50 protein-coding genes, 1 tRNA gene and 1 pseudogene (1 of these 52 running past the window's edge) are annotated in these 57,671 nt (G+C 43.6%); 22 read left to right on the forward strand and 30 right to left on the reverse strand.

Translation table 11 applies throughout. The features are described 5' to 3' along the window. The 4 genes and pseudogenes from BLP33_RS25975 to BLP33_RS25990 all read left to right on the forward strand — a co-directional run. A pseudogene (locus BLP33_RS25975) lies at window positions 1-518 on the forward strand (glucosamine-6-phosphate deaminase); the annotation flags it as partial. A gap of 201 nt (window positions 519-719) precedes the next feature. Continuing rightward, complete coding sequence (locus tag BLP33_RS25980) at window positions 720-1,832, forward strand: acyltransferase family protein (protein WP_090534714.1); 1,113 nt, start codon at window positions 720-722, stop codon at window positions 1,830-1,832. Window position 1,833: 1 nt separating this feature from the next. Next, window positions 1,834-2,379 carry a DUF2059 domain-containing protein gene (locus tag BLP33_RS25985; RefSeq protein WP_090534716.1) on the forward strand — a complete coding sequence of 182 codons (546 nt, stop codon included), beginning with the start codon at window positions 1,834-1,836 and terminating at the stop codon, window positions 2,377-2,379. A gap of 70 nt (window positions 2,380-2,449) precedes the next feature. Beyond that, a complete protein-coding gene (locus BLP33_RS25990; protein WP_090534718.1) occupies window positions 2,450-5,311 on the forward strand; it encodes a M16 family metallopeptidase in 2,862 nt (953 codons plus the stop codon). Window positions 5,312-5,472: 161 nt separating this feature from the next. On the opposite strand, the gene BLP33_RS25995 is transcribed toward BLP33_RS25990, so the two are convergent. Beyond that, entirely contained in the window at window positions 5,473-6,144 is a 672-nt protein-coding gene (locus BLP33_RS25995) for a hypothetical protein (RefSeq protein WP_090534720.1), read from the reverse strand. Window positions 6,145-6,228: 84 nt separating this feature from the next. Between BLP33_RS25995 and BLP33_RS26000 the strand changes: the two genes are divergently transcribed. Further along, on the forward strand, window positions 6,229-8,886 hold the full coding sequence (locus BLP33_RS26000) for a ligase-associated DNA damage response DEXH box helicase (protein ID WP_254780276.1): 2,658 nt from the start codon (window positions 6,229-6,231) through the stop codon (window positions 8,884-8,886). Between the two features lie 67 nt (window positions 8,887-8,953). Here the strand turns inward: BLP33_RS26000 and abc-f are convergent, their stop codons facing one another. Together abc-f and BLP33_RS26010 are read right to left on the reverse strand one after the other, a co-directional pair. Then, window positions 8,954-10,543: a ribosomal protection-like ABC-F family protein gene (gene abc-f, locus BLP33_RS26005; protein ID WP_090534723.1), complete on the reverse strand. Its 1,590-nt coding sequence runs from the start codon at window positions 10,541-10,543 to the stop codon at window positions 8,954-8,956. A gap of 242 nt (window positions 10,544-10,785) precedes the next feature. Then, entirely contained in the window at window positions 10,786-11,400 is a 615-nt protein-coding gene (locus tag BLP33_RS26010) for a DUF1349 domain-containing protein (protein ID WP_090534725.1), read from the reverse strand. A gap of 168 nt (window positions 11,401-11,568) precedes the next feature. On the opposite strand from BLP33_RS26010, the gene BLP33_RS26015 reads away from it, so the two are divergent. Then, window positions 11,569-11,826 carry a hypothetical protein gene (locus BLP33_RS26015; RefSeq protein WP_090534727.1) on the forward strand — a complete coding sequence of 86 codons (258 nt, stop codon included), beginning with the start codon at window positions 11,569-11,571 and terminating at the stop codon, window positions 11,824-11,826. A gap of 163 nt (window positions 11,827-11,989) precedes the next feature. Continuing rightward, the gene (locus BLP33_RS26020) at window positions 11,990-12,766 is read left to right on the forward strand and encodes an SDR family oxidoreductase (protein ID WP_090534729.1); all 777 of its coding nucleotides are present in this window, start codon (window positions 11,990-11,992) and stop codon (window positions 12,764-12,766) included. Between the two features lie 44 nt (window positions 12,767-12,810). Here the strand turns inward: BLP33_RS26020 and BLP33_RS26025 are convergent, their stop codons facing one another. From BLP33_RS26025 to BLP33_RS26040, 4 genes are all read right to left on the reverse strand, one after another. After that, the gene (locus tag BLP33_RS26025; RefSeq protein ID WP_090534730.1) at window positions 12,811-13,851 is read right to left on the reverse strand and encodes a methyltransferase; all 1,041 of its coding nucleotides are present in this window, start codon (window positions 13,849-13,851) and stop codon (window positions 12,811-12,813) included. Between the two features lie 180 nt (window positions 13,852-14,031). After that, on the reverse strand, window positions 14,032-15,258 hold the full coding sequence (locus tag BLP33_RS26030; RefSeq protein WP_090534732.1) for an RNA polymerase sigma factor: 1,227 nt from the start codon (window positions 15,256-15,258) through the stop codon (window positions 14,032-14,034). 20 nt (window positions 15,259-15,278) lie between these two features. Next, on the reverse strand, window positions 15,279-15,617 hold the full coding sequence (locus BLP33_RS26035; RefSeq protein ID WP_090534733.1) for a YciI family protein: 339 nt from the start codon (window positions 15,615-15,617) through the stop codon (window positions 15,279-15,281). Window positions 15,618-15,625: 8 nt separating this feature from the next. After that, complete coding sequence (locus BLP33_RS26040; RefSeq protein WP_090534735.1) at window positions 15,626-16,219, reverse strand: FMN-dependent NADH-azoreductase; 594 nt, start codon at window positions 16,217-16,219, stop codon at window positions 15,626-15,628. Window positions 16,220-16,436: 217 nt separating this feature from the next. Here BLP33_RS26040 and BLP33_RS26045 point away from each other — a divergent pair, with 217 nt between their 5' ends. Together BLP33_RS26045 and BLP33_RS26050 are read left to right on the forward strand one after the other, a co-directional pair. After that, on the forward strand, window positions 16,437-17,201 hold the full coding sequence (locus tag BLP33_RS26045) for a DUF4382 domain-containing protein (RefSeq protein WP_090534736.1): 765 nt from the start codon (window positions 16,437-16,439) through the stop codon (window positions 17,199-17,201). Between the two features lie 333 nt (window positions 17,202-17,534). Further along, on the forward strand, window positions 17,535-19,169 hold the full coding sequence (locus BLP33_RS26050; protein WP_090534738.1) for an ABC-F family ATP-binding cassette domain-containing protein: 1,635 nt from the start codon (window positions 17,535-17,537) through the stop codon (window positions 19,167-19,169). A gap of 133 nt (window positions 19,170-19,302) precedes the next feature. On the opposite strand, the gene BLP33_RS26055 is transcribed toward BLP33_RS26050, so the two are convergent. From BLP33_RS26055 to metG, 3 genes are all read right to left on the reverse strand, one after another. Then, window positions 19,303-20,172: a DUF7003 family protein gene (locus BLP33_RS26055; RefSeq protein WP_090534739.1), complete on the reverse strand. Its 870-nt coding sequence runs from the start codon at window positions 20,170-20,172 to the stop codon at window positions 19,303-19,305. Window positions 20,173-20,340: 168 nt separating this feature from the next. Then, window positions 20,341-20,412 (reverse strand) — tRNA-Arg (locus BLP33_RS26060). A gap of 137 nt (window positions 20,413-20,549) precedes the next feature. Beyond that, window positions 20,550-22,619 (reverse strand): methionine--tRNA ligase, encoded by a 2,070-nt coding sequence (gene metG, locus BLP33_RS26065; RefSeq protein ID WP_090534741.1) that lies wholly within the window; start codon window positions 22,617-22,619, stop codon window positions 20,550-20,552. Window positions 22,620-22,756: 137 nt separating this feature from the next. Here metG and BLP33_RS26070 point away from each other — a divergent pair, with 137 nt between their 5' ends. From BLP33_RS26070 to BLP33_RS26085, 4 genes are all read left to right on the forward strand, one after another. Further along, entirely contained in the window at window positions 22,757-23,659 is a 903-nt protein-coding gene (locus BLP33_RS26070; RefSeq protein WP_090534742.1) for a S66 peptidase family protein, read from the forward strand. A 243-nt stretch (window positions 23,660-23,902) separates the two neighbouring features. Next, window positions 23,903-25,000 (forward strand): ligase-associated DNA damage response exonuclease, encoded by a 1,098-nt coding sequence (locus BLP33_RS26075; protein ID WP_090534743.1) that lies wholly within the window; start codon window positions 23,903-23,905, stop codon window positions 24,998-25,000. Then, window positions 24,997-26,613 carry an ATP-dependent DNA ligase gene (locus BLP33_RS26080; RefSeq protein WP_090534744.1) on the forward strand — a complete coding sequence of 539 codons (1,617 nt, stop codon included), beginning with the start codon at window positions 24,997-24,999 and terminating at the stop codon, window positions 26,611-26,613. The genes BLP33_RS26075 and BLP33_RS26080 overlap by 4 nt, the downstream gene beginning before the upstream one ends. Before the next feature lie 63 nt (window positions 26,614-26,676). Then, complete coding sequence (locus tag BLP33_RS26085) at window positions 26,677-27,138, forward strand: MaoC family dehydratase (RefSeq protein ID WP_090534746.1); 462 nt, start codon at window positions 26,677-26,679, stop codon at window positions 27,136-27,138. Window positions 27,139-27,209: 71 nt separating this feature from the next. Here BLP33_RS26085 and nadD read toward each other — a convergent pair whose 3' ends face one another. From nadD to BLP33_RS26100, 3 genes are all read right to left on the reverse strand, one after another. Then, the gene (nadD, locus tag BLP33_RS26090) at window positions 27,210-27,782 is read right to left on the reverse strand and encodes a nicotinate (nicotinamide) nucleotide adenylyltransferase (RefSeq protein ID WP_090534747.1); all 573 of its coding nucleotides are present in this window, start codon (window positions 27,780-27,782) and stop codon (window positions 27,210-27,212) included. 88 nt (window positions 27,783-27,870) lie between these two features. After that, window positions 27,871-28,452 carry a guanylate kinase gene (gene gmk, locus BLP33_RS26095; RefSeq protein ID WP_090534749.1) on the reverse strand — a complete coding sequence of 194 codons (582 nt, stop codon included), beginning with the start codon at window positions 28,450-28,452 and terminating at the stop codon, window positions 27,871-27,873. A 101-nt stretch (window positions 28,453-28,553) separates the two neighbouring features. Then, entirely contained in the window at window positions 28,554-29,429 is an 876-nt protein-coding gene (locus BLP33_RS26100) for a YicC/YloC family endoribonuclease (protein WP_254780278.1), read from the reverse strand. A 223-nt stretch (window positions 29,430-29,652) separates the two neighbouring features. Between BLP33_RS26100 and BLP33_RS26105 the strand changes: the two genes are divergently transcribed. After that, window positions 29,653-30,462, forward strand: a complete 810-nt coding sequence (locus tag BLP33_RS26105) for a hypothetical protein (RefSeq protein WP_090534752.1) — start codon at window positions 29,653-29,655, stop codon at window positions 30,460-30,462. An 18-nt stretch (window positions 30,463-30,480) separates the two neighbouring features. Here BLP33_RS26105 and rnc read toward each other — a convergent pair whose 3' ends face one another. The 3 genes from rnc to BLP33_RS26120 are packed head-to-tail and all read right to left on the reverse strand — an operon-like array spanning window position 30,481 to window position 32,726. Beyond that, a complete protein-coding gene (rnc, locus tag BLP33_RS26110; RefSeq protein WP_090534754.1) occupies window positions 30,481-31,206 on the reverse strand; it encodes a ribonuclease III in 726 nt (241 codons plus the stop codon). 10 nt (window positions 31,207-31,216) lie between these two features. Further along, window positions 31,217-32,470: a beta-ketoacyl-ACP synthase II gene (fabF, locus tag BLP33_RS26115; RefSeq protein WP_090534755.1), complete on the reverse strand. Its 1,254-nt coding sequence runs from the start codon at window positions 32,468-32,470 to the stop codon at window positions 31,217-31,219. Between the two features lie 19 nt (window positions 32,471-32,489). Then, complete coding sequence (locus BLP33_RS26120) at window positions 32,490-32,726, reverse strand: acyl carrier protein (RefSeq protein WP_031266521.1); 237 nt, start codon at window positions 32,724-32,726, stop codon at window positions 32,490-32,492. Window positions 32,727-32,874: 148 nt separating this feature from the next. Between BLP33_RS26120 and BLP33_RS26125 the strand changes: the two genes are divergently transcribed. Then, entirely contained in the window at window positions 32,875-33,300 is a 426-nt protein-coding gene (locus BLP33_RS26125; protein WP_229701770.1) for an IPExxxVDY family protein, read from the forward strand. 65 nt (window positions 33,301-33,365) lie between these two features. Further along, entirely contained in the window at window positions 33,366-34,805 is a 1,440-nt protein-coding gene (gene pyk, locus BLP33_RS26130; RefSeq protein WP_090534757.1) for a pyruvate kinase, read from the forward strand. A gap of 640 nt (window positions 34,806-35,445) precedes the next feature. On the opposite strand, the gene BLP33_RS26140 is transcribed toward pyk, so the two are convergent. Then, entirely contained in the window at window positions 35,446-38,160 is a 2,715-nt protein-coding gene (locus BLP33_RS26140) for an ATP-binding protein (RefSeq protein WP_175490126.1), read from the reverse strand. Window positions 38,161-38,522: 362 nt separating this feature from the next. Between BLP33_RS26140 and BLP33_RS26145 the strand changes: the two genes are divergently transcribed. The 4 genes from BLP33_RS26145 to BLP33_RS26160 all read left to right on the forward strand — a co-directional run bounded on the left by BLP33_RS26145 (window position 38,523) and on the right by BLP33_RS26160 (window position 41,659). Next, window positions 38,523-39,329 (forward strand): shikimate dehydrogenase family protein, encoded by an 807-nt coding sequence (locus BLP33_RS26145; protein ID WP_090534761.1) that lies wholly within the window; start codon window positions 38,523-38,525, stop codon window positions 39,327-39,329. Further along, the gene (gene gldD / locus BLP33_RS26150) at window positions 39,293-39,904 is read left to right on the forward strand and encodes a gliding motility lipoprotein GldD (protein ID WP_254780280.1); all 612 of its coding nucleotides are present in this window, start codon (window positions 39,293-39,295) and stop codon (window positions 39,902-39,904) included. Before BLP33_RS26145 ends, gldD begins: the two co-directional genes overlap by 37 nt. Window positions 39,905-39,965: 61 nt before the next feature. After that, a complete protein-coding gene (locus tag BLP33_RS26155) occupies window positions 39,966-40,889 on the forward strand; it encodes an ROK family protein (RefSeq protein WP_090534763.1) in 924 nt (307 codons plus the stop codon). Between the two features lie 209 nt (window positions 40,890-41,098). Next, window positions 41,099-41,659, forward strand: a complete 561-nt coding sequence (locus tag BLP33_RS26160) for a hypothetical protein (protein ID WP_090534765.1) — start codon at window positions 41,099-41,101, stop codon at window positions 41,657-41,659. A 61-nt stretch (window positions 41,660-41,720) separates the two neighbouring features. Here BLP33_RS26160 and BLP33_RS26165 read toward each other — a convergent pair whose 3' ends face one another. The 13 genes from BLP33_RS26165 to BLP33_RS26225 all read right to left on the reverse strand — a co-directional run bounded on the left by BLP33_RS26165 (window position 41,721) and on the right by BLP33_RS26225 (window position 55,728). Next, entirely contained in the window at window positions 41,721-42,239 is a 519-nt protein-coding gene (locus tag BLP33_RS26165) for a dihydrofolate reductase family protein (RefSeq protein ID WP_090534766.1), read from the reverse strand. A gap of 4 nt (window positions 42,240-42,243) precedes the next feature. Continuing rightward, window positions 42,244-43,632, reverse strand: coding sequence for a LutB/LldF family L-lactate oxidation iron-sulfur protein (locus tag BLP33_RS26170; RefSeq protein ID WP_090534768.1), 1,389 nt, complete (start codon window positions 43,630-43,632; stop codon window positions 42,244-42,246). A gap of 322 nt (window positions 43,633-43,954) precedes the next feature. Beyond that, on the reverse strand, window positions 43,955-45,523 hold the full coding sequence (locus BLP33_RS26175; protein WP_090534771.1) for a M28 family peptidase: 1,569 nt from the start codon (window positions 45,521-45,523) through the stop codon (window positions 43,955-43,957). 128 nt (window positions 45,524-45,651) lie between these two features. Next, window positions 45,652-46,089: a ribose 5-phosphate isomerase B gene (rpiB, locus tag BLP33_RS26180; RefSeq protein ID WP_090534772.1), complete on the reverse strand. Its 438-nt coding sequence runs from the start codon at window positions 46,087-46,089 to the stop codon at window positions 45,652-45,654. A 170-nt stretch (window positions 46,090-46,259) separates the two neighbouring features. Further along, window positions 46,260-47,126 carry a twin-arginine translocase subunit TatC gene (gene tatC / locus BLP33_RS26185; protein ID WP_090534774.1) on the reverse strand — a complete coding sequence of 289 codons (867 nt, stop codon included), beginning with the start codon at window positions 47,124-47,126 and terminating at the stop codon, window positions 46,260-46,262. Between the two features lie 74 nt (window positions 47,127-47,200). Next, complete coding sequence (accC, locus tag BLP33_RS26190; RefSeq protein ID WP_090534775.1) at window positions 47,201-48,535, reverse strand: acetyl-CoA carboxylase biotin carboxylase subunit; 1,335 nt, start codon at window positions 48,533-48,535, stop codon at window positions 47,201-47,203. Window positions 48,536-48,683: 148 nt separating this feature from the next. Next, a complete protein-coding gene (gene accB / locus BLP33_RS26195; RefSeq protein WP_090534776.1) occupies window positions 48,684-49,157 on the reverse strand; it encodes an acetyl-CoA carboxylase biotin carboxyl carrier protein in 474 nt (157 codons plus the stop codon). A 256-nt stretch (window positions 49,158-49,413) separates the two neighbouring features. Continuing rightward, complete coding sequence (locus tag BLP33_RS26200) at window positions 49,414-50,403, reverse strand: beta-ketoacyl-ACP synthase III (RefSeq protein ID WP_090534778.1); 990 nt, start codon at window positions 50,401-50,403, stop codon at window positions 49,414-49,416. Between the two features lie 10 nt (window positions 50,404-50,413). Beyond that, on the reverse strand, window positions 50,414-51,352 hold the full coding sequence (gene plsX, locus BLP33_RS26205; RefSeq protein WP_090534780.1) for a phosphate acyltransferase PlsX: 939 nt from the start codon (window positions 51,350-51,352) through the stop codon (window positions 50,414-50,416). A gap of 16 nt (window positions 51,353-51,368) precedes the next feature. Further along, entirely contained in the window at window positions 51,369-51,560 is a 192-nt protein-coding gene (gene rpmF / locus BLP33_RS26210) for a 50S ribosomal protein L32 (protein WP_090534782.1), read from the reverse strand. Between the two features lie 16 nt (window positions 51,561-51,576). Continuing rightward, window positions 51,577-52,101, reverse strand: coding sequence for a YceD family protein (locus BLP33_RS26215; protein ID WP_090534784.1), 525 nt, complete (start codon window positions 52,099-52,101; stop codon window positions 51,577-51,579). Window positions 52,102-52,263: 162 nt separating this feature from the next. Beyond that, window positions 52,264-53,913 (reverse strand): S8 family serine peptidase, encoded by a 1,650-nt coding sequence (locus tag BLP33_RS26220; RefSeq protein WP_090534786.1) that lies wholly within the window; start codon window positions 53,911-53,913, stop codon window positions 52,264-52,266. Between the two features lie 273 nt (window positions 53,914-54,186). After that, window positions 54,187-55,728: an L-piperidine-6-carboxylate dehydrogenase gene (locus BLP33_RS26225; protein WP_090534788.1), complete on the reverse strand. Its 1,542-nt coding sequence runs from the start codon at window positions 55,726-55,728 to the stop codon at window positions 54,187-54,189. Window positions 55,729-55,966: 238 nt separating this feature from the next. Here BLP33_RS26225 and BLP33_RS26230 point away from each other — a divergent pair, with 238 nt between their 5' ends. Both BLP33_RS26230 and BLP33_RS26235 read left to right on the forward strand, forming a co-directional pair. After that, window positions 55,967-57,370, forward strand: a complete 1,404-nt coding sequence (locus BLP33_RS26230; protein ID WP_090534789.1) for a tetratricopeptide repeat protein — start codon at window positions 55,967-55,969, stop codon at window positions 57,368-57,370. 278 nt (window positions 57,371-57,648) lie between these two features. Next, a protein-coding gene (locus BLP33_RS26235) for a phosphosulfolactate synthase (RefSeq protein WP_090534791.1) crosses the window boundary here: on the forward strand, window positions 57,649-57,671 show its beginning. It continues 739 nt past the right edge of the window; the window shows 23 of its 762 coding nt (coding positions 1-23); it begins with the start codon at window positions 57,649-57,651; the stop codon falls past the right edge of the window.

Below are 57,671 nucleotides of genomic sequence, written 5' to 3' on the forward strand. Positions count from 1 at the left end.
CGGGCTTACAGGATGATCATATCCACTTTATGGCATTGCCGTTTTACGAAACCGGTAAAACCAAAAAGAATTCGGTAGGTGAGGAAGATATTCAATTGACTATCGACCTGCTTCAAAAAGTAAAACCACAGCAGATCTTCGCGGCAGGTGACTTTGCAGATCCTAACGGAACCCACCTGGTATGCTTCAAAATCATCTTAGCTGCACTGGAAAGATTAAAAGGAAAAGAAGCCTGGGTTGAAGACTGCTGGCTGTGGATGTACCGTGGTGCATGGCATGAGTTTGAAACACATGAGATAGAGATGGCAGTACCATTGTCGCCACAGGAGGTGATCCGCAAACGAAATGCGATCTTCAAACACCAGTCGCAAAAGGACAGGCCTGTATTCCCGGGTGATGATGCAAGGGAGTTCTGGGTACGTGCAGAAGACCGCACCCGTGACACCGCCCATCGCTACGACCGCCTTGGCCTTGCTGAATATGAGGCTATGGAGGCGTTTAAACGATATATGTTTTAAGGATTTATAGAACCTCATTGCCTTGTGGAAGCAGGCAATGGGGTAATAATTGAAGGCCATGTGCGATTCCCTCCCTTGGGAGGGTGTAGGGAGGGGTTTCATCGATTAGCCTTGTTTTTGACAGGGTGTATAAACCCCTCCCTGCCAATGCACATTCCAAACGTACCCCTCCCTTGGGAGGGAATTTCTTTAATGTAGCCTATGACCTCAACCATAACCGAAAAACCAAAGCGGCTTCTTTCCCTTGATGTATTCCGGGGCATTACCATCGCCATGATGATCCTCGTTAATGATCCCGGTGATTGGGGGCATATCTATGCACCGCTCGAACATTCTAAATGGAACGGTTGTACACCTACCGACCTGGTTTTTCCTTTCTTTTTGTTTATGGTTGGCGTATCGGTTATATATGCCATGGAAAGTAAAAAGGCTACGGTATCGCATAGTAAACTCATCCTCAAGGCGCTGCGCCGTACCGTGATCCTGCTGCTGATCCCCTGGATAACTCAACTGACCTTGCACCCCGATACAGGGCTGGCTCATTTACGTTTGCCGGGTGTGTTGCCGCGCATAGCCCTGGTGTATTTCATCAGCACAGTACTTTATCTCAAAACATCACAAAAAACGCGCGACTGGATTTTTGCCGGAGCGCTTATAGGTTATTTTATCATCATGACCTTTATCCCTGTACCGGGTGTAGGCTATGCCAATCTTGAGCCTGAAACCAATATGGGGGCATGGATAGACAGGCTGGTATTTACGCCCGATCACCTCTGGCGCGAATCGCATACCTGGGACCCGGAAGGTTTGCTGGGGACTATTCCCGCCGTTGCCACAGCCTTGTTTGGCATTAGGGTGGGCAGCTGGCTAAAACGTAAAGACCGCGATGACAATATCAAAACTAATTGGATGTTTGTTTACGGAATAATCGCGGTTATAGCAGGCTTGTTCTGGGATTTGTTTTTTCCTATTAACAAAGCCTTGTGGACAAGCTCCTTTGTGCTTTATACCGGCGGCCTGGCAACCATTGGGCTGGCTTTATGCTACTGGCTTATTGACATACAAGGGTACAAACGCTTTACTTATCCCTTTGTGGTATTTGGCACCAATGCTATAACAGCTTATGTGCTGTCGGGCTTTATTCCGCATTATATAGGGATGATTAAAATAAACGGCTCGTCTATTTATCAAACTTTTTTTGCGCCTTATTTTTCACCTGTAAATGCTTCATTGATAAGTGCTATATTTACGGTGCTCATTTTATGGGTAGTGATGTGGGTGTTCTACATCAAAAAGATCTTTATCAAAATTTAATATGAACCTAAAACTTAAACTTATCGCATTAACAGGAATCATCCTGTTTTCTTTTTCAAGCTTAAAAGCGCAAACAACCACTCAAACTATTACCCAATCTCATTTAAAGGCCGCTGAGCAATTGTTAATTTCTATTGGTATAGATAAACAGTTTGGCGGAATGATGGATAATATTATTAACTCCACAAGTAGTCAAATGCCTGCAGAGCAGCGTGCCAAATTCATTGATGTGATGAAAACCTTTATGAACAAATACTTTACCTGGGATTTGCTCAAAGATAAAATGGCGGCTATTTATGCTGAAGAATTTACTGAAGATGAGCTTAATCAGATTTCTGTGTTTTATAGCTCACCGATAGGGCAAAAAGTAAGCTCAAAATTGCCTGCGTTAATGCAAAGGGGGATGATGGTTGGCCAGAATGCGGTTGCAGAACATAAAGACGAACTGACGCAAATGATGCAGGATGCTTTTGGTTCTTCTAACCAGGCTCCGGCTAATCAGCCTCCCGCTAAAAAGCCAGCCTCAAAATCAGCTACAAAACATTAATTTTCATAACAATACTTTGTAACTAAGATTTTCGTTTTGCATCTTAGTACCCTGACTATTAAACTTTATAATGAACCTGAACAAATACGTTCCGCTGGCCCTATTGGCTTTAACACTTTCGGGCGGAAGTGCTTTTGCACAAGTAAAAAAGAAACCTGTTCCGTCGCCTAAAAATAAACCCGGCACCCAGGCCATTGCTGCCAAGAGCGATATATTACCGGTTGACAAGGATGTGATCATTGGTAAATTACCCAATGGCTTAACTTATTATATCCGTGCCAATGTTGAACCTAAAAGCAGGGCCGAACTTTACCTGGTTAATAAAGCCGGTTCGGTTTTGGAAAATGACGATCAGCAGGGCCTGGCCCACTTTACCGAGCACATGGCTTTTAACGGTACACGCGATTTTCCAAAAAATCAGATGGTTGACTACCTGCAAAAAGCAGGCGTAAAATTTGGCGCCGATTTAAACGCTTACACTTCGTTTAACGAAACCGTATATCAATTACCTCTGCCAACCGATACCGTCAGTGTGTTTGAAAAAGGCTTTAATATACTGGCTAATTGGGCCGGGTATGTAAGTTTTGATCCTGCCGAAATTGATAAAGAACGCGGCGTTGTTTTGGAAGAAGAGCGCCTTCGCGGCAAAAATGCCCAGGAACGCCTGCAACAACAAACATTGCCCGTACTGCTTAACAACTCAAGGTATGCGCTCCGCTTGCCGATAGGAAAGGAAGATATCCTGAAAAACTTTAAGCCCGAAACTATCAAAGCTTTTTACCAGGATTGGTATCGCCCCGATTTGCAGGCTGTTGTTGCCGTGGGTGATTTTGACCCAAAACGTGTTGAGGCGCTCATTAAACAAAACTTTTCACAGCTTAAAAACCCGGCCGCCGAAAAGCCGAGGACAAAATATTCCGTACCTGCAACACCGGGTACCGCGGTAAAAATTGTTACGGATCCCGAGTATCCATACACTGTTGCACAGATCATTGTAAAACATCCTGGCACGGTTACTAAAACTACCGGCGATTACATGCAGCAGGTAAGGATACAGTTGTTTAACCAGATGCTTAATTCGCGCATAAACGAGTTGCTGCAAAAACCTAATCCGCCGTTTTTATATGGCCGTACCAGCTATGGTAATTTTATTGGCGACCAGGATGCTTACACTTCACTGGTTGTCGCCAAACCCGGCGAACTTGAAAAAGCGGTTAAAGCCGTGGTGGCCGAATCTGAACGCGCCCGCAAATTTGGTTTTACCCTTACCGAGCTGGAACGCGCCAAGCAGGATGCGCTGGTTGGTATTGGGAATGCTTACCGGGAGAGGGATAAAACCCCTTCGGCAAATTTTGTACGTGAATACCAGGCCAACTTTTTAACCGGCGAGGCTATCCCCGGCATCAGCTATGAGTATAATTTTTATATAGGCAATATCTATAAAGTAAGCCTGGCCGATATGAATGCCATGGCCGGTAAATTTATCAGCGATCAAAACCGTGTGGTGGTAGTACAAGCCCCGGATAAAGAAAAAGCTAATTTGCCCGACGAAAAAACCTTGCTGAACTGGATTGCCACAGGCGGCCAAAATGTAACTGCCTATATTGATAACGTATCAAGTGACCCGCTGCTGGCCAAAGTTCCTGAAGGTACTAAAGTTGCTAAAGAAGAAACAGATGAGGCCCTTGGTACAACCACGCTTACTTTAGGCAATGGTTTAAAAGTGATCTTAAAACCTACTGAATACCGTAACGATCAGATCCTGATAAACGGTTATGCTTTTGGCGGTACATCACTGGCAAGTGATGATGAATTTACGTCGGCAAACCTGGCCTCATCTATTATCAGCGGAAGCGGTATAGCGCAGTTTAACCAGGGCATGCTTGATAAAAAGCTGGCTGGCAAAAACCTGAGTATTTCGCCGTATATCAGTGAGTTTGCACAGGGTATTTCGGGAAATACCTCACCAGCCGATTTTGAAACAGCCCTTCAGTTGATTTACCTGTACTTTACCCAGCCGCGTAAAGACAAAGACATCTGGGATGCCAACATCGATCAAACCAGGTCGATATTGAGTACCCGCGGGCTTGATCCCGGAAGTGTTTACCAGGATACGGTATCGGCTGTATTAAGTAACTATAATTTCCGTGGTATGGTAACTACCTTACCAAGGTTAAATGCGGCAACACTTGATAAAGCTTACGATTTTTACAAAAAACGCTTTGCCGACGCCAGTGGTTTTACCTTTACACTGGTGGGTAATTTTAACATAGAAACAATTAAGCCATACCTTGAGCATTACCTTGGCGGTTTGCCCTCAACCAACAGCAAGGAAACTTACAAAAACATGAATATTGAGCCGCCTGCGGGTTTGATCACCAAAACGGTGAATAAAGGGGTAGGTGATAAAAGCACTGTACAATTGGTTTTTAGCGGCGATTATGATTACAATGAAGCTAACAATATACAGGTAGATGCGCTGGAAGAAGTACTGAACATTAAACTGATTGAACGGTTACGTGAGCAGGAAAGCGGTGTATATGCTCCCGGGGTAAGGGCCGGCTACCATAAAATTCCGGGGGGGCGTTACACTTTTACCATATCTTTTGGTTGCGCACCCGAAAATGTGGATAAGCTGATCAACGCTACCATGGAGGAGATAGCCAAAATTAAACAGAACGGCGCCTTACCGGCAGATATCCAGAAATTTGTTGCCGAAGAAGCCCGTTCAACCCAGCAGCAGCTAAAGCAAAATGTTTTCTGGGCAGGATATCTTGCCTCTACATCGCAAAACGGCGAAAACCCGGACCAAATCCTGGGGCATGTAAGCAGCCTTGAACAAATAACCCCTCAAAGCACTAAAGATGCAGCTAATAAATATCTAAGCGGTAAAAATTTGATTAAATTGATATTGATGCCCGAAAAGAAATAAGGATAGTAGATATCATAATAAAGAAGGTCTTTCCGTTTCGGGAAGGCCTTCTTTATTTGTAAAGACCCATCACATGCGTCTTCGGCAGGACAAGCGGCTTTGCTTAATTATCGTGATTTGTATGCCCAGGACGCAATTATGTGTTTCTATGTCGAAAACAATCAATGCATATTCAAATAAGCCACTGCAGTATCATTGGCTTTATGTACTACCACGCCAACGCAACGGCCGCTGCTATCTATTTCAAAAGAAATCCCTTTACCCGGATCGGTGTAAATCTGCACCTTGCCGCCATTGTTGGTATAGGTAGAGGTTGGCTTTAATGAATAATATTTTTGAATATCCTGTTTGGTTGAACCTATACCTACGCCCTCACCGGTTCTAAACCGCGGCGATGTTACGAGGATCTTTTGTATATGACTTATTGATTCATCCTTACTGCCCATGTTGCGGTGCGAAAAAATCGCGGTACGGTAACGGGTAATATCATGTTTGGCAAACCAGACCATCAATGAACTGCCCATGGCCGCGTCGGAGCTATCAGGCTTGCCCAATCGCTTTATCACATTTTGCACATCATCATTTAAAATAATATGCCCGATGCTTTTGCCGGGAGTTATCAGCCAGTCGGACTGAACGGTGTTGGCCGTATTAGCATCCGATGCCATGATATGGTGGGTAGTTGTATCGTTTTTATCGAAAGGATATTGGCCTGTGGTATCCCTGGGTACGTGATTGGTATCGGCCAAAGTTGTTTCTTTTTTTGAATTGTTGCCGCAGGCCAAAAGGCAGATGGCTATCGAAATGATTATTAAGCTATTTCTGATCGTCATATTACCATAACCAATTTAATAGTTATTTTGTTGGCTCGATTATTCGTGCAATAACCAAACAACAAAAATTTTGTTAACAGAATAATGACAAGCAAAGGCCAACAGGTTATACAGCAATGGTACATGGAAAAAAACTGGGAGCAGTTCCCTTTCCAGGCCGAAATGATGGAGGCGTACCTTGGCGGCTATTCAGGCTTGTTGAATGCTCCCACGGGCAGCGGTAAAACTTTTGCCCTGTTCCTGCCTTTTCTGGCAGGGTTTATCAACACACATCCCGATACCTATAAAACCAAACAAAATAATGGCTTGCTGATGCTTTGGATAACCCCATTGCGGGCGCTTACCAACGATATCCGTAAAGCCATGCAGGAAGCCTGCGATGAGATCGGCTTACCATGGCGCATAGCTACCCGCACAGGGGATACCCCTGCTGCCGAAAAGCAAGCCCTCAAAAAAAAGCTGCCCGAAGTACTGCTTACCACGCCGGAAAGCTTGCACCTCATGCTTGCCCAAAAGGAATATCCTAAGTTATTCAGTCAGCTGCAGGTAGTTGTGATCGATGAATGGCATGAGTTGTTAGGTACAAAAAGGGGAGTGCAGGTGGAGCTGGGTCTATCCCGCCTTAAGGCCCTCGCTACAGTTTGCAGTGGGCAATTTGCAGTAGGCAGTAATAATCAGTTTGCAGTGGACAGTTTGCCGTTTGCGGGGAATAAGGTGCCAAACGAGAGTGTGAACGGAACCAAAAACTGCCAACTGCCAACTCAAAACCGCCAACTCAAAATCTGGGGTATCTCCGCAACTATTGGCAATCTTGAACAGGCTGCCGAAGTTTTATTAGGAAATGATTTTCCGCCGGAACAGGTTAAAATGGTACGCGCTAACCTGGAGAAAAAGCTGGATATCCGGTCTATTATTCCACAGAATATTGAGAATTACTCCTGGGCGGGGCATATCGGTTTAAAGCTGCTGCCCGAGGTGATGGAGATAGTTGCCAAAAGTAAAACCACACTGATATTTACTAATACGCGCTCTCAATCGGAGATCTGGTACCATGCCATTTTGGATAATTACCCCGAGTATGCGGGCATCATGGCTATGCACCATGGCTCATTGGATAACGAGCTGCGCAACTGGGTAGAAGCCGCTCTGCATGCCGAAGCCCTAAAACTGGTGGTGTGCACCTCAAGTTTGGACCTGGGGGTTGATTTTCGCCCTGTAGATACCGTTGTACAGGTTGGCAGTCCCAAAGGTGTTGCCCGTTTTATGCAGCGTGCCGGGCGAAGCGGGCACCATCCGGGAGCGACATCTCTGGCTTATTTTGTACCCACGCACTCGCTTGAGTTATTGGAGGGCGCGGCGCTGAAGGAAGCTATTAAGGATAAGATTTTTGAAAGCCGCGATCCGATGCTGCTTACCATGGATGTGCTGATTCAGTACATGGTGACACTGGCCGTGTCTGATGGTTTTTACGCCGACGAACTTTTTAAGGAGGTTAAAACCACTTATGCCTTTGCTGATCTGAGCAGGAACGAATTTGGACAATTACTTGATTTTATTACCAGCGGCGGTAAAACACTTGCCCAGTATGATGAATTTTTAAAAGTTGAGGTTGAAAACGGATTGTATAAAGTAAATAGCCGCAGAGTAGCCATGCGCCACCGGCTGAGTATCGGTACCATTACCAGCGAATTGAGTATCCGTGTTAAATGGTTAAGCGGCGGTAGTTTGGGTACTATTGAAGAGTCCTTTGTATCGAAGTTAAAACCCGGTAATACCTTTTGGTTTGCAGGCCGGAGTTTGGAGTTTGTACGTGTGAAGGAAATGACAGCCTACGTTAAAAAATCCAACTCAACCAAAGGGATAATCCCAAGCTGGAACGGGGGGCGGATGCCGCTGTCATCACAACTGGCGGCTGTATTCAGGCTTAAGCTGGATGAGGTGGCGCATGGCATCGAAAAAGATGTAGAGGTTAAGGCTTTGAAACCGCTTTTTGATTTGCAGCAGCAATTATCGCACTTACCGCAAAGCCATGAATTTTTGATCGAGTCATTTAAATCGAGAGAAGGGCACCATTTGTTGTTTTATCCTTTTGAAGGGCGGTTGGTTCACGAAGGCATGGCATCGCTGCTGGCTTATCGCATCAGTAAAATAAGGCCTGCAAGTTTTTCTATCGCTATGAATGATTACGGCTTTGAATTGCTTACTGACGAAGATATCCCTATTGAAGAAGCCCTGGAAGATGCCGGTTTTTTTTCGATAGATAACCTGATAGATGATATCCAGCACAGCTTAAATGCTAATGAAATGGCCCGCCGCCGTTTCAGGGATATAGCACATATTGGAGGTTTAGTGTTTACGGGTTATCCCGGTCAGCAGGTTAAGAACAAGCATTTGCAGGCATCAACCTCATTGCTGTTTGAAGTTTTCAGCGAGTATGAGCCGGATAACTTACTGGTACGCCAGGCCTATAACGAGGCTTTAGCCTTTCAATTAGAAGAGTTCAGGCTAAGGGCTGCTTTGCAACGGATCCAAACACAAAATATCATTTTGAAAGTGATTGAGCGACCAACACCTTTCGCCTTCCCGATCATGGTTGACAGCCTCGGCCGGGAAAGACTAACTACCGAGACCATGGAAGAGCGCATAGCCAAAATGGCCCGCAGCTACGGCGCCGAAGGTGTTCCTGAACCTGCAGAGCGGAAAAGCAGAAAGCCGGGGATCACAAGGAAGAAGGGTTTTTAAATAAATGAAAAACAAAAGAGGCCAGCTGTATGCAAAGCAAACGGTGGACCCTTTTTTTTCTATCTTTTTACCCTATCAAAATCTCCTGTTCTACGTTGATCACCTTTAAAAAATATTCATCGTGCGATACAACGATGAGCGTTCCCCGGTAATCGTTAATAGCTGCGGTTAAAATTTCGATGTTTTGAATATCGAGGTTATTGGTGGGCTCATCCAGGATGATTATATCTGGTGCCTGGTTGCTGATGGTTAATGAACAGAGCATCAGCCGCATTTTTTCGCCGCCGCTCAGGGCGCTGCATGGTTTATCCCAATACTCCTTAGTAAACAAAAACCTGTTGAGGCGAATTTTGATGTCATGTTCCTGCAATACGCCCGAATTATATTCTTCCGCCTGTTCATAAACACTGAGCTTGTTATTGATGAGTGAATAATCCTGGTCGATATAAATGGCTTTAACCGCCGCGCGTTCTATTGTGCCGGATTGTGGTTTTAGTGAGCCCAGCAGCATCTTTATCAGCGTTGTTTTGCCTGAGCCGTTTGCCCCTTTGATCGCCAGCCTTTCGCCGCTGGTGATTTGAAAACTTAACGGCGAGGTCCAAAGCTCTTGATCTCCGTATCCAAAGTTGAGGTCCTTAGCGGTAATCAGTACCTTCCCTTTATGAAGTGCCGAATTGTCAAAACCCATCTTCATTTTATCAATATCCGGCAACCGTGTACGCAGCTGGCTTAGTTCCTGTGCGATAGCATCAGTTTTTTCGGCATGGACACCCTTCATCTTCGAGGTGCTTTTTTCGGCGCTGTTTTTAAGCGTTTTCATCATGATAGTGGGCACACCGGCTTTTTCCTGTTTCTTTTTACCGCGGGCATCCAGCTTTTGCTGCCGTTCAACTGATTCCCTTTCTGTTTCCTTAGCCTTGCGGAGCGCTTTCTCCCTGCTTCTTACATCCTGGTTCAGGGCATCGCTCTCCATCATTTTTTGTTCGGCATAAAAATCGTAATCTCCGCCGTAAACGGTTATGCCCCGCTTGCTAAGTTCGCAAACCGTAGTAAGTAAGTTGAGTAAGGTACGGTCGTGACTAACCACCACCAGCGTATTATTGGTTGATTGGATATAATTATACAATAGTTCCCTGCTTGAATTATCCAAATGGTTGCTCGGCTCATCCAACAAAACTATTTCGGGGCGATGAATGGCGATGCCTGCTAAAAATACTTTTGTTTTTTGCCCGCCGCTAAGCGTGTCCATTTTTTGCGACAAATCAATATCCTTAAGCTGCCAATGTATAAACGCTTCCTGGCAGCGTTCCTCAATAGCCCAGTCGTCATTGAGCAGGGTCATATTTTCGTCGGTAACATTGCCTTCAAGAATCTGCTTTAAGGCGTTTAGTTTATCGTCTATTTGCAGGGCTTCGGCAACGCTAAATGCATTGTACTGTCCAAAAATCTGGGGCACATAATATGGTTTCGAACCGGTTTTTACCACGCCGCTTGCGGGCTGTAAGTTTCCGGCCAATATTTTAAGCAGGGTTGATTTCCCCGTGCCGTTGTTGCCTATGAGGGCTATTTTATCGTTTTTATTGACTACGAGATCTATACCGGCAAATAAAAGATCACGGTTAGGGTGTATATAAGTGATATCGTGCAGAATAAGCATAATTTCTTTCTTTAAAAAGGTGAATAATTGCAGGGGCGTTGTGGTAACGGCGCTGTTTATCTGTCCTGAAAGAAATTATTTATCACATAAAGGGAATGGTTGGTTACCGGGGCAAAAATAATAAAAATGGTTGAAATGTAATGAACGCGATATTCATTCCTCTTTTTACCATAATACTTTTAAAATAAAAAAGCCTTCAAACTCCAGTTCAAAGGCTTAGTTCTATCCATCTTCCGGCAAAATTACTTGCTGATCTTCTGTACTTTAAAATCTTCAAACTTTACATCAAAGCTTTGTTTACCGGGTGCTGCCGCTACCATTCCTATCATCGCTTTTACATTGGGCGGAAAATAAGCCAGGCGGAGCATATCATATTTTTCACCATCGAACGAATATTTGATCTCTACGAAATCGCCTTTGCGCAGCAGTTTCAGCCAAACCGATTTGGGACTGTCATGCCTCGGCACTACCGACCAGTCCGAAACTTCGCGGGTAACTACAGCACTTACGTTTTGCACGCCGTCAACATATTCAATTCCGGTTTTTATCCAGTTTTTGTTATCTATCCTTACCATTAACCCGGCCTGGTGAAACAGCTCTTTGTAGGCCCCGGTAATTTTTACGCTGGCTTCAAAATCGCCTTCCTGTTCGGTAAAATAAAATGGACCGTTATCCCTTATAAATCCATAATGTGTTACCCGCCAGTAGTCGGTTGCGGGGTCAACGGTCATGCGCAGCGTACTACCTTCTATTAATGATTTTTGAGGTTTACTGTACCATTGCATACTGTTTAAATTTTGTGCGAAACCAAATTTGCTGAGCAGGGCAAATAAGGTTAAAAAGGTTAGTTTTTTCATAGAGGTAAATTTATGATATATGATAATAAAGAATGAAGATAGTTTTAGGCTATAAATTTTTGTTTGGCCGGCCTTATCACACCACGCCTTGTAAGGCCAGAGAAGGGGTATTATTTATTAATTGTTAAAATATACTTAACTTAGTATTAAACAACATAAGCAAAATGTATGTCGAAGAACAAACTGCCGCTCTATGCTATAGTTGAATTATTGATGCGCCTTGCCGGTATCGATCCTCAAATCGGAAATTATAAAAATCATTCAGAACGCGGAGACAACGTTCTTGTAAAAACCACCAACGGTACTATTCAACTTTCAAGGGCCCTTGTTTTATCCCAGTTCCATAAGCCCGAAGACATTGAGAAACGTGATTTGGAATCCCTGGCTTCAAGGTTTAGAAGGAAACTGAGCAGGGCAAACAGGTGAAAGAAAAATCAGCCCAAAATCAAAGTAATAACCACATAGAGTATTTGTAATCTTTCGCAAAAAAGCTGAATAATCGTTTGACTGTGGGCTAATCGTCAATTTTTTGGAACAGCAGGTCTTATAGCTAAAAATTCAAGAGATTTGCTTCTTAAAAGATTTGCTTATGAACCTCGGATTAGATCAAAAGGTGGCTGTAGTGCTGGCTGCGAGTAAAGGATTAGGAAAAGCCTCGGCAATGGCTTTATCAGCAGAAGGCGCGAAAGTCATCATCGGTTCGCGGAACGCGGCAGAGCTTAACGAGGCCGCAGACGACATTAGTTCAAAAACGGGCAATGAAGTGTCCTGCTTTCCGGTAGACGTCAGCGATAGCGGGCAATTGGCTTCGTTTATAAATCGGGCGGGCAGCATATACGGACGGATAGATATATTGGTTAATAACGCCGGAGGGCCACCTTTCGGAAAATTTGAGAGCTTTGACGACACGCAATGGCAGCAGGCCTATGAACAAAACATGCTCAGTTTCGTTCGCACATCCCGGTTGGTATTGCCGTTCATGAAAACGGCAGGCAGCGGCCGTATTATCAATATCGTTAGTGGCTCGGTCAAGTCTGTATTGACCAACTCGGTGCTGTCTACCGCGATGCGTATGGGCGTAGTTGGTACGGCCAAAATGCTTGCCGAGGAATTAGGCGTTTATGGAATTACTGTCAATAATATCGCACCGGGCCTTATTCTGACAGATCGGATCAGGCACACACTGCCCCAGGACGTGGACCCCGAAGAGGCAATTAAGGAAAAAGCTAAAAGCATTCCACTCAAACGCATTGGCAAGCCGGAAGAGTTTGCGGCACTGGTGGCATTCCTTTCGTCTGCACAGGCGGCATACATCAGCGGGACAACCATGCAGGTAGACGGAGGTGCCAGCCGCGCTATTTTTTAATAAAGCTCGAACTTATTGCCTGTATGTAATATCGAACCACTCATCTACTTGTATGCAATTGCCGCGCTTGATGGCCCGGTTAATGGAATGATTGAAGTTGATTTAAACCCGGCAATATTTGCCCATCTGTTAAAGTCGGCAAATGTGTAATCAAACCCGGTGCCTGTTTCAATAAGCATATTCAAACTCATCATCATTCCAAAAACATTTTGTTTTCGCTCGCTATCTATTATGTTTTCGATAGCTACAAATGCTCCGTTGGCGGGGAGCGCGTCATAAGCTTTTTTCATTAATGATATTTTATTTTCCTCGTCCCAATCATGCAGGATATTTCCCATTACAACCACATCAGCATTGGGTATCGGCATAGTGAAGAAGTCGCCGCTTGCTGCTTTTACCTGTTCGGATAGCCCGAATTGCTGTATAGTTGCGATTGCAACTGGCTCAACCGGCGGCAGGTCAAAACTGGTGCAACGCATATGGGCATTATGCCTGGCAACCATCAATGAAAGCAGCCCGGCCGAACCGCCTACATCAATCAGCGTTTTATATTTGGTAAAATCAAATTTTTGAGCAAAGGCCATAAAGTTCCCCATTTGAATGCCACTCATTGCATTAATAAACCCTTTCAATTTTTCAGGATCTGAATATATTAGGCCAAAAAAATCCTCGCTCTTTTTTATTTCATTTTGCGGAAGCCCGGTAAGCAGCCCTTCGCCCAGGCTACCCCAAAATGTATATAAACGATTGTTCATCATTTCGAGAATGCCGCCAATGTATGATGGCTTGTTTTTATCTAAAAATGTGTCTGTGTCGAGAGAATTTGAATAAATAGCCGTATCCAAAATACCTTCACGCTTTAAAAAACCAAAAATGGTTAACGCATCTAAAAAATCATAAACATTCCTGTCGGTACATTTAAGCCCTAAAATGTTTTTGATATCGTTGGCTTTCATGGTTTTCTTTTCGGCAAGCCGGGTGAACAATTGAAAACTGACGGCGGTTAAAAGGATTTTTGAGGCCCAAAATCCTGTGCCAATTTTCATAATGTTTTCGGGTGATGGCTGGTTAGGTTGCTGTTCCATTTTTGTTATTATTAAATATCGGTTTAAAACTGGTAATGCCTTTCGGCGAATTCTACCCGGGCGGGAGAAATTAATTATCTAAAATACAGGTATTTAATTTAAAAAGAAAAGGGGGATTGATAATTGTGAAGAATGTATTTGTTCGTTAATCGTTTAAAGGGCTTCTTTCTTATGTCAGCTTCAGCGTCTTAATTGTTCTATTTTTTTGTTCAAAGCTTGTTTTACTGTTTTAGCCCTGGTTATTTGAGCCGCCAGGCTGTATTGTTCAACCGCTTTATCAACATCTACCGTTTCATACAAGTAGCCTAATAGCTTGTGATAGTGATCGCTATCAATCAGTTTTAGTTTCTCTGTCTCCCGTATAGCTTTTTCATGTCCGTAAACCCTGGCAATGGCAAATGCTCTGTTCAATGCGGTTACAGGTGAGTATTCTATTAAAATAAGCTGATTATAAAGTTGCAAAATATGCTGCCACTTATCGCGATCTGCAGGTTTGGTATGCCAATAGGCGATACCCGCTTCGAGGTGATATTTTGAGGTTTGATTACCCCTACAGGATTGTACAAAATAGTAATTACCTTTTTCAATAAGATCTTTATTCCATAGATTTTGATCCTGTTCGTCATAAAGAATAATTTCGCCACTATTGTTGGTACGTGCTTCAAGCCGCGAGCTTTGGTAACACATCAGAGCCAGGAGCGCTTTGGTTTGTGTTGCATCGGTTAACGGGTTTGCTGTCAGGATAAGTGTCAGTCTTATGGCTTCCGCACAGAGTTCATTCCTGATCAGTTGATCATTTGTTTTTGAAAAATAACCTTCATTAAATAACAGGTATAATGTTTTAAGTACGTTATTTAAGCGAAACTTAATATTGGATTCGGTTAATACCCCGATCTGGAAATGGCTGTTGCGAAGGCTGGTTTTGGCCCGGTGCAAGCGTTTTTTTATAGTCTCTGTCCTGGTCAAAAAAGCATTGGCGATTTCTTCTATGGTAAAACCGCAAAGGATCCGTAGCGCCAGGCAGATCTGGCTCCCGGCAGAATTACCCGGGTCACAAACTGCAAAGATCATAGCCAACTGGCTGTCTCCAATAGGCTCACTCCCGAATTCAATATCTGGTTCCGGTTCTACTGTGTTCTGTTTAATGTTGGCTGCAATCTTCGTATCAAAAAGCGTGGCACGTTTAAAATGATCTTTCGCCTTGTTTTGAGCAACAGTATAAAGCCAGGCCACGGGGTTTTCAGGAACACCGGCGATGGTCCAGCTTTCAGATGCTTTAAGGAACGTTTCGCCAATGATATCTTCTGCAATTTCAATATGCTTCAATCCAAAATAGCGGCACAACACAGCAGTCATCTTAAGGTATTCCTGCCTGTAAAGCTTAGTCAATAAAGTATTATTGTTCAATTGCGTAGCCTCCGATATCGCTAACGTTTTAAAACTTCCCTGATTTCAACGTTTCCTCCAAGTTTGAAGATTGGACTATCTTTAGCCAATTCAATAGCCTCATCAATTGTTTCGGCTCTTATAATAACATAGCCTACTATAAACTCCTTAATTTCAGTATATGGCCCATCTGTCACTACGCCACCAGCCCGTATAGTTGCCGCGCTTCCCGAAAACGGTAATAGAGAATTGCCATGGTCTACCAACTTATTTTGAGCGGCAATACCGGCCAGCCAGTTCAGGCGTTCCTGTATCTGTTCGGGTGTCGGCTTAAAATCCTCAACGTCTTTCATTCTGAAAATCAGCATAAACTCTTTCATATCTGTAACTAAAGGTTTTGTATAATGCCTTCGTAATCTACTCTGAAATTTGGCTCGGCAGTACCCTCAACTCTGTAGGTGCAAACGTCGGTAATTCCGGCATAGGCACTAAATACTGCTTTTATATATGATTCGATAAACTCATACTCCCTGGGCCAATATGCCAGTCTTCCGCCGGATGCTATAGCCAAATATACCTTTTTGCTGGTTAGGCAGCCTGTTTTTGTGCCATCCGCGTTAAACCTATAGCTGATACCCACACGTACCAACTGGTCGAGCCAGGCTTTTAAAAGAGAAGATATTCCCAGGTTATGCATAGGCGTACTTATGACAATGATTTCAGCCTCGTTCATCTCGTTGAAAATAGCATTGGCATAGCTAAGCAATCTTTCCCCTCTCTCGTCAATCATCTCCGGAAATTTATAGAACTCCCAGATCAATGCCTCATCCAAAAACGGCGGAGATGCTTTGGCCAAATCCCTTTCTACTACCTTGTCGATTTCACCTTTATCGATGAGCTTATTAATGATTGCTGTGCTGAGACACCGGCTGTACGACAACGCGCCGCGCGCGCTTGAAATAATATGTAATGCACTTTTCATAGTTTATTGTTTGTGCTATTGACGATCGGCTTTGGTAAAGGGGGACATGGCATGATAATTTCTTGCGAAAAGAATGAGCTGTGCTTCCGGGAAAGGGAGGTAAAGCATTGCTGCAAGCTGCTATGAGCCTATTCGTCGACACAATCACATCATTCATCGTCACATTGGCACAAAAAATACGCGGATTTGTTCCCTCAATAAACAAACTTTTTAAATTATGAAAAAGCTATTTTTATTTACCGCAGCCCTAAGCCTTATGCTCTTTTCCTGTAAAAAGGATAGCACCAATAACGGGGGGACCGCCCACGTGACCGTGAAAATGACTGATGCACCCGGCGCTTTTGATGCCGTGATCCTGAATATCAAAAGTGTGATCATTGTAACCGATAAGGGTGAACAAACGCTCAATGTGGATGGAGGCGCCGTTGATATCCTGCGGTTCCGTTCGGGCCGTGATACTGTACTGGCCGACCAGGATATTCCAGCAGGGACCATCCAGCAGGTGCGCCTGGTGTTGAACGACAGTGGTAACCGCGTGATTGTAGCCGGTGTGTCATATGACCTGACCACGCCAAGCGGTCAGACCTCAGGTGTGAAGCTGAACGTTCATGATAAGCTTACCGCCGGTATTGCCTATACTATGCGTTTGGACTTTGACGCCGCGCAATCCGTTGTACTTACCGGTAACGGCAAGTATATCCTCAAACCGGTGATCCGCGCAATTGCCACTGCCGCTTCGGGTGCGCTGACCGGTGTAGTTAGTCCTGCCGCATCCTCACCGAAGGTATATGCTATTACGGGTGCCGACACCATTGGCTCAACTACAGATGCCACCGGTAAATATTATTTCCCTGGCCTGGCAGCGGGCAGTTACCAGGTGAAATTTGTGCCGGTTAGCCCCTATGCCATCAAAACAGTAACTAACATTTCGGTAACAAACGGCACCGTCACTGATATGGGAACGGTGAATATTACCCAGTAACCCTGCTCTATCATTAAAAGGAAACAGCGGAGATTCAGCAGATGGTTAGATGATCTCTGCACCGTTAACCTATATCTTGTAAAAAGCCTTTGATCTTCAGATTAAAGGCTTTTTACTGATAATTCGGCCTCAGTGAGGATATTTCTAAGCTCATAGCTTGCAGTGTTTTAGTGTTTCCTAAATTGGGCTATTTGCTATTCATTTTTTGATATAGGTGGACTGCAAATCTTCAACATCGGTATAGTCAACCGCGGTCCGATAGCCTCTTCATACTTCCTGCCATAATTCTATGTCTTTCACTTATCTTTGCGCAAAATTCAATATTAGGATACAGTGATTAATGTAAACAACATTTCCGTTTCATTTGGCGGAACCACCTTATTTAGCGATGTAACCTTCTCTATCAACGAGAATGATAAGATAGCCCTGATGGGTAAGAATGGCGCAGGCAAGTCGACCATCCTCAAGATCATCGCCGGCGCTGCCAAACCTACTACAGGGAACGTAACCGGACCAAAGGACGCGGTAATAGCCTATTTGCCGCAGCATTTGCTTACAAAGGATAACGTTACCGTTTTTGAAGAAACGATGAAAGCTTTTGACGAGGCCAATCAGATGCAGAAAGAGCTGGACGAAGTGAATGAGCAGCTTAATATTCGTACCGATTACGACAGTGACGACTACATGAAGCTGATTGAACGGGTATCTGAACTGAGCGAAAAAGTTTATTCGCAGGAGGAGGTGAATTATGATGCAGAGGTAGAAAAGGTACTGAAAGGCTTAGGCTTTGAACGCAAAGATTTTACCCGCCAAACCTCCGAGTTTTCGGGCGGTTGGCGTATGCGTATCGAGCTGGCAAAAATTCTGTTAAAGAAACCGGATTTGATATTACTGGATGAGCCTACCAACCACATGGATATTGAAAGTATACAATGGCTGGAAGACTTCCTGGTTAACTCGGCTAAGGCAGTTATGGTTATCTCACACGACCGTACATTTGTTGATAACATCACCAACCGTACCATCGAGGTTACCATGGGCAGGATCTACGATTATAAAGCCAAATACACCCATTATCTTCAGCTGCGGGCTGACCGCCGGGTACATCAATTGAAAGCCTACGAAGAACAACAGCGTTTTATTGCCGATAACCAGGAATTTATAGATCGGTTCAGAGGTACATATTCTAAAACTTTACAGGTACAATCCCGCGTGAAAATGCTCGAAAAGCTTGAGGTTATCGAGATCGACGAAGTGGATACTTCGGCATTGCGCTTGAAATTTCCGCCGTCGCCACGTTCTGGTCAGTACCCGGTAATGGTTGAAGACCTGACAAAAACCTATGGCGATCATGTGGTGTTCCAGAAGGCAGCCATGGTGATTGAGCGGGGCGAAAAAGTAGCTTTTGTTGGTAAAAACGGTGAAGGCAAATCGACCATGATCAAAGCTATTATGGGCGAGATTGATTTTGAAGGTAGTTTAAAAGTAGGTCACAACGCCAAGATCGGGTACTTTGCCCAAAACCAGGCAGCTTTGTTAGATGAGAATTTAACGGTATTTGAAACCATCGACCAGATTCCGTTAAGTGATGGCACGGTAAAGATTAAAGACCTTTTGGGTGCATTTATGTTTAGCGGTGATGACACCACCAAAAAGGTAAAGGTACTTTCGGGCGGAGAGAAGACGCGTTTGGCCATGATCAAGCTACTGCTGGAACCTGTAAACGTACTGATCCTGGATGAGCCAACCAACCACCTGGATATGAAAACCAAAGATATCATCAAAGATGCCCTAAGAGATTTTGACGGAACGCTTATCCTTGTATCTCACGACAGGGATTTCCTTGACGGACTGGTACAAAAAGTATTTGAGTTTGGCAATAAACGCGTTCGTGAACATTTTGAGGACATCAAAGGGTTTTTAGCGTATAAGAAGATGGATAGTTTGAAGCAGATTGAGCAGGGGTAAAAATTAGTGCATTTTTGCTGTAAAAGGAAAGCCTGCAATTATTTGCAGGCTTTCCTTTTACAATATTGTTTTGAGTAGTCGATACGTGAGTTGAATACTTAACGAAAGTTTTAAAAGCAGTGTGAGGGAGCCATCATAAATTCCCCGACTCCCAGTTTGACCAATGGTTGTTTGGTTTGTTTTTCGGTTTCCAAAAACCAGGATTTCCAGTTACAAGCACTTTTGCAATCAACTGATAGGTTTCCTGGTTACTTGGCAAAATGTGTTTTTGATAAACACTCTCAAAATGAAACTTATCTATAATCGATATTTCAGGCAGGTCACTTGGCAAATGTGCTTTGATATCGTCTTCGGTTGCATTCATAATTAAGGGGTGAGTTTCGCTGAGGTATCGTACTAACCCCTCAAAATTTATTAGGCGCTTCGGGTTATCGAAGGCCCTTGGCTTAATCCCAAAATGAGTATGTTTTTTTTCAATGTGTTCAATCTTAACTTTATGACCTCTCACAATAACATAGTTAGCGTTTGGATCAACTAACTCGAACTGTTCCATTTCCGACCCGCTTTTGTTTTGTATTCGCTCGTATTCTTCTCCAGTAATTAATATTATACGACTTGCATTGGTAATATAATTCCGTTCAGGGTACTTATCTATAGGATAATTAATGCAGTTTCCTATATAGTCCAATTCGATCTCGGCATCACCACCACGGTTTGCGTAACCGTTTTTTTCAAAAACAATTGCCCAACGACTTGCATCCGCATAAAGATGGATACGATTACCCGCTGTAGCAAAATAGCCATGTTCAAGGTCAAAAAAGAAATTGTATTTAATATCATCTTTCTTCCCAGCCGGGTAATATTCGCTCGGAATACCTTTAAAGGCAAGATCCAACTGAGTAAGTATTTCTTTTTCGGTGAAGCTTGTTTTAAAAGAAGTATTAGTGACGCCTGAAAACAATAAAGCAAGTGTCAATAATCCAATGATAAGAATCGGTTTCATGATACTAAAGTTAATTTATTCAGTAAGAATTACGAAAGCTTTTGAACTTTCATCTAAAGCTTCTCATATTATTTTTTCTCGCTTTCGGTGTTATCACCGAACTACTTTAACGTTCCAATAACGACAAAAGCCTTGAGACTTCCGTCTAAAGGCTTTTGTCTTAGGATGTGGTCCCGACGAGAATCGAACTCATATCTAGAGTTTAGGAAACTCCTATTCTATCCGTTGAACTACGGGACCGTTTAAAAATCAGCCTCAAAAAGGCCGATCTTTTATTTAGTTTGCAAAGGTGCAATTTTTCAATGAAAAATCACACCCTAAAATTCAAAATTTAAAAACTGCTCATTTGCGCATCTTCGCATCTTAAATCTGCACATTTAACGGATTACTGCGCCATTGTGGAAATCTTCAGTAGGGGCAACAAAGCTCAGCTTGCCTTCGCTATTTTCGGCCATCAGTATCATGCCTTGCGATACGATGCCTTTGATCTCTCTCGGCTCCAGGTTTACCAGTATGCTTACTTTTTGGCCTATGATGTTTTCCGGCTCATAATATTCGGCAATGCCGGATACTACGGTGCGCTCGTCAATTCCTGTGTCAATGGTCAGTTTCAACAGCTTTTTGGTTTTGGCAACCTTTTCGGCTGCTAAAATGGTACCGGTGCGAATATCCATGGTGGCAAAGGTTTCGTAATTAACGTTTTCCTTTGCAGGCAGCACATCTGCTGATTTTGGTGGAGCTACAACCTTTTTATCTGCAAGTTTTTTAAGCTGGGCTTCTATCACATCGTCCTCTACCTTTTCAAACAACAACGCAGCCGGGTTCAACTGGTGCCCGTTGTTGAAACACATTTCCTGGTCATAAGCAATCGGCTCATTTGGCAGGTTAAGCATAGTAATGATCTTTTTAGCTGTTGCCGGTAAAAACGCCTGCGCAGCAGTAGCCAGATGACCAATCAGTACCAAACAGTTGTGCAGCGCTTCTTTGGCAGCGGCAGGGTCTGTTTTAATGGTTTTCCACGGCTCTTTTTCGGTCAGGTAGCGGTTACCTAAGCGGGCCATATCCATTACCGCCTGCAAAGCCTGGCGGTAGCGGTAAGATTCAAGGTTCTTCTCTATCTCGTCGTAATATTCGCCGATGCCGTTGCTCAGGCTTTCGTCGGTAAATTCAATCCTGTCGGTATCCGCCTCAATTTTACCATCGTAAAACTTATGCATCAGTATCATTACCCGGTTCACGAAGTTGCCCAGGATAGCCACCAGCTCGTTATTTACCCGGGCCTGGTAATCTTTCCAGGTAAACTCGCTGTCGCTGGTTTCGGGTAGGATGGAGGTTAGTACATAGCGTAATTCGTCCTGTTTGCCCGGGAACTCTTCCAGGTACTCATGCAGCCAAACCGCGTGGTTACGTGAAGTGGAAAGTTTATCACCTTCTAAATTCAAAAACTCGTTGGCCGGCACGTTTTGCGGCAAAATATATTCGCCGTGCGCGTGCAGTATAGATGGGAAAATAATACAATGGAATACGATATTATCCTTACCGATAAAATGCAATAAGCAAGCATCATCCTGCTCGTCGGCTTGTTTTTTCCAGTATAGTTTCCAGTCTTTATTATTGTCAATAGCCCATTGTTTGGTGGCAGATATATAGCCGATAGGCGCATCCATCCACACGTAAAGCTTTTTGCCTTTAGCCTCGGCCAGCGGTACGTCAATGCCCCAGTCAAGGTCGCGGGTCATGGAGCGTGGTTGCAGGCCCGATTTTAGCCATGATTTGCACTGGCCAAAAACATTCACTTTCCAGCTGCCTTCTTTGGCATCTATCCATTGCTCCAGCCATGGCTGGTATTTATCCAAAGGCAGGTACCAGTGCTTGGTTGATTTAAGCACGGGCGTTTTGCCACTCAGGGTCGAGATCGGGTTAATGAGGTCGGTAGGGCTAAGGGAGGTACCGCAGCGCTCGCACTGGTCGCCGTAGGCGTTTTCATTGCCGCAATTAGGGCAGGTACCAATGATATAGCGGTCGGCCAGAAACTGCTGATAATCTTCATCAAAATACTGATCCGAGAATTTCTCAACAAACTCGTCCTTTTCATACAGGTTCAGGAAAAACTCCTGGCTTAGCTCATGATGTATAGGCGATGAGGTACGGTGATAAATGTCAAAAGCGATACCGAACTCTTCAAAACTATCTTTTATCTGTTTGTGGTATTTATCGATAATCGCTTGCGGGGTAGTATCTTCTTTTTTAGCCTTGATGGTAATGGCTGCGCCATGCTCATCCGAGCCGCATATATACACTACATCCTTCTTTTTCAGCCTTAAATACCGCACAAAAATATCTGCCGGCAGGTAAGCGCCCGCCAGGTGACCGATATGTAAGGGGCCGTTGGCATAAGGCAGGGCCGATGTAATGGTGAATCGTTTATATTTGTTGAGTTGTGACATTAAATATCGCCTTGGTAAATAGTGTGCAAAGATAATTGATTTAGGTCGAAAAAATACCTGAACCATGATGCTCATGATTTAAGGATTTCCTGATTTTATCTTTAATTATCAAGGCAATCGTTCAATCTTTAAAAATCATGGTTCAAACTCAACCCTCATACCTCAAAAAAGGCGATAAAATAGCCATCACGTGCCCTGCCAAAAAACTGCCCAACCCCATGACAGATGCTATCGCGCTCCTGCAAAGCTGGGGACTGGAAGTTGTTTTGGGAGATACTGTAGAAGCTTCATTTCACCAATTTGCCGGCGATGATGATTTTAGGGCAGCCGATATGCAGCGGTTTATTGATGATGATAGTATCAAAGCCATCATTGCCGCTCGCGGGGGCTACGGAACCGTGAGGATGATTGACAAAGTTGATTTTAGCCGTTTTTCACAAAATCCCAAATGGCTTATTGGCTTTAGCGATATAACCCTATTGCATACGCACTTGTTCACTAATTATGGTGCCCAAACTATTCACGGGCAAATGCCGGTTAATATCCCTGATGCATCCAAACATTCGATCGATACGTTAAGGCGGGCACTATTTGGCGAAGAATTAAATTATGAATTTGCAACACATGATATTAATAAACCCGGCAAAGCCAAAGGTACCATTGTAGGCGGTAATTTATCGTTGCTGGTAGCTGCTGCAGGGTCGGTGTCCGATCTGGATTATAACAATAAGGTTCTATTTATTGAAGATGTTGGTGAATATCTGTATTCGGTAGACAGGATGCTGCGCATGTTGGACAGGGCGGGTAAACTAAAGAATCTTGCCGGCCTGGTAGTAGGCGGCTTTACTGATATTAAAGATAATGACATACCGTTTGGCCAAACTGTGTCCCAAATAGTGATGGAGATTGTTAAAGAATATAACTACCCAGTATGTTTCGATTTCCCGGCAGGGCATATCCCCGATAATAACAGTTTGGTATTAGGGCGAGAAGTGGGATTGCAGGTAGATGAAAAGCAGGCGAAGTTGTGGTTTAAATAACCAACAACGTAAGCTTCAAAAGAAAATGTCATTTCGACGAACCGGTTGTGGAAAATGTGTGAAGGGGGGAGGAGAAATCTTACGCCATGCATAGCGGCCTGCATGGCGTATAAGATTTTTCTTTCGCCCCGCCGCTCAAGTCTGCCCTTGCTCTATCGAAATGACATTTTTTTTGTTTTTGGGATGCTCCCCCTTTAGGGGGCCGGGGGGCAAACCAATTTGCTTATCAGTAGTTTATACATCATGGCAAAAAAACCGCTGCTTGAATTTACTGATAGAGGGATTTACTGTGCGCAGGGCAAATTTTATATCGACCCCTGGAAGCCGGTTGATGATGCCGTAATAACCCACGCCCATGCTGATCATGCTTATTGGGGGCATAAACATTACCTTGCCCATCATCTTTCGCGCGAGGTTTTGTTGTACCGTTTAGGCGAAATCAACCTGCAAACGGTTGAGTATGGTGAAATAGTACACAAGAATGGTGTTACTGTGTCTCTCTTCCCGGCAGGCCACGTGATCGGCTCAGCGCAGATCCGGGTTGAATACAAAAGCGAGGTTTGGGTAGTATCCGGCGATTACAAGGTAGAAGATGATGGGATTTCTACTCCGTTTGAGCCGGTTAAATGCCATCACTTTATTTCAGAGTGTACTTTTGGGATGCCGGTTTACCAATGGAAGCCGCAGGTACAAACTTTCAATGAGATCAATAGCTGGTGGCGTCATAATCTCGATAACGGACTGGCAACAGTAATTGTAGGTTACTCCTTAGGTAAAGCACAACGAATCTTGCAAAACCTCGATTTGTTTAATGGCATGGTTTACACTCATGGTGTTATCGAAAATACCAACGAAGCCCTGCGCCGTAATGGCGTATTGTTAAACCCATCTGAGCGGATAACCCCCGAAAGTTCAAAAGAAGAGGTACGCAAAGGCATCATTATAGCGCCACCATCATCAGTGGGTACGCCCTGGATGCGGAAGTTTCAGCCTTATAGTTTTGGTTATTGTTCAGGCTGGATGGCCATTCGTGGCGCCAAACGCCGCCGCGCTGCCGACAGGGGTTTTGTGCTTTCTGACCATGCCGATTGGGATGGCCTTATTAGTGCTATTGATGCTACGGGGTGTGAATGCGTTTACCTTACCCATGGATACACAGCCACGTTTTCGAGATATTTAAATGAGATTGGTTTTAATGCCCGGGAGGTGCATACATTGTATGGAGAGGAAGAAGACCCCTCCAACCTCCCCGAAGGGGAGGCTCCAAGCGCCGGAGAACCAGAAAAGGAAGTCCTCTCCTTTGGAGAGGATTTAGGTGAGGTTGGAGGGGCCGATTCATGAAAGCCTTCGCCCAACTCTTTCTTTCGCTTGACGAAACCAATAAAACCAACGAAAAGGTTAAAGTATTAAAAGACTATTTTAATACAGTGCCCGATACCGATAAAATGCACATGCTTGCTTTGTTTACCGGTCGCCGGCCAAAGCGGCAGATCAATTCAACGCTGGTACGAAACTGGGCCATCGAGGCATCACACATTCCTGTCTGGCTTTTTGAGGAAAGCTATCATGTAGTGGGAGATTTGGCAGAAACTATGGCATTACTTATGCCTCAAAGTGACGCAAGCAGCAGCAAAACGCTTACCGAATGGATAGCCGAGATTAATGCCCTTAACGATAAAACTGAAGAGCAAAAAAAAGAATGGCTGATTGATTCATGGGCCATGCTGGATAGCCAGGAACGCTTTGTGTTTAATAAACTGCTAACCGGCAGTTTCAGGGTTGGCGTATCACAAAATTTGGTAATCAAGGCGCTGGCGGATATTTCCGGACTCGAACCCGCAGTACTTACCCATCGCATTATGGGGAGCTGGCTGCCCGAAACTTATCAGTTTTCGCAATTGATGGCAGAGCAGGATGCCGAAGCTAATATCTCCCGGCCTTATCCTTTTTTCCTGGCTTATCCTATCCAGGAAACGTCCGAAAAACAAAAAACTCCCGCTGAAGTAGGGATCGCCCTCGGTGATGCATCCGATTGGCAGGCTGAGTGGAAGTGGGATGGGATCCGTGCGCAAATGATAAAGCGCGGCGGCGAGATTTTTATCTGGAGCCGTGGAGAAGATCTGGCTACTGAAAAGTTTCCCGAGCTGCATCTCTTTTTAAATGCCCTCCCCGATGGTACGGTGATTGACGGCGAGATCCTCAGTTTCCAAAATGGCTTGCCTATGCCGTTTAATATGCTGCAAACGCGTATCGGCAGAAAAAACCTCAGCAAAAAAATTCTGGAAGAAAGCCCGGTAGCCGTTATTGCTTATGATTGCCTGGAACATAAAGGTGAAGATATCCGCTATAAAACCCAAACCGAAAGACGGGAAATTTTGGAACAGTTACAAACAGCAACACTATATTCCGAAGTGTTCCGTATTTCATCGCTGATTCAGTTTGAAAGCTGGGAACAGCTTGGAAGTATCAGGGAACAATCGCGCGCTATGATAGCCGAGGGGATTATGCTGAAACGCAAAAGCGCGGCCTACCAGGTAGGCCGCCGCCGGGGCGATTGGTGGAAATGGAAGATCGATCCGCTATCGGTGGATGCTGTGATGATCTATGCCCAAAAAGGTCATGGCCGCCGGGCCGACCTGTATACAGATTATACTTTTGCCGTTTGGGATGGCGACAAGCTGGTGCCTTTTGCCAAGGCTTATTCGGGCCTTACCGACGTAGAGATCAACAAGGTTGATTATTTTATAAAACGCAATACCATCGAAAAATTTGGTCCCGTACGTACCGTAAAGCCCGAGTTAGTGTTTGAGATAGGTTTTGAGGGCATCAATAAATCCACCCGTCATAAATCGGGCATAGCATTGCGGTTCCCGCGGATATTGAGGTGGCGGCATGACAAACCAAAAGAAGAGGCTGATACACTGGAAAGCTTAAAGGCATTACTGGGCGAATAAACACTATAATTTAATACCTTTGCGGCTTCAATATTAAAAAAACCTAACTATCAATAAACCAATATGATTGTAATCAGCAGTTTTCAGGAGTTTGAACAGCAGGTTGGCAACGACCTTGGCGTATCATCATGGCACACCATTACGCAGGAGCAGATCAACAAATTTGCCGATGCAACGCTCGATCATCAATGGATCCATACCGACCCGGAAAGGGCAAAAACTGAAAGTCCGTTTAAGTCAACCATTGCACATGGCTACCTTACACTTTCACTTATCCCTCACCTATGGAAAGAGATCGTAAAGATCGAAAACCTGAAAATGGAAATTAATTACGGTATCGAAAACCTTCGTTTTGCACAACCGGTGCTGGTTGATAATGAAGTACGGTTAAAGGTAAAGCTGACCAGCTTGCTTAACCTTCGTGGCACAACGAAATCCACCATGGCCATCGAACTTGAAATAAAAGACCAACGCAAACCGGCTTTCACCGGCGAAGTAGTGTTTTTATATCATTTTATTGGGTAAACCCACACTTAATAATCGCCCGTTATTGCTGTGAGGTACGAAGCGATGACGGGCGATTTAGATTTACAGAGTTACCTGTACAAGCTTTTGCTCTCAATAAATTTCAATACCGGATCTGGTACAAAAAACTGCACGTTCTTTTTTTCGGCTATTGATTTGCGGATAAACGTAGCCGAAAGTTCCATAAGCGGCGTCATGGTGATGGTAACCGAAGGATGATCGGCCAGTTCGGCGTTTTCATACCCGGGGCGCGGGTACACGTAAATGCGGTAATCGCGCAGGATAAGCTTATAGTTTTTCCACTTGTGCAGGGAGCCAAGGTTATCCGAACCCATGATGAGGGCAAACTCATGCTCGGGATATTTTTCCTTTAAATGAGTAAGGGTATCAATGGTATACGATGGCTGGGGCAACTTCAGCTCAACATCGCTCACACTAATATTGGTTGCATTATCAGTAGCCAGGCGGGCCATCTCCAATCTGTCATAAGTGTTGATCAGATCGCCATACTTTTTTAACGGATTCTGGGGCGATACAACCAGCCATACCTTATCAAGCGTGGTATGGTTTGCCATATAATTGGCAATAATCAAATGCCCTATATGTATAGGATTAAATGAACCAAACAGTAAGCCTATCTTCATGTTGTGCCCCTAACCCCTAAAGGGGAAATTAAAAGTTTTGTAGATTAAATGCTCCCGGTGTACAAAATGAGTTTTTTGCACTCCCCCTTTAGGGGGCCGGGGGGCTAATAAAGTTACTCACCAATTCCTCAGCCTCTGCGCAAGCAGTTTCAAGATCGTAATTTTTGAGTATAATATCAAATTGCGGAGCGTATTTAAGCTCTTTTTCTGCTTTAGCAAAGCGTTCTTTCAGTTTTTCTTCGCTATCGGTGCCACGGCCGGTCAACCTTTCAATTAAAACCTCAAGCGATGGCGGTTGTACAAATATAGCCAAAGCCTGGGGACCGTATTTGCGTTTAAGGTGAAGGCCACCCTCAACGTCAATATCAAATATTACTGTTTTGCCTTTTGCCCAAATGCGCTCAATTTCAGTACGGAGCGTGCCATAAAAAGTACCGGTATAAACCTCTTCAAATTCAACAAACTGTTTTTTGGCAATGCGGTGCAAAAACTCTTCTTTGCTTATAAAATAGTAATCTTTTTCATGCACCTCATCGCCGCGGCGCTCACGCGTGGTGGCCGAAATGGAAAATTCAAGATCAGGAATTTTCCCCAGCAAATGATGTACTATTGTGGTTTTACCAGCACCCGACGGAGCCGAAAATATGATGAGTTTACCTTCTTTGGTCATTGATTATACACGTCATTGCGTCATTAAGTCATTGCGTCATTTTTCAAAAATTGCTTACAAAGCAATCAATGACTTAATGACCTCATGACTCAATGACTATACTATAATACGTTTAACAGTTGTTCTTTAATTTTTTCAAGTTCTTCTTTCATGCCTACTACCAGTTTCTGGATGTTGGCATCATTGGCTTTTGATCCTAATGTATTGATCTCGCGACCAATCTCCTGCGAAATGAAGCCTAGCTTTTTGCCGTTTGCATCAGCGTTTTTTAATGTTTCGATAAAGTATTCGCAGTGTGCTTTCAGCCTTACCTTTTCTTCGGTGATATCAAGTTTATCGATATAGTAGATCAGTTCCTGTTCAAACCGGTTTTGATCTATAGCTTCGCGGCTTGCGGCTTCTGCTAAGAATGTATTAAGGCGCTCTCTAATCAAAGGAACACGTTTAGGATCTTCCAGTTCAACAAGCTCCAGGTTTTTTAATATAGTGTTAATACGCCCTTTAATCTCCTGTTCAATAACATTACCTTCCTGAGTCCTGAAGTCCTGGAAAGCGGCCATCGCCTGCTGAAAAGTTTTTTCAACGGCTTTCCACTCATCTTCGGATATGGTATCTTCTTCGTATTTAACAACTTCGGGTAAGCCCAATGCCAGCTGAAGCAGGTTGCCGGTTGGCTCGCCGAGCTCTTCGCTTACTGATTTTAGCTGGTTGTAATAATGTTTGAGCAGATCTTTATCAATGCCTGCCGCTTTTACTGATTGACTTACCTGCTCGGTGTTAATAGATAAGTTAACTTTACCGCGCTCGATGAGTTTACTGCAGTCATTACGCAGCTGAAACTCTTTTTCGGCAAAAATCTTCGGTAAACGAAGCGATAATTCTAAAAATTTGCTGTTCAGGGATTTAACCTCTACGGTGTATTTTGTACTGCCCGAATCAAAACTGGCAATTCCATACCCTGTCATGGATTTTATCATGCGCAAAGATAGCAAATTTAGTTAGAGGTTAGAGATCGGAGATTAGAGGTTAGGTCACTGTTAAATTTCGGATTTGAAATAAATTCAATAGAGAGAATTTATCATTCAAAAAAGTAAAACTAACCTCCATTCTCTAACCTCCAACCACCAAAGCGAAGCGCTTTAACACTTTTTCACATTTCAAATAAAATACACTTCCTATATTTACGTTCAATTATCACTGATGCGCAACTATTTATACCTGCTTGTAACAGGCGTTCTATGCCTTATAACCGTTCATGTTTCGGCCCAGGAGTTTACGGTAAAAGGGGTTATCTCAAAAAAGGTGACTAATGAGCGTGTAGGACAGGTTTTTGTTAAAGATCTGAATACCAAAACATTGATACTTAGTGATGATGTTGGCTGGTTTAGCATAAAGACCCGTGTTGGCGATACGTTGCTTTTTTCCCGCGATGACTATACCCCTCAAAAAGTAGTGGTACTGAACAATAGCGACATGCCCGTTTACATGCAGCCCATTATAAAACTTGACGAGGTAAAAGTTGTTGGCCAAACCAAACGGCAGGAAATAAACCAGGTATTGAACGATTATAAGAAACAGGGAACTTATTATAATGGCAAGCCGCCGGCGTTATCTTTTTTAAGTAATCCAGTAACCGGCCTTTACGAGCTTTTAGGAACAACTCCCAATCGCGCACGTCGCTTTGCTCAAAACGCCCAAAGCGAATTGGAACAGGCCGAAATTCACAAACATTACAACATCCCATTTGTGAAACAATATACCGGCCTGGCTACCGATAGCCTTGCCCGTAAGTTCATGAATTATTATACGCCTACCTATAAGGATATCAAAGCCTGGACTGATTATGACCTGATAAAGCACACCATACGGGCATATGAATATTATAAAAACAGCAGTGATAAAGAAAAGCTCGAAAAGCTAAACAGTCCAACATTCATCGTGCCCGATTCAACTGTTAAATTGGGTGAAGGGCCGGTAGAACTTAAAAAGGAAAAGAAACTGCCGCTTTAATCGTTAAAATACTTTGAATCAGATGCCCAATGCTTCGCATGCTTTTTCGGCGGCAAGTTTTTCGGCGTTCTTTTTACTGAATTCTTTGCCCGAGCCCATTACTTCACCATCTATATTGGCCTGTACAGTGAAAAGCTTGGTGCTTTCGCCGTCCTGATTGGTTACCAGTTCAAAAATAATATCGCGGCCATGTCGCTGGCACCATTCAATAAGCTTGCTTTTGAAGTTAGTTTCCGTTTGCTCAAGCGTATGAATATCAATATGAGGTTTTATGATATGATTGATCAGGAAATTTTTGGTAAAGTCATAGCCTTTATCCAGATAAACTGCGCCAATCAGGGCTTCAAATGCATCGCCAAGCAATGACCCCTGCCTGCTCGAGTTAAGCATACGGTTGTCATACTCAATCAATTTATCAAAGCCAAGTTTTTTTCCGAGTGCGTTAAGGTTTACCCGGCTTACTATTTTTGAGCGTAATTCGGTCAAAAAACCCTCATCTTCATAAGGGTATAATTTAAAAAGTACTTCAGCAACAACACTGCCCAGTACGGCATCGCCCAAAAACTCCAGGCGTTCGTTACTGTTTTTCACCCCTTTCTTGATGTTTTGGGCTACCGATTTATGACGGAAAGCCATGCGATATAAAGACAAATTGCCCGGCACAAAACCGAGCAAATTCTTTAAAATTTTAACATACTTTCTGTTGGGTGATATATAAAGCTTGTAGAACCGACTTATAGGCATCAAACCACAATTAATCTTCGTACTTTTTAAATATTACAGAAGCGTTGTGTCCGCCAAAACCAAATCCATTGCTTTGCACTATATTAATATCGCGTTTTTGAGCGGTATTGAAAGTGAAATTGATCTTAGGATCAAAAGCCGGATCATCAGTAAAGTGATTAATGGTTGGAGGGATGATACCATTTTTTAATGCCAGTATCGATGCAATTGCTTCAACCGCGCCGGCAGCCCCAAGTAAATGGCCTGTCATTGATTTGGTTGAACTAATGTTGATACGGTAAATATCATCGCCAAACACATCCTGTATTGCTTTAATTTCCTGCGGATCACCGATTGGGGTTGATGTGCCGTGAACGTTCACATAATCAATATCGGCAGGGCTAAGGTTAGCATCTTCGAGGGCTGCGCGCATTACAAATGCGGCACCTAAGCCATCGGGATGAGGTGCTGTCATGTGATAGGCATCGGCGCTCATGCCGCCACCCACCATTTCGGCGTATATTTTAGCGCCGCGGGCTTTTGCATGCTCTAACTCCTCTAAAATAATAGTACCTGCTCCTTCACCGGCCACAAAACCATCCCTATCCAGATCAAACGGACGCGATGCCGTTGCCGGATCATCGTTACGGGTTGATAACGCGTGCATGGCGTTAAAACCACCTATGCCAGCTTCGTTGATAATGGCTTCAGAACCACCGCTGATGAACATGTTAGCTTTACCCAAACGGATATAGTTAAATGAGTCTATCAGGGAATTATTTGATGAAGCACATGCCGAAACAGTAGTGAAGTTGGGGCCGCGCAAACCATATTTAATAGATATATGGCCGGGGGCTATATCAGCAATCATTTTAGGGATGAAGAACGGGTTAAAACGCGGAGAGCCATCACCTTTGGCAAAGGCCGTCACCTCGTCGAGGAAAGTTTTTAACCCCCCAATACCCGAGCCCCAGATAACGCCAATACGGCTGGTATCCAGTTTTGAAAAATCTAATCCTGCGTCTTTTACGGCTTCTTCGGTTGAAAATAAGGCGTATTGTACAAAAGGATCCAATTTGCGGGCGTCTTTACGGCCCAAAAAACCATCTGCGTCAAAGTCTTTTACTTCGCACGCGAACTTAGTTTTGAATTTTTCGGTATCAAAACTTTTGATCAAGGCAGCGCCACTTACTCCATTGATCAGTCCGTTCCAATAATCTGAAACAGTGTTACCAATAGGAGTAAGTGCTCCAAGCCCGGTTACTACAACTCTTTTAAACTCCATTTAATCCAGTTAAGGAGTTTTATTTAACGTTTTTTTCAAGGTAAGCAACTGCCTGGCCAACAGTACCAATAGTTTCAGCCTGATCGTCAGGAATAGCCACGTTAAATTCTTTTTCAAACTCCATGATTAATTCCACGGTGTCTAACGAGTCGGCACCAAGATCGTTGGTGAAACTCGCTTCTGGCGTAACTTCACTTTCGTCAACACCCAGTTTTTCTACGATAATAGCTTTTACTCTTGAAGCGATATCAGACATAGTCTTTATAGTTTAATGATTAATAAAAATTCAGTGCAAAGAAAAATAAATTCTGTCAATAAACAAATCTAAAACTTTTACAATATAAATCTCTAAACAAAATTTTATTGAAACGGTTTGTATTAGTAATTTTGACGGCGTAAAAGTAATGATTTTGAACAGGAAATTTTTAAAGTTTGAGATCGATTTTGATTTTGTGCTCATTGCAGTAACAAGCTCACTTAAAGATTACCGGGTTTGTTTTCTTATAAACAAGTACTTGAATTTTAATTTCGTAAAAACCGATGACCTGGAAGTAGATATTTACCCCGGGAGCGAACCTGTTTTGTTTTCATTATACCGTTACAGCTGGGAAACCACCGAAACAGACTTCTTCTTTATAGGCAATAAAGGTTCAGATGGCTACCTGGTGCCTGAAATAAAAAGTGCCGACTATTTTTTAATGATCCGTAACTATATAGATGATAATGAGCTTGATACGATCATTTCATCGCTTAATAAAATACCAGAGATAGTTGCAGCTGTAAAGATTGACCCAAAAAAAATAAAATCACGGGAAAATCTTTTATTTTAGCGCCGAATTTAAAAAGATGTTGGTTTTACAATCATTAAATACCCTCCAGTTTTAACCCGAATAATATGGAACTATACTATAATCGTACAAAAATTGTTGCCACCATGGGGCCGGCATCAGCTAAAAAGGATGTTTTATTAGCGATGATCAAGGCAGGTGTCAACGTTTGCCGTCTTAATTTTTCGCACGGTAAGCCTGAAGATCATAAGGTAGTGATCGATCTTATCCGTGAAATTAACGAGCAATACAAAACCAACGTAGGTATCCTGGCCGATTTACAGGGCCCAAAGATCCGCATCGGACTGGTAAAGGACGGCGGTATTCATTTAGTTAACGGAACGCACATTAAAATTACCACTCACGAGTGCATTGGTAACGATGAGCAGATCTATATTACTTATGATACCTTCCCACAGGACGTGCAGGCAAACGAAATTATTTTGCTTGATGACGGCAAACTGCAGTTAAGGGTTATTGAAACCAACAAAATTGATACAGTTATATGTGAGGTTGTTCACGGCGGTATCTTAACGTCACGCAAGGGGGTTAACCTGCCTAACACCAAAGTGTCTATCCCAAGCTTAACAGAAGAAGATTTGATCAACCTTGAATTTGCCCTTAAACAGGATGTTGAATGGATCGGTCTTTCTTTTGTTCGCACAGGTGAGGATATCATTGACCTGAAACGTATTATAGCACGCAACGGTTCGGCGGCTAAGGTAATTGCCAAAGTTGAAAAGCCGGAAGCTATTGAAAATATTGATGCCATTATTGCTGCTACAGATGGTGTAATGGTTGCCCGTGGTGATCTTGGTGTTGAAATGCCGCTTGAAGAAGTACCGTTACTGCAAAAAATGATTGCCCGTAAATGCCGCGCTGCTTCAAAACCGGTTATCGTAGCTACCCAGATGCTGGAATCAATGATCACCACACCACGCCCAACCCGTGCCGAAGTGAATGACGTTGCCAACTCTGTACTTGACGGTGCCGATGCGGTTATGTTAAGCGGCGAAACATCAGTTGGTGAGTTCCCGGTTATTGTTATTGAAACTATGGCCAAAATTGTACGCAATGTTGAAGAATTAGGCTATCCGTTTAACGCTCCAAAGCAAGCGACAGCTAAAGACCCTTCTTCTCCGGATTTCCTGATCAATGCACTTTGCGAATCTGCCGTACATATTGCTGAGCAAAGCAATGCGGTAGGTATCGTTTCCATGACTACTTCAGGTTATACTGCATTTGAAATATCAAGCCACAGGCCTAAAGCCAGTACATATATCTTTACATCAAACAAGCAGCTATTGAATGCACTTAGTCTTGTTTGGGGTGTGAGGGCGTATTATTATGATCAGCTGGAAAGCACAGATCAAACCATTGCCGATGTTAACGACACTCTTAAAGCCGAAGGCCTGATTAAAACAGGCGACGTAGTTGTTAACACTGCTTCTACACCTATAATTAAACAGGGTAAAACCAATACGCTTAAATTAAGCGTTGTGGAATAAGGCTATTTAAAATCTTACTTTTAATGAAGAAGGCTCGCCGGGATAACTGGCGGGCTTTTTTGTTGGCGGTATATGCAGGTATCAATGGAATAGCGAGTTCCGCCCTATGGGATATAAGATGAGGTCCCTTCATAAAAAACAATGCCGGCTACCCGAAAGTAAACCGGCAAAGCACAATTAAAATCAGGCATAATTCAGGTTTAAGTTGAAAGGCTGATTTCTCTTGCTATCCTAAAAAATAAAAGGTAGATGCTTAAATAAATTTATCCGCGTTTATAAAACCTGTTTGAGCACCTGCTGCAGCGATAGCGTTTTACTGCAAGCCGGGGAAGCAACAGTTTAACAATAGCACCTCTTTTTATCCGGTCGCAAAATTTGTTTTTGCATCTCGGGCATATTGCATCAGGCGTTTTGCCGATAGTTGGTATTGTATCGGTTTGGCTGTTAAGGGTGCGGAGGTTATCCTCATTAAAAGTCACGGTCATTATATTAGGGGGTGATTGTATCTCACAAAGCTGCCTAAAAGCGATATAATAAAACTGCCATTTAGCTTTATAAAACCGCCATTTGCTTAAAAAAAGCCTCCGGTCAGTTAAACATTTCTGAAAATTAAGAAGACAATGATAACCGGCCGGATTGTTTAAAGTAGCTCGTTAACGTCGCGGCCATAATGTTCCTTAAACAATTTGCCAAAGTATGCAGGTGTATCAAAACCTGCGGCATATGACACTTCGGCAATGGTGCGGTATTTTCCGCTTTCGATAGCTTCGCGTGCTATTTGCAATTTAATGGCGCGGATGTATTTATTAGGCGTAAGTCCGGTAATTGATTTTATGCGGCGAAACAATTGCCGTTCACTGATCGCCAGTTCATAGCTCAGTGCGGCAAGGGTAAGATCGGTTTTGCCGGTATGTTTTCGTACCTGGGCTTCCAATTCCGCAAGCCAGGATAAATCGGCAGGCGAAAGTTTCAAGCCCGGATTTTCTGCCGGTTGTTCAATCTGCAGATCGTTGGTTCCTGTAATCAGCTCATCATCATCAGGAATGGTAGCCCCGGAGCGGGCGGCGGCGTTATTAATAAGATTAACAGTGCGTGCAAGCAATTCGCTGCTTAAAAATGGTTTGGTGAGATAATCATCAACACCAATGTGAAGCGCTTTAAGCTTATGCCGTGTATTGGCCAATGCGGTGAGCATGATCACTGGGATGTTGCAGTAAGCCGGGCTTTGCTTCAGGGTTTCAAGCAGGGTAAAGCCATCCATTTCGGGCATCATCACATCTGATATGATCAGGCTGGGCATTACCGGCATATCCTGCAGTTTTTGCAGTGCTGCGCGGCCATTGCCGGCAGTGATGAGTCGATATTGTGGCCGTAAAATATCTGCAATATAAGCAGCCATTTCATGATGGTCTTCAACCAGCATAATAAGTTCCCCGTTAGTGTCTTTCCCCACGGTTTTACTATTCGAAACAATTACGGCTTCTGTTCCGGACATTTCAGTTGCCGGCTTTTCAGTTGCCTTAAGCGGGATAACTATCTTAAAAAACACACCCTTTCCCCAATTATTATCAACCGCAATATGCCCGCCCATCAGTTCTGTAAGTTCACGCGCTATAGCAAGGCCTATGCCTGTGCCGCCTTCTAAGGGCGCGTTATTACCCCTGCCCTGGTAATAACGGTCAAAAATATTGGGCAGATCATCCGGATGAATCCCCACACCGGTATTGGCTACTCCAAACTCAATCATTTCCTGCCTTATATCAGCAGTAATGGTTATAGTACCTGCATAAAGCGTAAACTTAATGGCATTACCGATGAGGTTATTAGCTATTTTTTCAAACTTTTCCTGATCGAGCAAAACAAAAAGCGCCGGATCAATGGAGTTGAGCAATCTGTAATCGATTTGTTTATATTCAGCGGCCGATACAAAACCCTGGTATAGTATCTTCACAAATGATAATAATGCAACGGGCTTGGGTTGTAATGCTAATTTCCCTGCTTCCAATTTGCCAAGATCAAGCAATTCGTTGGCCATATTGAGTAGCTTTTTACTATTGCGCAATATCGAATGCAGCATGTTACGCCGTTCATCTTCATAATTAGTAAAAGCCAGGAGCTGAACCGCCGGCCCTATGATGAGCGTTAACGGAGTGCGTAATTCATGACTTACGTTTGCAAAAAAGCGTGTCTTCATAGCATCCATTTTTTCCAGCTGACTATGTTCTTCGGCCAGTAAGGCCGTCTCTCTTTTCTTTTTAAGAATAAACCAACGATAACTGATAATGGAGGCTATTACGATAAACAGCGCAAGCACAATTAAAAAATTCCGTTGTACCTCAACCAGCTTAGTTTCACCGGCGGCTATTAATAACCGTTTATCGGCCTGGTATTTTTTATCCAGTTCGGAAGCATCCCTTGCTTTATCGAGCTGGTTGATGCTGTCATTAAGCCGCCGGTACAGATAACTATACTTAAAAGCGTTTTTATAATCGCCAATACCTTCATATGCATCGGTTAAATGATTATAGATGTTTTTTTGTACGGTGATGTTACTTTGTGATTCGGGTTGGATACTAACCGCCATTTCCCCGTAGCGTGCGGCCTTCTTAAACTCCTTATGATCAACATACATGGTCATAAGTTCGTTAAGGTTATGCTTTTCGAGAGTTTTGAACTCGCCTTTGCGGGATAATTCCAGTGATTTCATCAGGATCTCCTCAGCCTTTTTATCCTCGTTGGTCATGAGGTAAAGCCGGCCCAGATTGCCCTGGTAACGTGCTATGCTAAAATCTGAAAGAAAATGAGCATACTTTTTATCAAGTACCTGTTCCATTAGCCGGGTAGCTTTTACCAGGTTACCCGGCGACGATATACTCCGTTCGGAAAGGATGTTGGATAGGTTACTCAGCGCAAAAATATAAGAAGCTGTATCTTTTATGCTCAATGCATCTTTTGAAGCTTGCTCAGCATAAGGCAGGGCTTGTTTAGGGTTACCTATAGATCGATAAATATCGGCAATACAAGCCCGACAGTCTATACTCAAACTTTTCCATCCCTGATTATCGCACTCTTTCAGTATTTTAAAGGCAACATTTAAGGCTTCAACCGTTTTGGCTTCGCGGCTGAGCATGTAGGCTACCATTATTGGTGCTTTTTCATAAGTAAGTGAATCGGCCGTGGTTGTCAATTTGGTAGCTTCACGGCCAAAGGTTAAAGCATCATGTTCATTACCTATGCCATAAGCCTGGTAAGCCCGGGCCAGCAACACCCGCGCTTCAAATGGTTTATTGTTATTTTTCCTGGCCGAATCGATCAGCTTTTTTGCAAGCACAGCTGCCGAATCCGGGCTTTTCATGCTGCGGAGCATTTTTAATACAGGTTCTTTAGTGGGCCGGGATTGACTTTGAGCCAGTGCAGCAAAGCTGCATAAAATGATAACACAAAAAGGGATGATCCTTCGGAAAAGATGAACAGGGTAAATTGTAATAGGGGTCATGATATTGAAGCCCAAATTACAATTTTATCGGCGCCCGGAATTACCTTAATTTGAAATAAATCTCCTTATAAAAAATTTCTATCCAAAGTTTTTTCAGCTTACCTGTTTTAAATCAATAGTTAAAATTGCCTGTTTTGTTGTTAATATTACACAATTAAACCTATGCCAGCTTAAGCTATAATTGATTACTTTAGCGCTTTGCATCGATATAAAAATTGATAATGAAACACTACGGACTAATAGGCTTCCCGCTTTCGCACTCATTCTCAAAAAAATTTTTTACCGAAAGATTTGAAGCCGAAGGCATTACCGATTGCCGCTATGATCTTTACCCGCTCGAGAATATTAAAGATTTGCAGGACCTGCTTGACGAGCATCCCAATATTTGCGGACTTAATGTTACCATCCCCCATAAAATAAACGTGATGCCGCTGCTTGACTGGATTGAGCATGACGCACGTACAGCCGGCGCCGTTAATTGTATCCGTGTAACCGCTGAAAGCCCGGTGGCTGCCGCCTTTTCAGGCGAAATAGGTGTTAAAGACCATGATTTCAGGCTGGAAGGGTATAATACCGATATTTATGGTTTTGAAGAGTCATTAAAACCCTTAATTGGTGATGGTAATGATGATGCTTTGGTTTTGGGCGATGGCGGTGCTGCAAAAGCTGTAAAGTGTGTACTGGAAAATTTAGGTATAACTTATAAAGTGGTTACCCGCAAACCTACACACCATGCGGATAATATTTTGTTTAAAGATCTTCAGCCACACCATATCTTACAGCACAAACTTATCATCAATACAACTCCTTTGGGTACCCATCCTAATATTGATGAATGCCCGCTTATACCTTATGATTTTATAGGTGAAGATCATATTTTATATGACCTGATATATAATCCAGAAGAAACCCTGTTTTTGAAAAAAGGGCGGGAGCGCGGTGCTGTTACCAAAAATGGTTACGAAATGCTGGTTTTACAGGCCGAAAAATCATGGGAGATCTGGAACTCAAAGGAGAAACATCCATGAAGTATGTAAGTTTACTGGCAGCAGTGCTATTGTTTTTGTTCGCATGCAGCGGCAATCATGATTACGCGCCCAAGCCCCGCGGCTACTATCGCATTGCGTTCCCTAAAAAAGAATACCAGGATTATGCTGCCGGTTGCCCGTATGCTTTTACATATCCCAGGTACGCCTTTATTGAACCAGATAAAAAGCGGGGTGCCAAACCTTGCTGGATAAACATGCAGTTCCCGCGGTTTAATGCCACGCTGCATTTAAGCTATCAGCCCATCACCTCAAAAAAAGAGTTTAACCAACTGGTGGAGGATGCCCGCACCTTCGCCTTTAAGCATACCGTAAAAGCCACATCCATTGACGAAGGCATCATCCATTATGCCGATAAAAAAGTTTATGGCATTTATTATACCATAGACGGCAATGCCGCTTCATCGGCGCAGTTTTTCCTTACAGATAGTGTACATAATTATATACGGGGAGCGCTATATTTTAACACCGAACCCCGGCTCGACTCCATACAACCTGTGCTTAGTTTTATAAAGCAGGACATGGCGGTGATGATTAAAAGTTTTAAGTGGAAGTAGAAGCCAGAAGCAAGACAACAAGATAATAGAAGCAAGACTTTAAGAGCTGGATATTTTAACCATGCAAAATTGCTATATAGGTATTGAAATAGGCGGAACCAAACTGCAAATAGTTTTGGCCGATGATAGTTTTATTATCAACAGGACATTTCGTTTTGCGGTAGACAGAGTGTTGGCTGCCGCAGGGATCAGGGAGCATATTGCCCAAACCATCACCAATATTTCAAAAGAGTATATCATTAAAAGTATAAGCATCGGTTTTGGCGGACCGGTTGACAGGGAGGCGGGCTGTATTGCTAAGTCGCACCAGTTAAGTGGATGGGACGGATTTAACATTTCGGGTTGGTTGCAGCAGCAGGTTAATGTACCGGTTATTTTGGAGAATGATGCTAATGCAGCGGCCCTTGGCGAGGCATTAAAAGGGGCTGGGCGTAACTATGAACATGTATTTTATGTAACGCTTGGCAGCGGGACAGGTGCCGGAATGGTTATTAACGGCCAAATTTATCACGGGACAAAACCTGGAGAAGCTGAGATAGGGCACATCCGCCTTAACCGCGAAGGCCTTACGCTTGAAGATAGCTGCTCGGGCTGGGCGGTTGACAAAAAGATCCGTACAGTAATCGCTCAAAAGCCTGATGGTAAACTGGCCCAACTTTGTGCGGATGTAAATGGAGGCGAGGCCAAAATGTTACTAACTGCTTTGGAACAGGGAGATGCAGATGCGCTGAAAATATTGAATGATACCGCTGCCGACTTGGGCTTCGGCTTATCACATGCTGTTCATCTCTTTCATCCGGATATTATAGTGTTAGGCGGAGGCTTATCCTTATTGGGTGAGCCTTTGCGCGTTCGGGTACAAAACGCCATCCGGGCGAATACCATGACCCTGTTTTTGCCCGGGCCAGGGGTAGTAATAGCCGAATTAGGCGAACTGGCAGTGCCCGTTGGGGCAATTGAAAACCTGAGAAGGCATATAGGTTAATTAACCCTTCCGGATAGTTTCTCGCAATTTCAGAAAATCATTCCACCTGAATAAGCTTGCCTCTATATGAGCGATCCCGACGAGGATGAAAAATATGGTTTAGCTATCCCTTAAAACTTATTGTTCTGTTTCCGCCAAATTTACAAACACGCAGATGGATCTGTTGTTAATAGCACAGCGGCTTAATAACTGCCATTAATTAATAAACAATGAAACTCATCAAATTCAATAAAATAGGTAATGATATCCGGTTGCATACCGAAAGCCTTGCCCATATGGGGTTTAGGAAGATATTTGAAGGTATAGATCAGCTTAAAATAAAAAACGGCGTTGATAAACTCGGCCTCGAAGGTTTTATTAACCAGTGCGCTTGTCTTGCAGCAGGTTCGGGGGCTATGGCAGGCAGCGGGGGGATGTTTACCCTCGTAGCGGGGATCCCATTTGATTTCATCAATTTGATCACCCAGCAGTTTAGGGCTATTATGGGCATTATGTATTATTACCGGGGCACGTATGATAATGGGTTCGACGATTTTATGTCGTTAGTAGCAACATCGGTAAGGGTGGAAGCCGGCGTGGCTATCACCAAATCCATGATGGAAGGCATTGCCGAAAGGATGCTGATGATATTAGGCACCCGCACTGCCGAACGCCTGGTTCCGGTTGTGGGCGCGGTTATTGGCGGTACGGCAAATTACCTGTTTATTAAACGCATGGCCGAGCAGGTGAAACGGATGCAAAAGGATTTTGTGGTTATTGAAGTAGGATAGGGCAACTAAGCGCAGAGCAGGGCATATAGGCCTTTAACTTTCAAGTAATTACAGATTTGAACTACGGTTTGACGATATACCTGAGTTGAATAAGCCCGCTTGAAAATTGTTCGGCACCAAGCAATACCAGGTTAATGCGTTCTTTTATATTTGTAAAAAGGGGTTTTCCACTACCTAAAATTACCGGGTGTACGGATAGTAATAATTCGGAGATTAGATTTTTTTTGATAAACGCTTCAACAAGTTCTGCCCCGCCAAACAACCAGATATCGCGTCCTTCCTGGCTCCTGATTTCTTCGACCCTGTTTTTAAAATCAGCAGACCTTAGTATTTCAACGTTATCAGCTTGCGGATCATGAAGTGTATCTGAAAACACATAAATTTTCATGGCGGCAAACATTTTTGGATCGGTACGCATGATCAGCTCATAACTTTTGCGCCCGATGAAGATGGCATCACAGGCTTTAAAAAAGTCGGTAAGGCCATAATCCTGGTCGTCAAAGCACCAGTCGTACTCCCCATTAGGGCCCTCAATATAGCTGTCGAGACTAACAGCGACGTTTAAGATTATTTTACGCATAGCACTATTCTTCGGGTGTGTTGTTCATTTCCTGCCATTGCTTGCTAAATGATTTATCAGCTACGTGCGGCATCTCGCGTAAATGGCCCCAGGTACGTTTAAAGAAGGTTTTAAGCAGGAAGTTTTTCATGCCGCCGCCAAAAAAATCGGTGAGTTTGCGTTTAAGCATTCCTTTTTTCCAGATAGCCCAGCCCCAGCGTTCTTTATTGGTAACCAGGTTTTCGTTCACCGCATCGCGGCGGTTGAGGAGCAACATTTTATGGATGTCGATCTTAACCGGGCAAACCTCGGTACATTTACCGCACAGGCTTGAAGCATAGCTCAGGTGTTTAAAGTTTTCCATCCCCTGCGTATGCGGGGTAATAATAGAGCCTATCGGGCCACTGTAAGTGGTGGCATAAGTGTGGCCTCCAATGTTTTTATAAATGGGACAACCGTTAAGGCAAGCCCCGCAACGGATGCAGTAAAGGCCCTGGCGTTGGTCTTTTTTTGCCAGCAGGTTGGTGCGGCCATTATCCAGCAGCACTACGTACATTTCTACAGGCCCGTCGGTTTCATCCGGCCGGCGCGGACCACTTAATATAGTATTGTAAACGGTAAGATTTTGCCCGGTGCCATGAGTAGATAGCATTGGCCAAAACAAGTCCAGATCGGTAATGGAAGGGATGATCTTCTCGATCCCCACAATGGCAATATGGATTTTAGGGAATGTAGTACAAAGGCGCGCGTTGCCTTCATTTTCGCTGATGGCGATGCTGCCGGTATCCGCTAATAAGAAATTGGCACCGGTGATACCTACATCGGCCTGTACATATTTTTCACGAAGCAACTCACGGGCTTTCAGGGTAATTTGTTCGGGCGTGGCATCAATAGGGGTGCCAAATTTTTCGTGGAAAAGTTTCGCGATATCCTCCTTGCTGAGGTGCATAGCCGGGGTAACAATATGATATGGCTTTTGGCCCAACAGCTGCACTATATATTCACCCAGGTCGGTTTCAAGCGATTCTATTTGATTGCTCTCTAAAAACTCGTTCAGGTGAATTTCTTCTGTAACCATCGATTTGGATTTCACCACAGTTTTGGCGTCGGCTTTCTTGATGATGTTCAGGATCTCACGCTGGGCCTCTTCTACGTCGTTAGCCCAGATCACCCTGCCGCCTCGTTTCTGAAAATTGGCCTCAAATTCGGGTAGGAACTTATCCAGGTTTTCCATCACCTTCCATTTAAGCACATGACCTTTCTTTTTGGCATTATCTAAATTGATAATGCGCGAAAGGCCCCGCGATACCGCTGTATTGTACCGGTCAATATTGAAGTTGATGATGCGACGGTGATCGGCATCAAAAGCCTTCTCCTCCGATTTTACCAAAAATTCTTCAGCGGTTGCTCCCATATATGCGAAAGTAGGATTTTTGTTTTATTTTTTGGGTGAGTGGTTGATTTAGTTGATTATGTGAGTGGTTGTTTTTGAACAGATAACATGTTAGAAAGTTTTAAAAGCTTCTCATTGCCGCGGGTTTAGCGCAGCGTAACCCGTGGTTCTAAATAATTGAAGCTTTCAGCTTCAGTGGTTAAGTTGAAAACTTAACCGATACAACCCACGGGTTGCGCTGCGCTAAACCCGCGGCAGTTATTTATAAAACACAAAAGGCGCATATTGTGCGCCTTTTGTGTTTTATTTTGATGAGAGAACCACTCTCCCCATCAACCACTCACTATTTACCTCCGGCAGCCGCTGCATCCACTACAGGGCGTTTATCGCGGTTGGCAAGCTCCCATCCGGTGTAAAATACCAGTTGAGCACGTTTGGCCAGCAGCGGGAAATTGATCTTGCTTACTTCGTCGCCCGGCTGGTGGTAATCAGCGTGTACACCGTTGAAGTAGAAAATGATTGGTACGCCATGTTTTGCAAAATTATAATGATCGCTGCGGTAGTAAAACCTGTTTGGATCATTTGGATCGTCATACTTGTAATCAAGCTTTAACTTGGTGTAAGTGTTATTGGCATTTTCACCAATTTCATGCAGTTCCTTGCTCAGCATGGCCGAGCCGATGGGGTATACATAATTTGCAGAATCGGGTTTGCCGATGTATTCTTCACCAACGCGACCAATCATGTCAATATTTAAATCGGTAATGGTGTTAGCCAATGGAAATACAGGATGGTCTGAATAATACTCTGAGCCCAATAAACCTTTTTCTTCGCCAACGTTACCTAAAAACAGGATGCTGCGACGGGGGCCGTGACCGTCTTTTTTAGCTTTAGCAAAAGCGCGGGCAATTTCCAAAATGCCGGTAGTACCCGAGCCATCATCGTCGGCGCCGTTGTTCACTTTATCTTTTGCTTTTTCATCAGGGTTTAAACCGATATGATCATAGTGTGCTGAAAAGATCAATACTTCATCTTTCAGATCGGTACCAGGCATGTAACCTAATACGTCAACTGCTTTTACATCTTTTTTAGTAGTCGCGTAGTTTATAACTACATTATCTTTTATAACAGTAGCAGGGGTAACTGCTGCTGCAGAAGCAGATTTAAGATCAGCATAAGTTTTACCGGTTGGTTTTACCAGTTCGTCAGCTAATGCAGACGTGATGTTAAATACAGGGGCATTGGTGTTTGCCGGTTTAGCTGCGTCATCTTTAATAGTTAACCGCGGACTTGTTACGCTTTTTCCAAAGCGGGCCAGTGCAGCTGCAATACCCGGGTTAGCAGCTAATATGATAGCGGGATTTTTGCTTTGTAAGTTTTTTACAACCTTCATACGCGCATTGCTCATGCGATAGCTGGTATTTGGTGTTGCTCCTGCTTCGGGCTTATCTTCGTTGATCCAAAGTATAATTTTACCCGCCAGATCAGTGCTGCCTATTTCGGCATCGGTACCGTAGCCAACAAAAACGATATCACTTACAGATGTACTTTTATCAGGGAACGCACCTCCTAAATAAAAATCGGTACCATACTCAAATGATTCGCCGTTAACGGTGAATGCTGTTACTTTTAACGCATTTTCGGTAAGAGGAACATCAAAAAAGTACGATCCGTTAACAGGAGCCTGAAGCCCTAATTTTTTAAACTCGCCAGCTATATAGTTAGCGGCTTTTTCGGCGCCGGGTTTACCTGTTTCCCGGCCTTCAAAGGCATCCGAAGCCAGGATGCTCAGGTGCTTTTTCGCATCTTCAGCAGTTATCAGCCCGGCATATTTCATTGCCGTAGCATTCTGCTGGGCACAGGCTGTCGTTGCCGAAGCCAGCGCGATGAGCAATAGTGGTAATTTATTCATTCTTTTAGTTAATAGTTCTTTTTCTGAGATTAAAAGGGCAAAGGTGAAAGGCAAAAGGCAGCTGCATTTTGCAAAATAAACGAAGAGATAAAAAACCTTTAACCTTTCGCCTTTTCCCTTTAACCTAATTACATGCAGGCTATCTTTTCTACACGGTTAGCATGCCTGCCGCCTTCAAATTCAGTATTTAAAAATGTAGTTACTATAGCCTTCGCTTCTTCGGGGGTAACAAAGCGGGCAGGTACGCAAACTATATTGGCGTTGTTGTGGCTGCGGGCCAGTACCGCTATTTCTTCTTTCCAGCAAATGGCTGCACGAATGCCCTGGTGTTTGTTGGCAGTTATGGCAACGCCATTGGCGGCGCCGCAAATCAGGATCCCCAGGTCACACTCACCGCTTTCAACGGCATTGGCTACAGGATGTGCAAAATCAGGATAATCAACCGATTCGGATGAATAGGTGCCGAAATCTTTTACTTCGACAGAAGACAGCGCCTCTGTTAAAATTTTTTTGTAATCATACCCGGCGTGGTCCGAACCGATAGCTATTTTTAATCCTTGCTTCATTTATCAAAAGTATAACGTTTTATCACTTGTTAAAGGTAAGTTTTTTGTTATAAACCGGCCAGTTTGTAATTGCTTAAAAAAGGAAATACTTACCCGAAAAATATGCGAATCTCGCCTTTTTTGTAGTTTTCATTCACTAAAAAAGCATGCTGCCGGTTTAAAGAAGGCAATTACGCTTTATCTAACTCCTGTTCTTTTTTAATCCTCCGTTTTTCAACAAGACCGGCTACAACTATACTAACCTCGTACAAAACAAACAGCGGGATACTAACTACGGTCATCGTAAGCATATCAGGAGTAGGGGTAACCACGGCGGCTATGATCAGGATCACTACAATAGCGTAACGGCGGGTTTCTTTCATGAACTTAGGTGTCATGACACCCAGGTTGGCCAATATATACACGATGATAGGCAATTGGAAAACAACGCCTGTAGCCAGGGTAAGGGTAGCTACCGACGAGATATAAGAATCGATATCAAATAAATTTTGGATAGCCGCACTCACCGTATAACTCGACAGGAAATTAATAGACATCGGTGTAATCACGAAGTAACCAAAAGTGATCCCTAAAAAGAAAAGCACACAGGCATAAAACACAAAGCCGGTAGCGGCTTTACGCTCGGCGTCATGCAATGCGGGTTTAATAAAACGCCATATCTCCCATATCAGGTAAGGGACGCCCAATGTGATACCGATAATTAATGCCGAGTTGATTTGCAGGGTAAACTGGCCCGCCATTTCGGTATTAATGAGCTTGATGTTTACTTTGTCAATACAAAAACCATCACGGTGCAGGGCGGCGCCAATTTTGCAAAGCATCCTGTAAGTCCAGAAGGTTGACTTGCTGGGCCCCATGATAATGGTATCAAAGATCCAGTCGTAGTAGTAAAAAACAACAGCGGTAAATATTACAATTGCTACCGAAGCTCTTACGAGGTGCCATCTCAAGGCTTCGAGGTGATCAAAGAACGACATTTCTGCCTCTAACGTTTTACCTTTATCCTTTATGGCCTTGATGATCTTGTTCTCGCTCATTGTAATATATACCGCTGTATCAACGCTATAGTGCTAAATACGTTTTATAGTATGAAGATAGTTTGAATTTATTTTTATAATTCAAATGTATCCATAAACTTGGTGGTAAAGTTACCAGCACGGAAGTTAGGATCCTTCAATAATTTTAAATGGAATGGAATTGTAGTTTTCACGCCTTCTATCACAAATTCGCTCAACGCACGCTCCATGGTGCTCAAAGCCTCATCGCGTGTTTGGGCCACGCAAATTACCTTGGCAATCATCGAGTCGTAGTTTGGCGGGATAACATAGCCAGTATACACGTGTGTATCAATACGTACACCATGGCCACCAGGAGAGTGGAAGTTGGTTATTTTACCCGGTGACGGACGGAAACCGTTAAACGGATCTTCGGCATTGATACGGCATTCAATGGCATGCATTGTTGGCTCGTAGTTTTTACCAGAGATAGGGATTCCTGCAGCTACTTTAATTTGCTCTTTGATCAGGTCGAAGTTGATCACCTCTTCGGTAACCGGGTGTTCTACCTGGATGCGGGTGTTCATCTCCATAAAGTAGAAGTTGCGGTCTTTATCAACCAAAAACTCTACAGTGCCGGCACCTTCATATTTAACAGCTTTGGCGCCTTTAATAGCTGCCTCACCCATTTTTTTACGGAGTTTTTCGGTCATGAAAGGGGAAGGTGATTCCTCAACCAGTTTCTGGTGACGGCGCTGGATAGAGCAGTCACGTTCAGAAAGGTGGCATACTTTGCCAAACTGATCGCCCACAACCTGAATTTCGATGTGGCGCGGGTCCTGAACATACTTTTCAAGGTATAAGCCATCGTTACCAAAGGCTGCACCTGATTCGGCACGGGCCGAGTCCCAGGCGTTCTCAAACTCTTCGTCTTTCCAAACAATACGCATACCACGGCCACCACCGCCGGCAGTTGCTTTTAATATAACAGGGTAACCTATTTTATTGGCGATAGCAATACCCGATTTTACATCGGCAAGCAGACCATCAGATCCGGGAACAATAGGCACACCGGCTTTTTTCATGGTATCTTTGGCCGAAGCTTTATCACCCATCTGGTTGATCTGCTCGGCAGTAGCACCGATAAATTTGATACCATACTCAGCGCAAATGGCCGAAAATTTAGCATTTTCAGACAGGAAACCGTAACCTGGATGGATCGCATCTGCATTGGTTAGTTCGGCAGCCGAAATGATGTTAGGAATATTTAAATAAGAATCGCGGCTTGGCGGCGGGCCGATACAAACAGCCTCGTCGGCAAAGCGAACATGAAGACTATCGCGATCTGCAGTTGAATATACAGCTACCGTTTTAATACCCATTTCTTTACAAGTACGGATAATACGAAGGGCGATTTCGCCACGGTTAGCTATTAATATTTTTTTAAACATTGTTTTTCTTGAATATGCAAATTACAGATGTGCAAATATGCAGATGAAAAATATTAATGAATGATTGAAGGGCAAATATGTAAATTATAAATGTGCAAACGAATTAAATATCATCTGCACATCTGTAATTTGCACATACGCGCATCAATTAAACTGGTTCTACTAAAAACAGGGGTTGATCGTACTCAACAGGTGAGGCGTTATCAACAAGGATTTTTACCACGCGGCCCGAAACTTCTGATTCAATTTCATTGAACAGTTTCATAGCTTCAATGATACATACTACAGAACCAGGTTTGATCTCATCGCCAACATTAACAAACATAGGTTTATCCGGGCTTGATGAGCGGTAAAAAGTCCCGATCATAGGCGATTTAACGGTAATGTATTTCGATGTATCCGGAGCAGCCGGCTCAACAGGCTCAACAGGCGCAGGAGCCGGAGCAGATGGCAATGCCTGTGTAACAGGTTGCGTAACTGCCGGAATAGTGGCATGAACCACTGTAGGTTGCACCTCGTTGGTTTTTATGGTGATCTTAAAATCTTTTTGCTCGATTGATACTTCGTTCACGCCCGATTTGGAAACAAAGCGAATAAGGTCCTGAATTTGTTTAATATCCATGTTGAAGGATTAATTGGTTTTGGACAAAGTTTATATCTAAGTTATAGTCAAATGTGCAGATATGCAAATGCGCAGATATGCAAGTTATGTGTTGATTAATTAGCTTTTAAAATGACCGGCTATCGTAATTAAGCGGTCTGTTTTCTATTCCCTTAAGCAGATAACATGTACTTTTTACAGATGTTTTAAATTTCTGATGTGATGAATATACTTCCTTTATGTAAATTGGCACATCCGCACATCTGGAATCAGCACATCAATAAGCCCATTTTAAATAAACTGAACCCCAGGTAAAGCCACCGCCAAAGGCTGCTAAAATGAGGTTATCCCCTTTTTTAAACTTGCTTTCCCATTCCCACAGGCAAAGCGGGATGGTGCCGTTGGTGGTATTGCCATAGCGCTCGATGTTAACGATCACTTTATCTGAGCTTATACCTGTACGGTTTGCAGTAGCATCGATAATACGCTTGTTGGCCTGGTGTGGTACCAGCCAGGCAATATCATCACCGGTAAGGTGGTTGCGTTCCATTACCTCGTGCGCAACATCGGCCATATTGGTTACCGCAAATTTAAACACGGCCTGGCCTTCCTGGTAGGCGAAGTGTTCTTTAGCATCAACCGTTTCATGGCTCGCCGGTTTCAATGAACCGCCGGCTTTCAGGTTTAGGTACTGACTGCCCGAACCATCGCTTTTTAAAATAGAATCGATAATACCGTTGCCTTCTTCATTAGGCTCAAGCAATACCGCGCCGCAGCCGTCGCCGAAAATGATGCAGGTAGCACGGTCCTGGTAGTTAATAATAGCCGACATTTTATCGCCGCCAACAACCAGCACCTTTTTATGTTTGCCGCTTTCAATAAATTGAGCGCCTGTGGTTAAGCCGTATACGAAGCCTGAACAGGCTGCCTGCAAATCAAATCCCCATGCGTTTTTAGCACCAATTTTATGCGCTAAAAGGTTTGCTGTAGCCGGGAAGATCATATCGGGGGTAGTAGTACAAAAGATGATAAGATCGATCTCCTCTGCACCGATGCCGCGTTTTCTGAGCAGCTCGGTAACGGCAGGGACCGCCATATCAGATGTAGCAAGGCCTTCGCCTTTTAATATGCGCCGCTCTTTGATACCGGTACGGCTGGTTATCCATTCGTCATTTGTATCAACCATTGTTTCCAGTTCCTGGTTGGTTAATACATAGTCGGGAACGTAACCATGTACTGCGGTAATAGCGGCATGAACTTTACTCATCTTTATAAAATTACTGGAATGCTTGTTTTATTTTATCAACGAGGTTACTCTCCACCATGTTCCTTGATAAAAGGACCATGTTTTTTATTGCCTCGGGGCTCGAGATGCCGTGACCAACAACAACGGGGGCATTTACACCCAGTATAGGGCTGCCACCGTATTGTTCATAATTAAACCTGTCAAAAAACTCGTCCTTTAGCTGTTTCTTCCGCGTTATAACATAGAACGATTCGGCAAGCTTTAATATTACATTGCCGGTAAAACCGTCGCATACATAAACGTCGGCGCTTTCACTGAAAAGATCGCGTCCTTCAACATTACCTACAAAGTTAAACAACGATGTAGCCTTCATTAATGGGTAGGTGGCCTGGCTAAGGATATTACCTTTTTCTTCTTCTTCGCCAATGTTCATGAGAGCAACACGCGGGTTGCTGATATCATAAACTGCCTGTGCAAATAAACTGCCGAGTACACCGAACTGAACAAGCACATCAGGCTTACAATCAGCATTGGCACCTACATCCAACAAAATACCCAAACCGCCTTTAAGTTTGGGTACAATAGTAGTCATTGCCGGGCGTACAACACCCGGAATAGTTTTTACGCTGAACATGGCACCAACAAGCATGGCGCCGGTATTGCCAGCCGATGAGAAGGCCTGGATTTCGCCGCTTTTTAACAGCTGGAAACCAACTGATATGCTCGAATCAGGCTTCTGAACAATAGCTTTGGTAGGATGCTCACCCATGCCAATAACTTCGGTTGTATGTACAAACTCGAAGTTATCAGGGCTTACACCATTTTCCTGAAGAATACTTACTGTAACTTCCTTATCGCCAATAAGTACCAGTTTCTGGTCGGCAGATAAAGTTTTATACGCTTCGATAGCTCCTAAAACAGCTGCTTTGGGAGCGTAATCACCGCCCATAATATCTAAGCCAATCTTCATTTTCAGAAAATTAAACTTATGCTACTGCTGCTTTCTCAATAAGAACTTTACCGTTGTAGTAAACATTACCATCAACAGTATATGCCCTGTGCGGCAAATGCACAGCGCCTGTAGTTTGGCAGGTAGTTAAAGTTGGAGCTTCCGCTTTGTAATGCGTTCTGCGTTTATCTCTCCTTGATTTCGAAAATTTCCGCTTTGGATGTGGCATAATATCCTAATATTAATTATTTATTCATTTTCCTGAGCGCATCCCACCGTGGGTCTGTTTGCTCACTTTGTTCACCATTTGCCGAAAAACTATTTAGTTTTTCAAGCATTTCTTTATCACAATAAGGGGTTTCACCCTCGTTGTCGCAAACCGATATAAACGGCACTGCAACGTTAATGTATTCGTAAATCAGCCCGGCTATATCAATCTCATGATCGTTTTTGCCAAGGGTAATGATCTCCTCGTCTTCATCTATCAGTTCATCGCTGAACTTAGCTATTTGCTGTTCAGCAATATCAACCTGCTGCGGCAGTTGCGATAAACACCTGTCGCAGGTGGTATCAATTGTGCCGTCTATCTTAAAATTCAGGATCAGCATAGTTTCCTGCTTATCCAGTTCAACCTCACAGTGCAGGGTTGCTTTTTTTACGAGCGAATATTCAAACTCATCAAAAAAGTCATCCTGTATGTCATACTCAAACTGGTGTTTCCCAAGTTTAAGCCCCGTAAAGGGAATCGAATATTTTTTAAGCGATTTCAATGAGCAACAATTAGCCCGCAAATGTAGAGAAAAATACCATAACTGGAAAGTGTTTTTTTATTTTGCCCTTTTGAGGAGGTTAAAGGTAAAAGGAGAAAGGTAAAAGGTTGGAGTACAGTGATTTTTACGCAATGCAAAAATCACTGTTCTATCTTTATGGAATTAGTTTGATAAAACCTCGCCCTTCATTTTTGAGGCAATTTGCAGCGCTTTGTATGCATTGACTATGCCCCCGGTTTTGGATAGCGTTGTAAAATCAACCTTTTCGGTTTTGCTGCCGGGTTTTAATACCATGGTGCCCCTTAGCGGTGTTGCCGAGCCTAAAATAGCTTCCTTTACCTGCTTAGCACTCAGGCTTGGATAGTATTCTAATATCAAAGCCGCAATGCCTGCCGTTATTGGCGACGAAAAGCTGGTGCCGTCTTCTGTATCAACCTCAGCATCGGTAGTAATTGAGGTAACTTTTACCCCTGGCGCAAATATATCAACGCTCTTTTTGCCGTAATTGGAAAAATCACCGGCAAGGTTTTGCCCCATTCTGGGCCCCGATGCACCAACGCTAATCACGTTATCAGCATCGCTTGATGAGCCATCTAAAAAAATATCATTTGGAAATTCGGGCTGAAGATCCATATCCTGGTTATCGTTACCGGCAGCCATCACTAATAAAACATCCTTTGAGGCAGCATATTTGAAAGCGGCATCTACCCATTCCTTGTGCGGCGAGATCTTTTTTCCGAAACTCATGTTAACCACCCTGGCGCCGTTATCAACCGCGTAGCGTATAGCATTGGCTACGTCTTTATCATATTCATCGCCATTAGGGATGGCCTTAATGATCATCAGTTTTACATTATCGGCCACACCATTGATACCATAATTGTTGTTACGTACGGCGCCGATGAGCCCGGCCACACCGGTGCCATGTGCCGCATCGGCAAATTTTACCAGGTTATTGCCATATGGTTTGCCATCCATAGTATCGGGGTCGTCCCCCACAACGCGCTTACGCGAAGTAAGATCAGGCGATACATCATTGTTAAGTTTCGCCAGGTATTCGCTCAGGTCCTTAATGATTTTGGCATTGGTAGAACCCGCGCCCTCCTGCGAAAACACCGATTCCCAAACATATTTGCTTTGGCTTAAGGTGTCATTAGTGGCTTTAACCTTTACAAGGTCGGCCTGTGTAAAAGTGCCGTTTGCCGGTAAATTAAGACCGCGCTTAATATACCCGCTGGTAACCATCAACGCGTTCATCACCGGCGAAAGCTGGCCGATTTCGGTATTGGCCTTGTTTACTGTTGAATCATAAACCGTTTTAACACGCAGCCAGTAAGCATATTCTTTTTTATTGGTAGCGGTCGAATCCGTAACCGAGGCATATTTACCTTTTAATTTATTGTATTCACGTACCTCTTCTGTGGTTTCGGTAAAGTCGGCTTTGCCGCCGGGGCCACCTAAAAAGTTCCATCCATGTATATCGTCAACGTAGCCATTATGGTCGTCATCAATGCCGTTTCCCGGGATCTCCTTTTTATTTACCCATAACACCGTTTTTAGGTCCGTTTGCAGGGTGTCGGCACCGCTGTCGATAGTTGCGACGAGAACAGGCTTGCTTTTTTTGCCTTGTACAAACAGGTATGCTTGCTTTAAGCTGATGCCGTAAAAGCCGCTTTCCTTTAAATCAAGCAGGTGCCAGGCTTTTGGCGGGGCAGGATCGGTAACAGGGGCTTGTTGTGCCGATGCCGGTAAATTAACTAATAATGCTGCTGATAAAGTGGTTGCGCTTAAGTATTTGCAAAATTTGAACATGAACTTGGGTTATAGTATGTCTTATCTAAGACTTAATAAATTGTTTTAGTTTAATCTTCCGGCTTTTTACGTGCCGACTTTCATTTAGGTTAATTTTTATTTTCCGGGGCGTTAGTGAAACTATCCGAACCGGGATTTGGGTGGATTATGTGGATGGCCAGGATTTTATTTCTTATCCTGTTTATAAATCGGGATTTTATTCCCGTCCTACTTATAAATAGGACAAGCAAATCCCATAAATCTTAAAAATCGCCCCCAATCCTGGTTCAGACTTTACAAATCAAACTTTATCCCCTGAGCTAAAGGCAGCGTTTTTGAATAGTTTATAGTATTGGTTTGCCGCCTCATATAAACTTTCCATGCATCCGAGCCTGACTCCCTGCCGCCGCCTGTTTCCTTTTCACCGCCGAAAGCGCCGCCTATTTCGGCGCCCGATGTACCGATGTTAACATTGGCAATTCCGCAATCAGAACCTGCGTAGGATAAAAATTGTTCTGCCTCGCGCAAATTATTGGTCATAATAGCCGATGACAATCCCTGCGGAACACCATTTTGCAGATCGATAGCCTCCTCAATAGTATTGTATTTGATGAGGTAAAGGATAGGGGCAAAGGTTTCATGCTGCACTATCTTAAAGTGATTCTCAACTTCGGCAATGCACGGTTTAACATAGCAACCAGATTCATAACCCACGCCTTCCAGCTTACCGCCCTCAACCACAAAATTGCCGCCTTCGGCCTTGCATTTTTCAATCGACTCAAGATACAAGGCAACAGCATCGGTGTCAATCAACGGGCCCATATGGTTGTGTTCATCCAATGGGTTTCCAATCCTGATCTGCTTATAAGCGTTAACCAGCTTTTGCTTAAATGCCTCGTAAACGCTTTCATGAATAATAAGTCTGCGGGTACTGGTGCAACGCTGGCCGGCAGTACCCACGGCGCCAAACACCGCTCCGATGAGCGACATATCCAGGTCGGCATTTTCGCTGATGATGATGGCATTATTACCACCAAGCTCCAGCAGGCTTTTGCCAAGCCTTGCACCAACCGCGGCGCTCACCGCTTTACCCATACGGGTTGAGCCTGTAGCAGATACTAATGGAACGCGTGTATCAGCAGCCATGAGCTCACCAATGTTGCGGTCGCCGATAACCAGGCATGAAACACCTTCTTCAATATTATTCTTTTTAAACACCTCCTGCGCTATATGCTGGCAGGCAATAGCCGTTAAAGGCGTTTTTTCGGATGGTTTCCAGATGCATACATCGCCGCAAACCCAGGCCAGCAGGGAGTTCCAGCTCCAAACCGCCACCGGGAAGTTAAATGCCGAAATAATACCTACTATGCCCAGTGGGTGGTATTGCTCATACATGCGGTGGTCGGGTCTTTCGCTGTGCATGGTTAAACCGTAAAGCTGGCGGCTTAAGCCAACCGCAAAATCGGCAATATCTATCATCTCCTGCACTTCGCCCAGGCCTTCCTGCAGGCTTTTGCCCATTTCGTAGGATACGAGGATGCCCAGGTCCTGCTTGGCTGCGCGTAAGGCCTCACCAATCTGGCGCACTATTTCGCCGCGTTTAGGTGCCGGGGTTTTACGCCAGGTTTTAAATGCTTTGGCTGCCTGCTCAACCGCCTGGTTATAATCTGCTTCGGTTGCCAGCCTTACTGCTGCTATTTTTTTGCCGTCGACCGGCGATGTTATATCTTTTGCCGCGGCACAGTCGCTGCCACCCCAGGTACTGCCTGTACTAAAGGCGTCATTAATATCGTTTATATGTAAACGTTTTAGGATATCTGAAATATTAGGCTCCATAATTGTTACTTTTGCCAAAGGTAGAAATCTTTAGGGCAATTTTTCAGAATCACTCATCGCTTGCCTGTTGTATCCATTGTTATTAATTATCAATGCTTTGTATTGAACAGTTGTTAAGAATGTTTGAATGTTGAAAACTAAATTGCATTTTGGATGCTTACTTATTGTAATTTGAACTCAATAAGTCTTTACAAGGCAATTTGTCAACCTAAAGCGGATGTTCTGCAAACAAAATTGAATGGAAGAAGAATTTGAATTTGGTTTTACCGAAGACCCAAAATTCTCGGTAGAACGGTACGAGGAAATGATCAGAAATCAGGACTTGTACTTTTTTGATGCCCAGGCGTTTGAGAACATTATCGACTACTACATCGAAAAGAATGATCCGGCCAGGGCATTACAGGTAGCAGAGTACGCGAGAAGCCAGCACCCTTTTGCGGCAATTTTCCTGATCAAACAGGCCCAACTGCTTGTAGTAAGCAACAAGGTTCCGGAGGCTTTTGCCGCTTTGGACCAAGCTGCTATGCTCGAAGCATCTGACGCGGATATCTATATTATCCGCGGTAATCTGTACGAAAGCCTGGAGCGTTATTCCGAGGCGCTGGAAAATTACGAAAAAGCGCTTGACCTTGCCGAAGAGACCGACGAGATCCTGCTGCACATAGCCTACGTTTATCAAAACATGGGCGATTATGAGACTGCCATAACTTATCTTAAGCTCTGTCTTAAGCAAAATATGGAAAACCAGGATGCCCTTTACGAACTGGCGTTTTGCTACGACGTAATGGACAACCAACAGGAAAGTGTTCAGTTTTACCAGCAATATATCGATAACGAACCCTACAGCTACGCGGCCTGGTATAATTTAGGCAATGCCTATACCAAGCTGAGCCTGTTTGAAAAAGCCATCGACGCATATGACTATGCTATATTAATTAAGGACAGCTTTGCATCGGCCTATTTCAACAAAGGCAATGCACTGGTTAACCTTGAAAAATATGCTGAAGCTATAGAAGTTTACCGCCACACCTTTGAATATGAGCAGCCCAATGCCGATACTTATTGTGCCATTGGCGAATGCTATGAAAAGCTGGAGCAAATGGACGATGCGCGTGCCTTCTACAAAAAATCGGTTAAGATGGATCCAAAACTGGCCGATGCCTGGTTTGGGATTGGGGTAACCCTTGATTTTGAGGAACGTTACTTTGAAGCGCTGCACTTTTATAAAAAAGCGCTCGACCTTGATATTGCCAATGCCGATTACTGGTTTGCTATTGCCGATGCCGAATATAAGCTCGGGCATTTAGATGAAGCAGAAAAGGCTTACGAAAAGGTGGTTGAGCTAAATCCGCTTGATATTGACGCCTGGCTTGATTATTCGTCGATACTTTACGAGCAGCAAAAGCTTAATGAAGCTATTGAAATTATAGCCCAGGCTATCAAAAATAATCCCGAAGCGGCCGAGCTTTACTATCGTATGGTTGCCTACCTGTTTGCCAAAGGCGAATACAACGAAGCCCTTAATAACCTGGAATATGCTTTAGCCGCTGACCCTGAAAAGCATTATATTCTGTTTGATTATTTGCCGCAATTGCAAAAGAATAAAGTGATTGTGGATATTATCAACAGGTATACTAAGTAGAGGAGAATGGGGGTGGTTGATTGGGTTGATTAGGTGAATGGTTTATCTTATAATAAAAATTAAAACATAAAAGGCGCGTATTATGCGTCTTTTGTGTTTTAGGTATATTTAAACTACTCACCTAATCAACCCAATCAACCACTCACCATAAAAATCACAACAATAAATTTACAATCAGCTTTAAAATCATTTAACATTTGAAATTTGCACATCTGCATATTTGTTGCGACCTTTGCCTCGTTAGAACTTTTAGTTATAGGCTATAACAAATACTCACAATGAACTACACTATCAATCATCT

Origin of the sequence: Mucilaginibacter sp. NFR10 (assembly GCF_900100445.1) — a bacterium.
GTDB lineage: Bacteria > Bacteroidota > Bacteroidia > Sphingobacteriales > Sphingobacteriaceae > Mucilaginibacter > Mucilaginibacter rubeus.

Coding starts and splice junctions, on each gene's coding strand:
- gmk (WP_090534749.1), bottom strand. CDS start 28,452: ATGACCAAAGAAGGTAAACTCATCATATTTTCGGCTCCGTCGGGTGCT.
- BLP33_RS26055 (WP_090534739.1), bottom strand. CDS start 20,172: ATGAAACCGATTCTTATCATTGGATTATTGACACTTGCTTTATTGTTT.
- abc-f (WP_090534723.1), bottom strand. CDS start 10,543: ATGCTTATTCTGCACGATATCACTTATATACACCCTAACCGTGATCTT.
- plsX (WP_090534780.1), bottom strand. CDS start 51,352: ATGAAGATTGGCTTAGATATTATGGGCGGTGATTACGCTCCCAAAGCA.
- rpiB (WP_090534772.1), bottom strand. CDS start 46,089: ATGAAGCAAGGATTAAAAATAGCTATCGGTTCGGACCACGCCGGGTAT.
- BLP33_RS26200 (WP_090534778.1), bottom strand. CDS start 50,403: ATGAGTAAAGTTCATGCCGCTATTACCGCAGTACATGGTTACGTTCCC.
- BLP33_RS26155 (WP_090534763.1), top strand. CDS start 39,966: ATGCAAAATTGCTATATAGGTATTGAAATAGGCGGAACCAAACTGCAA.
- accB (WP_090534776.1), bottom strand. CDS start 49,157: ATGGATATTAAACAAATTCAGGACCTTATTCGCTTTGTTTCCAAATCG.
- BLP33_RS26075 (WP_090534743.1), top strand. CDS start 23,903: ATGGCAAAAAAACCGCTGCTTGAATTTACTGATAGAGGGATTTACTGT.
- BLP33_RS25985 (WP_090534716.1), top strand. CDS start 1,834: ATGAACCTAAAACTTAAACTTATCGCATTAACAGGAATCATCCTGTTT.
- BLP33_RS26145 (WP_090534761.1), top strand. CDS start 38,523: ATGAAACACTACGGACTAATAGGCTTCCCGCTTTCGCACTCATTCTCA.
- rpmF (WP_090534782.1), bottom strand. CDS start 51,560: ATGCCACATCCAAAGCGGAAATTTTCGAAATCAAGGAGAGATAAACGC.
- BLP33_RS26080 (WP_090534744.1), top strand. CDS start 24,997: ATGAAAGCCTTCGCCCAACTCTTTCTTTCGCTTGACGAAACCAATAAA.
- BLP33_RS26085 (WP_090534746.1), top strand. CDS start 26,677: ATGATTGTAATCAGCAGTTTTCAGGAGTTTGAACAGCAGGTTGGCAAC.
- BLP33_RS26175 (WP_090534771.1), bottom strand. CDS start 45,523: ATGAATAAATTACCACTATTGCTCATCGCGCTGGCTTCGGCAACGACA.
- BLP33_RS26040 (WP_090534735.1), bottom strand. CDS start 16,219: ATGAAAAGTGCATTACATATTATTTCAAGCGCGCGCGGCGCGTTGTCG.
- BLP33_RS26220 (WP_090534786.1), bottom strand. CDS start 53,913: ATGTTCAAATTTTGCAAATACTTAAGCGCAACCACTTTATCAGCAGCA.
- metG (WP_090534741.1), bottom strand. CDS start 22,619: ATGTCACAACTCAACAAATATAAACGATTCACCATTACATCGGCCCTG.
- BLP33_RS26170 (WP_090534768.1), bottom strand. CDS start 43,632: ATGGGAGCAACCGCTGAAGAATTTTTGGTAAAATCGGAGGAGAAGGCT.
- BLP33_RS26035 (WP_090534733.1), bottom strand. CDS start 15,617: ATGAAAGAGTTTATGCTGATTTTCAGAATGAAAGACGTTGAGGATTTT.
- BLP33_RS26140 (WP_175490126.1), bottom strand. CDS start 38,160: ATGAAAAGCCCGGATTCGGCAGCTGTGCTTGCAAAAAAGCTGATCGAT.
- BLP33_RS26000 (WP_254780276.1), top strand. CDS start 6,229: ATGACAAGCAAAGGCCAACAGGTTATACAGCAATGGTACATGGAAAAA.
- fabF (WP_090534755.1), bottom strand. CDS start 32,470: ATGGAGTTTAAAAGAGTTGTAGTAACCGGGCTTGGAGCACTTACTCCT.
- tatC (WP_090534774.1), bottom strand. CDS start 47,126: ATGAGCGAGAACAAGATCATCAAGGCCATAAAGGATAAAGGTAAAACG.
- BLP33_RS26125 (WP_229701770.1), top strand. CDS start 32,875: ATGATTTTGAACAGGAAATTTTTAAAGTTTGAGATCGATTTTGATTTT.
- BLP33_RS26015 (WP_090534727.1), top strand. CDS start 11,569: ATGTCGAAGAACAAACTGCCGCTCTATGCTATAGTTGAATTATTGATG.
- BLP33_RS26020 (WP_090534729.1), top strand. CDS start 11,990: ATGAACCTCGGATTAGATCAAAAGGTGGCTGTAGTGCTGGCTGCGAGT.
- BLP33_RS26045 (WP_090534736.1), top strand. CDS start 16,437: ATGAAAAAGCTATTTTTATTTACCGCAGCCCTAAGCCTTATGCTCTTT.
- BLP33_RS26100 (WP_254780278.1), bottom strand. CDS start 29,429: ATGATAAAATCCATGACAGGGTATGGAATTGCCAGTTTTGATTCGGGC.
- BLP33_RS26230 (WP_090534789.1), top strand. CDS start 55,967: ATGGAAGAAGAATTTGAATTTGGTTTTACCGAAGACCCAAAATTCTCG.
- rnc (WP_090534754.1), bottom strand. CDS start 31,206: ATGCCTATAAGTCGGTTCTACAAGCTTTATATATCACCCAACAGAAAG.
- BLP33_RS26120 (WP_031266521.1), bottom strand. CDS start 32,726: ATGTCTGATATCGCTTCAAGAGTAAAAGCTATTATCGTAGAAAAACTG.
- BLP33_RS25990 (WP_090534718.1), top strand. CDS start 2,450: ATGAACCTGAACAAATACGTTCCGCTGGCCCTATTGGCTTTAACACTT.
- BLP33_RS26010 (WP_090534725.1), bottom strand. CDS start 11,400: ATGAAAAAACTAACCTTTTTAACCTTATTTGCCCTGCTCAGCAAATTT.
- BLP33_RS26070 (WP_090534742.1), top strand. CDS start 22,757: ATGGTTCAAACTCAACCCTCATACCTCAAAAAAGGCGATAAAATAGCC.
- pyk (WP_090534757.1), top strand. CDS start 33,366: ATGGAACTATACTATAATCGTACAAAAATTGTTGCCACCATGGGGCCG.
- BLP33_RS25980 (WP_090534714.1), top strand. CDS start 720: ATGACCTCAACCATAACCGAAAAACCAAAGCGGCTTCTTTCCCTTGAT.
- BLP33_RS25995 (WP_090534720.1), bottom strand. CDS start 6,144: ATGACGATCAGAAATAGCTTAATAATCATTTCGATAGCCATCTGCCTT.
- BLP33_RS26105 (WP_090534752.1), top strand. CDS start 29,653: ATGCGCAACTATTTATACCTGCTTGTAACAGGCGTTCTATGCCTTATA.
- BLP33_RS26165 (WP_090534766.1), bottom strand. CDS start 42,239: ATGCGTAAAATAATCTTAAACGTCGCTGTTAGTCTCGACAGCTATATT.
- gldD (WP_254780280.1), top strand. CDS start 39,293: ATGGGAGATCTGGAACTCAAAGGAGAAACATCCATGAAGTATGTAAGT.
- nadD (WP_090534747.1), bottom strand. CDS start 27,782: ATGAAGATAGGCTTACTGTTTGGTTCATTTAATCCTATACATATAGGG.
- BLP33_RS26225 (WP_090534788.1), bottom strand. CDS start 55,728: ATGGAGCCTAATATTTCAGATATCCTAAAACGTTTACATATAAACGAT.
- BLP33_RS26160 (WP_090534765.1), top strand. CDS start 41,099: ATGAAACTCATCAAATTCAATAAAATAGGTAATGATATCCGGTTGCAT.
- accC (WP_090534775.1), bottom strand. CDS start 48,535: ATGTTTAAAAAAATATTAATAGCTAACCGTGGCGAAATCGCCCTTCGT.
- BLP33_RS26025 (WP_090534730.1), bottom strand. CDS start 13,851: ATGGAACAGCAACCTAACCAGCCATCACCCGAAAACATTATGAAAATT.